The organism is Nocardia sp. NPDC058658, from assembly GCF_042716665.1.
Lineage (GTDB): Bacteria > Actinomycetota > Actinomycetes > Mycobacteriales > Mycobacteriaceae > Nocardia.
Genome location: NZ_JBHXRR010000001.1, coordinates 1,020,153 through 1,077,684, shown reverse-complemented (window position 1 = coordinate 1,077,684; position 57,532 = coordinate 1,020,153). Strand labels below are relative to the sequence as shown.

Below are 57,532 nucleotides of genomic sequence, written 5' to 3'. Positions count from 1 at the left end.
GGCACGGGTGTCGGCCCCGGCGAGGCGGTACCCGACCTGCTGCTCAACGAGTTCCACATGACCCACCTTGCTCGCGGCGACCAGGCGATCGCGATGGGCCCGGAGTTCGCGGACTACACCGGCGTCCGCGCGACCCGCCTGCCCACCGGCGGCCTGCTGCTGGTCGACCGCGTCCGCGACTTCGACGGTGCGCGCGGCACATTCGACTCCGCGTCCTACACCACCGAATACGACTCGCCCGCCGACTCCTGGTACTACGCCGACACGGCCAACGAGTCCATGCCGCATTTCGTCTACATGGAGACCTCGCTGCAGGCGGCGCTGCTCATGGGCTACTACGCCGGACCGACCCTCACCCAGCCCGGCACCACCCTGAGCCTGCGCAATCTCGGCGGCACAGCGACGGTGCTGCGCCAGGTGGACCTGCGCGACCGCACGATCGAACAGTCCTCCCGGATGCTGTCGACGACGATCCTGCCCGGATCCTCGCTGCAGACCTTCGATTACACCCTCCGCGTCGACGGCGAACCGTTCTACGCGGGCGAGACCATGTTCGGCTACTTCAGCGACGAGGCCCTCGCCAACCAGACCGGCCTCGACGCGGGTCGCCCCGCCCCGTCCTGGCTGGCAGAGAACCCGCGCGCACAGGTCAGGACGATCGACGTGGCCGCCCGGCGCGCCGACCCGAACGCGCCGCTGTGTTCGCGCGACACCCTGACCCTGATCGACCGGGTGGACGTGGTCGACGGCGGCGGGGAACACGGTGCGGGATACCTGCATTCGCTGCGCGCCATCGACCCCGACGACTGGTTCTTCACCCGGCACTTCCACCTCGACCCGGTGATCCCCGGCTCACTCGGCGTCGAATCGGTGATCCACGCCGTCCAGGAATGGCTCATCGATGCGGGCCACGCCACGGGCATGACCGACCCGGTATTCCGCATCCCGGCCGACATCCCGTTCAGCTGGCGCTACCGCGGTCAGTTCCTGCCCACCGACGGCACCGTCGAACTGGAGGCGCACATCAAGGCGCTGCACCGGGGTCCACACGGGGTGACCGCCGTGGTGGACGGCTCGCTGTGGAAGCCGGGCCTGCGGATCTACGAAGTGACCGATCTGGCCGTCGAACTCGTGGATCGGATGCCGTGATGACCATGCTGCGCACCGCGGCGGTGGCGACCACCGTCGAGGAGATCACCGCACTGCTGCTCGATCTGGACTCCCCGTGCTGGATCGTGCGGGCCGACGGTGTCGTCGGCGCCACCGCCGACGAGACGATCGCGGGCCGTGCCCAGGTGCTCGCGGCCGTCGGGCCGCTGCCACCACAACGCTTGGGCGACAGCGCCTTCCGTGCCGCACACGGTGTCCGGGCGGCCTATGCCGCCGGGGCGATGGCCAACGGTATCGCCTCGCCCGCACTGGTGAAAGCCATGGCGCACAACGGCTATCTGGCCGCGTACGGCGCCGCGGGTGTCGCGCCGGGCACCGTCGAGGCGGCACTGGCCGAGCTGGCCGGGGAACTGGGCACACAGCCGTTCGCGTGCAACCTCATCCACAGCCCCAGCGAGCCCGCGCTCGAACGCGCCATCATTGATGCCTGCCTGCGCCACGACGTGCGCTGCGTCGAAGCCTCGGCCTTCATGGACCTCACCGCCGAGGTGGTGCGCTACCGGGCCGCCGGGCTCGTGGCCGACCGGCACGGCGACATCGAACGACGGAACCGGGTGATCGCCAAGGTCTCTCGCGTCGAGGTGGCCGAGTTGTTCCTGCGCCCCGCGCCGATCCGGCTGCTGCGCGAACTCGTCGCGGCGGGCCGGATCACCGAGGAGCAGGCCCGGCTCGCCGAGCGGGTCCCGATGGCCGACGACATCACCGCCGAGGCGGACTCGGGCGGGCACACCGACCGCAGGCCGCTCACGGTCCTGCTGCCGGAACTGATCGCGGCCCGCGACCGCCTCGCCGCATCGATCCCCGGTGCGAGCCAGGTCCGGGTCGGCGCGGCGGGCGGTCTCGGTACCCCCGACGCGATCGCGGCGGCCTTCGGGCTCGGCGCGGCCTACGTGGTCACCGGCTCGGTGAACCAGGCGGCCATGGAGGCGGCGCAGTGCGCGGCGACCAAGACCCTGCTGGCCCGCGCCGAGTTCGCCGATTGCGCCATGTCGCCGTCGTCGGACATGTTCGAACTCGGTGTGCAGGTGCAGGTGCTGCGCCGGGGCACCATGTTCGCGGCTCGCGCCCAGCGGCTCTACGACACCTACCGCGCCTACGACGGACTCGACGCGCTGCCGGCGACACTGCGGGCCGAGCTCGAGTCCACGCTGTTCCGCAGGCCGCTCGACGAGGTGTGGGCCGAGTGCGTCCGGTACTTCACCGAACGCGATCCGGCTCAGCTCGTCGGCGCCGAACGGGACCCGAAAGCCAAGATGGCCTTGGTGTTTCGCTGGTACCTCGGGCTGTCCTCGGGGTGGAGCATCCGTGGCGAGGCCGATCGGGTCGCCGACTACCAGATCTGGTGCGGGCCCGCGATGGGCGCCTTCAACACCTGGACGGCGGGCACCTACCTGGCCGCACCCGACAACCGCGCCGTCGCCGACATCGCGGGGCAGCTGATGTTCGGCGCCGCCTACCTCACCCGCGTCGCCGGTCTGCGCGCCGCGGGCGTCCGGTTGCCCGCGGCCTGCGCCCGTTACGTCCCCCGTCCGCTGGAGGATCGATGACCGTCGACACCGCGACCGAGACCATCGGCACCGCATGGATACTGTGCCCGGCTTGTCGATCGATCATCTATCTGAAGCGCTACGAACGTGCGAACCGGGTCTGCCCGGAATGCGACGACCACGGCATGCTCACCGCCGACCAGCGCATCGATCAGCTCCTCGACGTGGATTCGGCGCAGCCGATCGCCGTCGCGGCGACGGTCACCGACCCGCTGGAATTCACCGATACCCGCGCCTACACCGAGCGGGCGGAGCAGGCGCGTAGGACAACCGGCATGTCCGAGGCGATCCGTTGCGTGCGCGGCACCGTCGATGCCACCCCGATCGTGTTGGCCGTCATGGACTTCCGCTTCCTCGGCGGCAGCCTCGGCAGCGCCGTCGGTGAAGCGGTCACCGCGGCCGCCGAGGCGGCGCTGGCCGACCACACGCCGCTGGTGCTCGTCACCGCGTCCGGTGGCGCGCGGATGCAGGAGGGCATCGTCGCGCTGATGCAGATGGCCAAGACCAGCCGCGCGCTGCGCAGGCTCGACGACGCGGGCGTATTGACCGTCTCGATCATCACCGACCCGACCTATGGCGGCGTGGCCGCCTCCTTCGCGACCTCCACCGATGTCATCGTCGCCGAACCCGGTGCGCGCCTCGGCTTCGCGGGTCCACGGGTGATCCAGCAGACCATCGGTCAGACCCTGCCCGACGGGTTCCAGACCGCCGAGTTCCTTCTGGAGCACGGCATCGTCGACATGATCTGCCACCGCGCCGCGCTGCGCACCCGGTTGTCGCGACTCGTGGCGATGACGGTCGGCCCGGTAGGCGGCTCGGCCCCCGATGACGCGGACGCGCTGATCACCGACCCGGCCGCGCTCACCATGGGCGAACCGTGGGACCGCGTGCGTGCCGCCCGCAAGCTCGGCAGGCCGACCACCCTGGACTATCTGGCCACCGCGTTCGACGAATTCGTCGAGTTGCACGGTGATCGGATGTCGGCGGACTGCCCGGCCTTGATCGCGGGCTTCGCCCGGCTCGACGGCCTGCCGGTCGTGGTGATCGGTACCCAGAAGGGCCGTACCGGACCCGAACTGACCGCACGCAACTACGGCATGCCGACCCCGGCGGGCTACCGCAAGGCCGTGCGCGTGCTGCGGCTGGCCGCCAAGCTCGGCAGGCCGGTGGTCGCGCTGGTCGACACCGCGGGTGCCTATCCCGGCGTCGAAGCCGAGGAACAGGGCCAGGCGGCCGCCATCGCCGAATCACTGAAACTGCTTGCCGGACTGCCTGTTCCGGTGGTCACCGTGATCACCGGTGAGGGCGGCAGCGGGGGAGCGCTCGCGCTGGCACTGGCCGACCGGGTGCTGGTGTGCGAGAACGCGGTCTACTCGGTGATCAGCCCGGAAGGATGCGCCGCGATCCTGTGGAAGGACCCGGCCGCCGCGCCGCGCGCCGCCGCCGCCCTGCGTGTCGACGCGGCCGCGCTGCTCGAACTCGGCATCGTCGACGGGGTCGTCCCCGAACCGGCAGGTGGTGCCGATCGCGACCCGGTCGCCGCGGCGGAGCTGCTGCGCCGCGCCGTCGGCCAGACCGTGCGCGAACTGCGCGCCTGGCCGGCCGCCGAGCTGATCGCCCACCGTCACAGTCGGTTTCGGGGGTACGGAACGGCCGGGCCGGAGAGCAGGACGAGCAGATGATCGAAGGAGAATCGATGACCGAGCCCGCGACCAACGAATCCGCCCAGCGCGCGGTGAGCGCCACCGACGCCGACCACAACCTCGCGGTGCTCACCCGCCACGCGATGTCGGTGCGTGCCACCGCGGCAGGCCCGACCTCGGTGACCGTCGCCAACGGCGCGGTGTCGCTGCGGATCACCTGGGACGGCCACCCCGTCTCGGCGCCCGCGGCCGGCCCCGACAGCGGGCGGGTCCCGCTCGTGACGGCGCCCGCCGAGCCGCCGCTCGGGCCGTCGGCGGCCGTCGGATCGTCCGCCGCGAACACCTTCACCCTGACCGCCGAGACCGTCGGTGTGTTCTATCGATCGCCCGAACCCGGTGCCGCGCCGTTCGTTTCGGTGGGCGACCCGGTCCGTGCGGGCAGGCAGGTCGGCATCATCGAGGCGATGAAACTGATGATCCCGGTCACCGCCGCCGAGGAAGGCGTTGTCGCCGAACTGCTCGTCGACGACGGTGCGGCCGTGGAGCACGGTCAGCCGCTGATCGTGTTCGAGGCGTTGCGGTGACCCGCCCGCTGCGCAAGGTGCTCATCGCCAACCGCGGCGAGATCGCGGTGCGCGTCATCCGTACCTGTCGCGAACTCGGCATCGCCACCGTGGCCGTGCATTCCGCGGTCGATCGCGACTCCGCGGCGGTGCGGCTGGCCGACCAGCACGTCCAGATCGGGCCCGCCGCGGCCAAGCGCAGCTACCTGTCTATCCCGGCCATCATCGAGGCCGCGCGCGCTACCGGGGCCGACGCGATCCACCCCGGCTACGGATTCCTCTCCGAGGACCCGGATTTCGCCGAGGTGTGCGAGGCGCAGGGTTTCGTCTTCGTCGGCGCGCCCGCCGCGGTGATGGCCCGGCTCGGCGACAAGTCGACCGCACGCGCGCTGATGGCCGATGCGGGCCTGCCGCTGCTGCCGGGCAGTCGCGACCCGATCGACGACGCCGACCGGGCGCGGGCGCTGGCCGAGGAGATCGGCTACCCGGTGATCATCAAGGCTGTCGCGGGCGGTGGCGGACGCGGGATGCGGGTCGTGCGCGACGGCGACGATTTCGATGCCGCCTGGCAACACACCAGAGCCTCGGCCGCCGCGGTGTTCGGCGACGGCAGGCTCTACCTCGAGCGTTACCTGGAATCGGCTCGGCACGTGGAGGTCCAGATCCTGGCCGACACCCACGGCACGGTCGCGCACCTCGGTCTGCGTGACTGCTCGCTGCAGCGCAGGCACCAGAAACTCGTCGAGGAATCGCCTGCCCCCGGGTTGTCCACCGAGCTGGCGCAACGGATAGGCGCGGCGGCCGTGCGCGGCTGCCGTGCCGCGGGTTACGTCGGTGCCGGCACCGTGGAGTTCCTGCTCGGACCCGACGGGCAGTTCTACTTCATGGAGGTCAACTGCCGTCTGCAGGTGGAGCACCCGGTCACCGAGATGGTCACCGGCGTCGACCTGGTCGCGCAACAGTTGCGCATCGCGGCGGGTGAACCGCTGGACGTGGGCGTCGATCAGCCGCCGCGTGGCGTCTCGATCGAATGCCGGATCAACGCCGAGGACCCCGAGCGTGAATTCGCCCCTGCTCCAGGCGCACTCACCGACTGCGTGCTCCCCGCGGGACCGTTCGTGCGCGTCGACACCCACATCGCCCCCGGTTACACCGTTGTGCCGCACTATGATTCGCTGCTCGCGAAGGTCGTCGTCTGGGCGCCCGACCGCCCGACCGCCATCGCCCGCATGCGCCGCGCGCTGGCCGAGACCACGATCGACGGCCCCGGCGTAGCGACCACCACCGATTTTCTCCACGACATCCTCGACCACCCGCGCTTCCGCGCCGCCACCCACGACACCGCCCTCATCGGAACCCTCACCACCGTGGCCGCCCGCTGAGAACCGCGCACAGCGAAGATCCCCTCCACCGGGCTCGGTGGAGGGGATCTTTCACTTGAGTCCCGAGCGGACGAACGCGTTGACGATGTGACGTTGGAGCACCAGATACAGCAGCAGAACCGGTAGGCAGGCCAGGCTGGCCAGCGCCATCATCGGCCCCCACTGATCGCCCTCGGTGCCCATGAAGCTGCGCAGGCCCAACTGCAGGACATCGTTGGACTGACGCAGCACCACCGCGGGCCAGAAGTATTCGTTCCAGGCGTTGATGAACAGCAGGATACCGAGTGCGGCCAGGGCGGGGCGCAGGTTCGGCACGACCACGGTCCACAGGATGGCCCACGAAGAACGGCCGTCCATCTTCGCGGCCGCGATCAGTTCCTTCGGGAAGGCGTTCATGTGCTGGCGCAACAGGAGCACGCCCAGTGCCGAGCACAGGGTCGGAACGACACAGCCGATGAGCGTGTTGATCAGGCCGAGCTCGTTGAGCAGGATGTAGTTGGGCAGCATGGTGACCTGGAACGGCACCAGCCAGACACCGACGAACGCCAGGTACATCAGCCGCTGTAGCGGGAAGGTGTACATCGCGAACGCGTACGAGGCCAGCAGCGCGATCAGCAGCTGACCGGCGGCCGACAGGATCGCCACGAAGAACGTGTTGGCGATCAGACCCGCGACGTCGACCTTGTGGGCCGCGTCGAGGTAGTTGTCGATCGACAGTGGCCACGGCAGCGGCGAGAGCGAGGTGACGTCGGCGGGCCTGCGCAGCGCCGTCGCGAACAGCCAGTAGATGGGGAACACGCACACCAGCGCCGTCCCGGCGAGCAGCAGGTGGCTGCCCGCCAGGCGGAGACGATCAATCATCATGAACGGCAACCTTTTCCGATATCCAGACCAGCGCCGCGGCCAACGCGCCGAAACCGACGAACAACAGCACACCCGCCGCCGCGCTCAGGCCTGCGTCGAAGCTGTGGAACGCGTAGTCCCAGAGCAGGTAGTAGATGTTGGTCGTTGACTGTGAGGGCCCGCCCTGGGTCATCGAGTCGATCAGCGGGAACGACAGGGTGGGACTGAGCAGGACGGTGGTGAGCACCAGGAACAGCAGCGTGGGCGAGAGCAGCGGCAGCGTGATCCAGCGCCGGATCTGACCGGGTGTCGCCCCGTCGACCGAGGCGGCCTCGCTGTAGTCGCCACTGATTCCCGCCAGGCCCGCCCACACCACCAGCACGGCGAAACCGAGCAGCTGCCAGCCGGTGATCACGATGATCACGGCCTGGGAGGTGGAGGTGTCGTAGACCCAGTTGTGGCCGGTGCCGAGCAACTGGTCGACGAATCCCGACCCCGGATGCAGCAGCCACCGCCACACCGCCGCCGCGGCGACGGGCGCGACGAGGAACGGCGCGAACACCAGCGCCTGATAGAAGGTGCGGGCCCGCCCGTGCACCCGCCTGCTCGCCAGCGCGATCAGCACCGGCAACAGCACCGTGAACGGCAGCAGGCCCAGGATCAGGGTGGCGGTGCGGCCCAGCGAACCCCAGAACGCCGGAAGATCCAGCAGCCGAGCGTAATTGGCGGTGCCGACCGGCTTCATCGGTGCGGTCGGCAGCAGATTCCACGAGTAGGTGGACAGCTGCACGGCCTGCACCAGCGGTTGATAGGTCCACACCACGAGTAGGAACAGGGCGGGCGCGAGATACAGGTAGGGCGCGAGGAGCCGGGCGGCCTTGCGGCGGGTGAACCGGCGCGGACCCGGCGCAGGGGCGATGATCGCCACCTGCGCCGGGTCCTGCCTGTCGTCGATGACGAACATGTCACCGCGTCCGTGCGGCGATCGCCGCGAGCTGCTCGAGCACCTCGGACTCGGGCCGATCGTAGATCGGCGTGGCCGGGGTGGCCTCGATCGCGGTGGCAAGCACGGTCTCGCCGACGAGATCGATGCGGCTGTACCCGAATCCGGTGTGCCCGCGGTGTCTGCCCGCAGGAGCCATCGGATCGAGCCGGTACGACAGCGCCGGACCGATCCACACCGGGATCCCCGCCACTGCCCCGGCACCGGTGAGGTGGTTGTGCCCGCACAGGATCATCCGGACATCGGTGCCGTCGAGCACCTGCGCCAACCGGTCGGCGTCCTCGAGTTTGAGGAGGTCGGCGGCGAGCACGGGTGAGGGCAGCGGCGGGTGGTGCAGTACGAGCACGGTGCCGCGCGGGGCGGGCGTGCGCAGTTGCTCGGTCAGCCAGGCCAGTTGATCGAGTTCGAGCCTGCCTTCGTGGCGCATCGGCGTCGTGCTGTCGAGCGCGATGATGCGCACGCCGGCGACCTCGCGCACCGAATCGTGCGGCAGCGCGGTGTCCACCGAGCCCGCGGGCAGGTCGAGCAATTCCTCGCCGAAGGCCGCGCGCTCGTCGTGATTACCCATGACATAGACGATCTCGGCACCGAGCTCGGCCGCGACCGGCTCGACGGCGGCACGCAGCCGCCGGTACGCCTCGGGTGACCCGTTGTCGGACAGGTCACCCGAGAGCACCAGGGCGTCGACCCGCTGCCCGGCTTCGCGCAGGTGGGTGAGCACCCGCGCGAGGTTCGCGTCGGTGTCGACGACACCGTGGACGAGCTCGCCGACCGGGCGCAGGTGGGTGTCGGTGAGCTGGACGATGGTGAGATCACTCATCATGCCGCCGGTACGAGCTTGGCGCCCTCGGCCTGCGCGGCAGACAGCGTGGACTGGGGATCCTTGCCCTGGAACACGACCGCCTCGACCGCGTCCATCATGCCGTCGCGCATCTGCAGGTAGCTGTTGCCGGGCATGGAGACCCACGGCTCCATGTTGCCCAGCTGGGCGACGTTCGGCTTCAGCAGCGGGTTCTTGTCGGCCCAGTTCTTCAGACCGTCGGGCTGTTCGAGCAGCCCGGTACGCAGCGGCAGGTAGCCGATGTTCTGCGAGATCTTGATGTAGGACTCCTCGCTGGTGAGGAACTTGATCAGCTCCCACGAGGCCCGCTGCTTGGCGGGATCGTTGGACAGAATGTGCAGGCCCGCACCGGAATTGGTCGGCACGGTCGGTTTGTCGCCGAACGAGGGCATCGGCGCCGAGCGCAGATCCCACTTGTCCTTGGCGCCCGCGACGAAGGTGCCCTGGATGGCGCTGGTCTCGAGGATCATGCCGACCTCGCCACGCCCGAACGCTTCGTACCCTTGCTTCTGGTTGAGCTTGGGCATGCTGCCGGTGTTCACCAGGTTCTGCGCCATCGTGACCACCTCGACGGCGGGGGCGTCGGCGTAGCTGAGGGTGCGGCGGTCCGCGGAGATGACCCGGCCACCGTTGGAACGCACCATCGACTGGAAGCACCAGTCCTTGGCGGTCTTGGTCAGGCAGTCGATGTACACCCCGCCCTTGCCGGTGCGGTCGGCGATCTGCTTCGACGCGGTCGCGACCTCTGCCCAGGTGGCGGGCGGGTCGGCCGGATCCAGACCGGCTTCGGTGAACAGCGACGCGTTCAGGTACAGCACCGGGGTGGAGAACACGAACGGCACGCCGTAGGTGTGGCCGTTCCAGTCGTCGAGGACGCGGGCGCGAGGGGCGTAGGCGTGGCGGCCGTCGAAGTTGCGGTCCACCTCCTGCTTGCCGACGAGGGTGTCGAGCGGCTTGGCCTGCAGCTGGTTCACGGTGAAGTCCAGGTCGCTGAAGCCGAGCTGGGCGACGTCGGGCGGGGTGCCCGCGACCATCTGGTTCTGGATGCTGGAGATGGTGTCGGTGGCCGGGTTCGGGCTGTTGCCCTGCGGCTTCTGCGCGGTGACCTTGATGTTGGGATGCTTCTTACCGAAGTCGGCGATCAACCCGTTGAACGTGTCGGTCCAGGCGCCGGCGATGCCGTAGTTGTAGGACTCGAAGGTGATCGAGACCTGCTGGTCGGGCGTCAGTTCGGGAATCTGCGCGGTGGAGGTGGTGTCCGAGGACACGGTGCCGCCCAGACCGCAGCCGCTCAACGCGACGGCGGTGGTGAACACCACGCCCAATACGGGCAGGGTGCGTTTCATGATGGTTCTCCTCATCGAGTGGTACTGCGGAAATCAGGGGACGGGCACTGCCGCCGCGTCCATGGCCTCAGTGGAATCCGGTTGCGGCGCCTGCCAGGTCAGCCGCAGGCCGGTATCGGGGTCGAAAAGATGGATGTCGGCGGGGTCGACGCGCAGGGCGATGTCCTCGCCGACACGAACCCCGGCGGGGCGCGCCACGCGCACACACAGACCGGTGCTACCCGCGTCGAGGTGCACCAGTTCCTCGCTGCCGAGGTTCTCGACCATGCGCACCGTGCCGCGAACGGCGGTGGCGGTCGGGTCGATGCGCAGGCGTTCGGGGCGGATGCCCGCGAGCACCGGGGTCGCGGTGTCGAGTTCGTCGGTGATCGCGAGCGCGGCCTCTACGCCGTCGGCGGTCACCCGCAGTGCGCCGTCACGGCTGGTGACGACCGCCGGGAACAGGTTCATCGGCGGTGCGCCGAGGAATCCGGCGACGAAGGCCGAGCGCGGCTGGTCGTAGAGCTCGGCGGGGGTGCCGCACTGTTCGACCCTGCCCTCGTTGAGCAGCGCGATGCGCGTGGCCATCGTCATCGCCTCGACCTGGTCGTGGGTGACGTAGAGGAAGGTCGCACCGAGTCGCTGGTGCAGCGAGATCAGTTCGGCGCGGGTCGCGCTGCGCAGTTTGGCGTCCAGATTCGACAGCGGCTCGTCCATCAGGAACGCGCCGGGATCGCGAACCATGGCACGCGCCAGCGCGACTCGCTGCCGCTGCCCACCCGAGAGCGCCACCGGTCGGCGCTCGAGCAGCGCCGACAGTTCCAGCGTGGCCGACACCTCGGCGACGCGCTGGTCGATCTCGGCGCGCGGCCGTCGCCGCGCCCGCAACGGGAATCCGATGTTCTTGGCCACCGACAGGTGTGGGTACAGCGCGTAGCTCTGGAACACCATCGCCAGGTCGCGGCGTTGCGGCGCCGCGTCGGTGACATCGTTGCCGCCCACCAGGATTCGGCCCTCGCTCGGCTCCTCCAGTCCGGCGATCATCCGCAGCAGGGTGGATTTGCCGCAGCCGCTGGGGCCGAGCAACACCATGAATTCGCCGTCGGCGATATCGAGGCTCACCTCGCGCACGGCGTAGTCGGTGTCGAACTTCTTCGATACCGCTTCGATCTGCAGTCGTGCCACGTCTCTCCTTCAGGCCGGTGTGGTGCCGGCGGTGATCCACTGCGTCACACCCGCCGCGATGGCGGGCGAGTCCTTCAACCAGGCGAAGTGGTCGCGATGGACCACTGCCGAGTTCTCGTCGATGTGCCACTGGTCGACCGGCGCCGACGGCATCCGCGAGACCAGGAAGTCGACATTGGATTTCGGGCCGAGCACGTCGTCGGCGAGTGAGATCGCCAGCACCGGAACGGTCATGTCCGCCAGCAGCGTGTTGTAGCGGCGGGTGGTGCCGCGCGGGCGGTAGTAGCTGGTGAGCGAGTGGATCGACCAGTCGACCATCACCCCGCCCGGCATCGGCGCCGGGATCAGCACGCCACCGGGCCACCGGCCCTTGATCCGCGAGACCAACCCGATCCACTGGATCTGGGTCAGCGCCTCGAACCAGCGGCGTGGGCCGAACGCCCACCAGAACACGGTGCCGGTGCCGATGACGGTGACACCGGCGACCCGGTCGGGTTCGGCGGCGGCGAACAGCAGCGCGAGCTGACCGCCGAGGCTGTGCCCGAACAGGTGTAGCGGCGCCTGCGGGAACCGGCCCTCGACCGCGGAAACGATGGCGGGCAGGTCGATTTCGAGCATCTCGCGGTAACCGAAGTCGGTGTGCTCGCCGAGGGCGGGCTCGGCCTCGCCGTGCGCGCGCAGATCGCACGTGGCCACCGACAGCCCGGTGGCGTGCAGCGCCTCGGCCAGTGATCGATAGTTGCGCGCCTTCATCGCCATGGCGGGCAGGATCAGCACCACCGGCGCGGTCGGGTCGTCGGCGGCCAGCCACCGCACGGTGAAGCGCACGCCATCGGTGGTTTCGACAGTGGTGGTCTCGGGCGTCGTCGCGGTCATCGGGCGTCCGTTCCGGCGATGCGGACATCGCACACGTAGTCGAAGGTGAATTCGGCGGTGAGTACGTCGTTGTCGTCGAGTAGTTCGGCGCGGCCTGCCAGCTCGAACCGGGTCGTCTCGGTGGCCGCCAGCACGGGGGCCAGTTGCGCGGCGTCGACGGTGGCGACCGCGCGGATGCGACCACGCGCGGGCTTGCGGTAGGCGGCGGTGCCGCCACGCAGGATCAGCCGGTCGATCGTGAAAAGGCGGTGCGCGGCGGCGCCGACGAACGCCGCGGCGCCGGCGATGTCGGCGGCGGTGAACAGCGCGCCCGCGTGGACGGTGCCCATGTGGTTGCACATCACCGGCTCGGCGGGGATCTCGACCACCGATCGAGCGGGCGAGATCTCGGTGATCACGGTGCCGACGTGCGCGCCGAACGGAACAAGGGCCTGCGAGGCGTCACGCAGGTAGTCGTAGTCGACGGCCTCGGGATCGAGTGCGGGGTAGGCGGCGCCGAAACCGGCGATGCGGTGGGTGGTCATGTCCGGGTCCTCTCAGCGCGGTCCACGCAGGACGCGCCGCGCGATCGACCCGCGCAGCACCTCCGAGGGACCCTCGTAGATGCGGAAAGCCCTGGCTTCCACCAGGAATCGGGCCACCAGGTGGTCCTCGCAGACTCCGAGCCCACCGTGCAGCTGTACCGCGCGGTCGAGCACCCGCCAGACCGCCTCGGAGACGAACGTTTTGGTGATCGAGGCCTCGTGGCGGGCCTGCGAGGAGGTCGCGCCGTGCTCGTCGATGGTGGCGGCGGTGGCCCGGATCAGGCTGCGCGAGGCGGCGATGTCGATCTCGTTGTCGGCGATCAGGCCCTGGGCGATCCCGTGTTCGGCGATCGGCACACCGAAGGAGTAGCGGCCGGTGATGTGTTCGGCGGTGAGCTGCTGGGCGCGCACGGCCAGGCCGAGCCAGTTCATGCAGAACACCAGGCGTGACGGCGCAAGTCGCACCTGCGCGAGCTCGAGGCCGCGGCCCACCGCGCCGAGGATCGCGGACTCGGGGACTTCGCAGTCGGTGAACTCGACCTCGCAGTGCCCACCGGGCGCGCTGGTGTGGTCGAGCGTGCGCATCCGGCGGCCCACCTGCAAACCGGGATTGTCCTGGTCGACGAGGAACATGGTCGGCCCGTCGGTGGTGGTGGCGACGCAGATGGTGAACGCCGCGCCCTGGGCCCCGGTGGTGAAGTGCTTGCGGCCGTTGATCACCCAGCCGGTGTCGGTCTCCTCGGCGACGGTGGCCAGCATCCGCGGATCCGAGCCCGCACCGGGAGCCGGTTCGGTCATGGCGATGGCCGAGCGAACCTCACCGGAGGCCAGCGGAGCCAGATACCGTTGCCGCTGTTCGGGATTCGCGACCGCGGCCAGCAGGTGGATGTTGCCGTCGTCGGGCGCCCAGGCGTTGACGGCCAACGGCCCGAGCAGGCTGGCGCCCGCCGCTTCGAGCACCTGTGCCTGGGCCCTGGTGTCGAGGCCGAGGCCGCCGTAGGCGGGATCGGACAGTGGTCCGAAGACACCGGCCTCCTTGGCCTTCTTCTGCAGGTCGAGGCGCAGGGCGTCGTCGGTGACCCGGCCACCGCCCACGACCTCGCGTTCGACCGGGATGACGTGGTCTGTTACGAACTGCCTGGTCTTGTCGACCAGTTCCGCCACTGGAGTCATGCCGCCAGTGTCGGGTCGGCAGTGGCCCGCTCGCCCGGACGATAGTGAATGTCGATCGGTCCAATCGACTCGGTGCCGGTGCGCTGCGCCACTGCCTCGGGTCGAGCACGGTGATCTGAAACGACTCCGCCGCGACACGGGTCGGCGCGCGGTGGTGGCCGGACTGCCGAGAGGACACACTGTGACCGAGTTGACCGTGCGGGTGATCGACCGAATCGACGAAGCCGACGCGGTGTTCTCGCTGGTGCTGGCGGCGGCCGACGGCGCGCCGTTGCCGGCGTGGACGCCGGGCTCCCACATCGATGTCGCGGTCGGTACCGCCGGGGTGCGTCAGTACTCGCTGTGCGGCGACCCCGCCGAACACGACCGGTGGCGGATCGCCGTCCTGCACGAGCCCGCGGGCCGCGGTGGGTCGGCGCAGCTGTACCGCACCGCGCTGCCGGGGACCACATTGTCAGTGTCTTTGCCGCGCAACAACTTCGAGCTCGAGGCTGCGTCGGCGTACACCTTCGTGGCGGGTGGGATCGGGATCACTCCGATCGTGGCGATGATCGCCGCGGCGGAGCAGGCAGGCGCGGACTGGACGCTGCACTACGGCGCGCGCACCAGGGCCCACATGGCCTTCGGTGACGCACTGTCGCGGCGATACCCGTCGGTGCGGCTGGTGCCGCAGGACGAGGCGGGACTGCTGCCGATCGCGCGGATCCTGGCCGCGCGGCCCGACGCCACCGTGTACTGCTGCGGGCCGGAGCCGCTGCTTTCCGCGGTCGAAGCCGAGGGCGCGCGTCAAGGAATCGCTGTGCGCACCGAACGTTTCGTGCCGCGCCCGGTGGACACTGCCGCCGACGCGGCGTTCGAGGTTCGCCTGGCACAGACCGGTACGACCCTGCGCGTCGCCGCCGACCGCTCCATCGTCGACGTTCTCGAATCCGCGGGCGTCTCGGTGATCACCTCGTGCCGCGAGGGCACCTGCGGCAGTTGCGAGACCCCGGTCCTCGACGGTGAGGTCGACCACCGCGATTCGCTGCTCACCGCCGAGGAACGCGAGAGCGGCAAGACAATGATGCTGTGTGTCTCGCGGGCCCGGTCGCAGGTGCTGGTGCTGGATCTGTGATCGAGCACCGACCGTCGGCAGGCGAGGCCGGCCGACGGTCGGTGGGGCTCACCGCAGGCGAACGGGGAGGCTGTCCAGACCCCGGATAAGAGTGCTCGTCTGCCAGCGCAGGTCCGCCTGGTCGGCATTCAGGTGCAGGTCGGGGAACCGGCGCAGCAGTGCGGTGAAGGCGATCTCGGCTTCCAGGCGCGCCAGCGGAGCGCCGACGCAGAAGTGGATGCCGTGGCCGAAGGCGAGATGGCCGGTGGGATGGCGGTCGGTGTCCATGGTGTCGGGATCGGCGAAGCGGGCGGGGTCGCGATCGGCGGCCGCGACGGAGACGTAGACCAGTTCGCCCGCGGGAATTTCGGTGCCGCCCAAGGTGATCGGTTCGGTCGTGTAACGCACGGTCGCCATGTCGACCGGTCCGTCGTACCGGAGGAACTCCTCGATCGCGGCGGGGACGCCCGCCGGGTCGGCGCACAGGCGCTGCCACTGTTCGCGGTCGCGCAGCAGCGCGTTGACCCCGTTGCCGATGAGGTTGACGGTGGTCTCGTGCCCGGCCACCAGCAGCAGGAACGCCATCGACACCAGTTCCCGGTCGGTGAGCCGATCGCCGTCGTCGTCGGCGAGGACCAGCTGGGAGAGCAGGTCGTCGGCGGGGTCGGCCTGCTTGGCCCGCACCAGGTCCGCCAGATAGCCGACCATCGCGGCCGAGGCGGCCGGGCGCTCGGTGTCCTCGCCCTCACCGACGACGGTGACCAACGCTCTGGTCCACGCCTGGAAATCGGCGCGATCGGCGTACGGCACGCCGAGCAGCTCGCAGATCACCGTCACCGGAAGGGGATTGGCGTAGGCCGCCATCAGATCCACCTCGTCGCTGTCGGTGATCGCGTCGAGCAAGGAGGCGGCGATCTGCTCGATCCGAGGCGCCAGCGTGGCGACCTGTTTGGCGGTGAACGCCTTGTTCACCAGTTTGCGCAGGCGGGTGTGCGCGGGCGGGTCGGTGCTGAGCATATGGCTGAGCAGGGTCAGCACGTTCGGGTCCGACGGGGTGGTGTCGCGCTTGCCGTGCAGGATCGCGTCGACTCGCACGACGTCCTTGGCCAGGCGCGGATCGGCAAGGGCCTGGCGGGCTTCGGCGTAGCCGACGACCACCCAGCGGATGACATCGTCGGGGAAACGGACCCGGCGCACCGGGCCCTCGGCACGCCAGCGCCGGAAGTGGGCGTGCGGATCGGCGAAGAAGTCGGCGTCGATGGACGCGACGGGGGCAGCGGTGATGTCGGCCATTCCGCGACGGTACCGACGTCGGGTGAACGACTCACCGAGCTCGGGTGATCTCGATCAGGCGATCGGAGGTCGGGATGGAATGGCTTGCGGCAAGACGGAATTCACCCCGCGCTGGTCGAATGACGCCAGGAATCGTCCGCAGGGAGGAAAACCATGACCAGTACCGATGTCGACCTCGACGCGACCGTGGACCGGCGCGTCGCCGAACTGACCGCGGTCTTCGAGCGCGGGCTACAGGAGAAACTGGGGGTCGGCGATTCGCTCGGCATCCGCCTGGAGCACGCGTCCAAGGGCCGCACCCGCTACTACCTCGACCCGAACCCGGCGACCATCAACGCCATGTTCACCGTGCACGGTGGCGTGCTGGCCACGCTGATGGACACCGCCATGGGCAGCGCGGTGTTCACCGAACTCGCCGACGGCATCGCCTACACCACCCTCGAACTGAAGGTGAACTTCATCCGCGCGGTGACCCTCGACGGCAGCAGACTCACCTGTGAGGCCACTGCCGTGCACGTGGGCAGGCGCACCGCGACGGCCGAGGGCCGCATCACCGACGCCGCGGGCAAGCTCATCGCCCACGGCACCACCACGATTCTCGTGCTGGCTCCCAGCAACTGACGAACGACGAGTCCGGCCCCACTCATCGGTGAGCGGGGCCGGACTCGTGTGCTCAGGCGATGGTGCGGCAGCTCGCGACGAACGCGATCAATTCGTCGACCGGTTCGGTGCGGGTGTCGACCGCCCGATCGATCACCTTCACCAGGTGTTCGTAGGCGGCGGTGTGGTCGTAGTCGGCGACCTCGGCGATTCGCAGCGCCCACCGCCAATAGCCGCGCAGCGTGTCCGACAGCGGCATCCGGAAATGGGCGATGACATCGCGGATCGGCGCCACCACCGCGTCGCCGTCGTGGCGCAGATAGCGCGTCACGACCTCGGCCATGAAACTGAAATGCCGTGCCTCGTCCCGCGACAGCCGGGTGAGCACCGCGGCGAGCACCGGATCGGCGACCACCTCGCGCAGCTGCTGGTAGTACATCTGCGTCGCCTTCTCCTGCACCAGCGCGTAGGCGAAGAACTGCACGGGGTGCTCGTAGGGCAGATCGAACGGCTTGTGGCCCTCGATCGCCAATTCCGAACGCAGCGTGGCGCGTTCGGCCATGCCCGCCGCCTCCTGGTAGCGGGTCAGCGCCCTGGCGTGGGTGTCCTCTTCCAGCGCCCACCGCACCGTGAAGTGGTAGAGCTCGCGATTGTGTTCGAAGGTCGGCAGGTCCACGCTGTCGTCGACGGGGAAGTGCCGGTGATAGACGTCGAAGTAGCCGGGCAGATGATCCTCGATGAGGGTGACGAACTGCACCGCGGAGCGCTGGCCCTCGGTGAGTCTGTTCGCGTCGGCGGCGGTCCAGTCGAACGCGGTCTCCACGTCCCAGGCGCGAGTCGCGGGGGAGGCGGCGAGGAAGCCGTCGACCGCGGCCGACAGTTCGGTGACGGGCAGCAGCCCTGCGGTGGTGATCATGGTGTCCTACCTGGCATTCCGGCAGACCAGCGCGTAATGCTTGGTGGTGTAACCCCAGCCCGCGTTGGCGATCTCGAGATAGTGGCGCAGCTGCCCCGCCAGCCCCGGCCGGTGCGCGTCGATGCGTGCCGTGGCGGCGTCGACGTTGTCGATCCAGTCCTCGATCGTGCGCCGGTAGTGCTCGGTCAGATCGTCGACCGAGATCACCGAGAAGCCGGCGTTCTCGGCGGCGGCGACCAGTTCCGAGAGCGGGCGCAGCTCACCGAAACCGAAGATGTCCTCGCGCACGAAACCGGTGCCGTCGCGATCGTCGAACGCGGTGCGGGTGGCGGCATTACGGAAGCAGCTCTCCGACACATACAGCGTGCCGTTGCGTCGCAGCACGGCCTTGGCGCGGCGGAACACCTCGTCGGGATCGGGCATGTGCACGATCGAACCGAGCAGCGTGACGGCGTCGACGCTGCGCGCGGGCAGGTCGAGCTGCTCGAAATGACCCACCCTGGTGCTGACCAGATCGGCCACACCACGGGCGGCGGCCTGCTCGGCGATGTAGTCGTGCTGGCGCGGCGCCGGGCTGACACCCAGCGTCCGGCAACCCAGTTCGCTCGCCATGTACAGGATCAGCGAACCCCAGCCGCAGCCGACATCGAGCAGTTGCTCACCGCCGCGAAGCCCGAGCCGGTCCGCGACGAACCGCAGCTTGTTGCGCTGCGCCAGTTCCAGTGTGTCGCTGTCGGATTCGTAGAGCGCGGAGCTGTACTTGCGCAGCGGATCCAGGAACTGACCGAAGATCTCGGGGTCGAGGTCGTAATGCTGATTGGTATCTGCGACGGCGGTCATGCGGCTTCCTCGCGCACCGCGCGCGCCACGACGGCGGTGACCTCGGTCAGCGTGGACATGCCGAAGACGTCCTCGTCGGCGAGTTCGATGTCGAAGGTGCGCTCGATGCGGGCGATCATCCGCAGCACGCGCACCGAGTCCACCCCTGCCATGGCGCGCAGGTCGGCGTCGGGGGTCAGGTCGGTGGCGGACAGGCCGGTCTCGGAGATGGCGATCTCGGTGACCGTGGCCAGGATGGTGTCGGCGGAAGTGGTGGTCATGGCCGGGCTCCGTTCGGAGAAGAGGTGTTCGGAGAAGAGGCGTTCGGGGAGAAGGTGTTCGCGGTGGAAAGGGCGTGGTCGAGCAGGGCGACTTCGTTGTCGTCGAGGGTCAGGTGGTCGCGGACCGCGTGCAGGTCGAACGGTTGATAGGTGGCCGAGGAGCTCGCGCACACCGCGTCGTCGGCGTCGAGGATCTCCGCGTGCGCCTGCATCGGGCCCGCACCGCGTTCGGGTGACAGCGTTGCCACACAGCGGTATTCGTGGTCGATCAGCAGTGGCGTCAGGAAGCGGGTGCGCTGGGTGACGGTGAAGGCCGCGACATTGCGGGCCAGCACGATCAGATTGCCCATCACCTCGTCGCATACGACCCCGATCAGACCGCCGTGCACCACACCGGGATAGGACTCGAACGCGCGCCCGAGCGCGAACACCGCCACCAGCGCGCCGTCGGCACGCGGGGTGAACCGCAGACCGAGCCCGGTCGGGTTGTGCGGGGAACAGCCGAAGCAGTGGTAGTCGGGGATCACCGACCACGGCACCTCGACCGCGCCCGGCCCTTCGGTGACGCTCATCAGTCGATGGCGTCGGCGAGCGCGCGGCGCACCTTCGCGTTGCTGGACAGGTCGAGCCCGGTGATCCCGGCGAAGGTGCGGCGCACCTTGTCGTGCAAAACCTCCAGCTCGCCCTCGGCGGCGACCTGCTCGAGGAACAGTTCGAACCCGGTGTCGATGGTCTCGTGGTCGCCGAGTTCGGCGATCCCCGCCTTGAAGGTGCTCACCGGGTGCTTGATCTTGGCTTCGGAGCTGTAGACGTAGAGCGTCTCCAGCACCGAGGGCAGTTCCTCGGGGCGCTGACGCAGCCGCTCGGTGGTGTAGTGGATGAACTCGCGCGCGTGCCCGGCCTCGTCGCGAGCGGCGTTGAGCAGCAACTGTTTCAGCACCGGTTCACCGACCCAGCTCGACACCGCCCGGTACACGTGGTTGACGGTGAGCTCGGAGATGATGTTGGTCGCCAGCGTCGCCGAGGGCGTGCTGCCGGGCGCGTACGGTTCGCGCATCGCGTCGACCGCGCGATCGGCCACGTCCTCGCCGATCGCGCCGAGCCACGAGCGGAAGGCGTAGTGGTGCTGCACTTCCTGGTAGCCCCACACCACCGCGAAGGTGGAGAAATCGTAGTCGTCGACGAACTCGTTGAGGAATCCGTGCACCGCCGCGATGACATTGGACTCGCCCATCGCCGCGCTCTTGGCGAGGGTGATGTACTCGGGGCGGACCAGCGTCGGGTCGACGGCGGTCAGGTCGAGGTCGCTCAGTTTCCAGTGCAGGCGTTCGTAGTGGCGGAAGACGTCGAAACTGTGCACGAGGCACTCCCATTCGATCGAAGCGGAGTCCGGCGCGGCGTCATCGCCGGCCGATCAGGTCGCGGGCGGCCAGCCGCTGGAGCTTGCCGCTGCTGGTGCGGGGGATGCTGCGCGGCGCGACCAGATGCACCCGCACCGCGGTGAGCCCGAGCTGGGCGGTGGCGGCGGCCCGGATGGCGTCGGCGAGGGCGTCGGCCTCGGTGCCGACGTGTTCGGTCTCGGCGATCAGGGCGATCACGTCGTCGTCGGCGGCAGCAGTGCAGCGGCCCTTGTGGATGCCGTCGAGGTCGCGCACGGCTGCCTCGACGTCCTGGGCGTAGTAGTTCACGCCGCGTACGGTGATCATGTCCTTGCAGCGGCCGGTGACGAACAGCTCGCCGTCGCGCTGGTAACCGAGATCGCCGGTGCGCAGCCAGCCGTCGACGAACCGGTCGTCGGCCGCGTCGCGGTCGCCGCCGAGATAGCCGTCGGTGACCGGGGCGCCCTGGATGAGGATCTCGCCGACACGGCCGTCGGGCAGATCGGCGCCGGTGGTGGTGTGCACGACCCTGATCGCGATGCCCTCGACCGCCGAGCCGACGGAGGCGACCGCCCGCGCGCCGTCGTCAGTACGCGAAACCTGGTGCGCCACTGCCGCATCCGACATCAGCGCGCGGTCGACCCAGTCGAAAACGGGCTCGCGCAGCAGCGGCGGGAAGGCGACGGCCAGGGTGGCCTCGGCCATGCCGTAGACGCCGAACATCGTCGAGGGCGCGAACCCGGCGGGCGCGAACCGCTCGCAGAAGGCGGTCACCACCGACTCCGCGATGGGCTCGGCGCCGTTGAACGCGATCCGCCAGTGGCTCAGGTCGTAGTCGGTGACCCGCTCGGGCGCGATCGCACCCAGCAGCGCCTCGTAACCGAAGTTCGGCATGGCGGTGATCGTCGTCGCGGTCGCGGCGAATTCGCTCAGCCAGCGCGCCGGGTCCTTCACGAACGCCAGCGGCGACCACACGTGGGCGGGGATGCCGCGCAGCACCGCCGACAGGGTGCCGAACAGGCCCATGTCGTGGAACAGCGGCAGCCAGAACCCGCCCTGGTCGTCGAGCCCGAGATCGATGCCGGTGCGGATGGCCGACAGTCCGCTCACCACATTGGCGTGGGTCAGGCGCACGCCCTTGGGCAGTGCGGTGCTGCCGGAGGTGAACTGCACGATCGCCAGATCGTCGGGACTGTGCGCGGGCAGGACTTCGGTATCGGCGATGATCCCGTCGACGAGTGCGGTGGTGTCGACGAATTCGACCCCGATATCGCCGATCAGCGGAATCATCGACGCGAACCGCGGTGACACCAGAATGGTGCGCATGTCCGCGGCCGCGGTGATCGCGGCGAGTTTGGCCGGAAAGGCCGCGCTCGCGGTGGCACCGGCGGGCAGCGGCAGGGGAGTGGCGGCGCCGCCCGCCGCGGCGATACCGAACAGGGCGACAAGGAATTCCGGCGCGTTCGGGCACAGCACCCCGACCGGCTCGCCGCGCCCGATACCCCGCCGGACCAGCGCGGTCGCCATCGTCTGCGCGCGCAGCAGCAATTCGGCGTACTCGACCCGCTCCGACACCGACCAGAACGTGGCCGACACTCGCGGATGCGCGGCGGCGACGCCGGCCAGCAGCGTGGTGAGCGTTTCGCTCGAACGCGAGGAATTCATGACCGAAACGACAACAGTGCCGTATGAAATCGCGTTGAACGAATAACAAAATACGCGCGCCGATAATTACCGTCGATCGACCAATTGCGCTGCCGAATAAAGATATTCGGCTATCGCCCGATCGGAGCAGACAATACTGCGCGAATTCGGGACCGTCCGGCGGCGACGATGAGCGGCGAAATCCTCGCACCGAAATCGCTCAGGAGCTGCCGGTGACTTCCGATCATGTCGCGGTCGACGACCCGACCCCGGTCCAGATCGCGGTGCTGGAAAGCGTCGCGCCACACTGCCGCCACGACCCGTACCCTGCTTACGAAACACTGCGCCACGCAGGACCTTTCGTGCCAGGACCCCGCGACACCCAGCTCGTGCCACGCTACGCCCAAGCACAGGCGATCCTGAGCGATCCGCGCTGGAGCCATGCCGAGGAACCCGAGTTGCTCCACGGCGACAGCGAGGTGGAGCTACCTGGTTCCTTCCTGTGGATGGAGCCGCCGGACCACACCCGATTGCGCGGCCTGGTCGGCAAGGCGTTCACCGCGCGCACGATCGCCGGGCTGCACGAGCGCGCCGACCGACTCGTCGACGAACTACTCACCGCGATGCTCGCCGACGGCGAGACCGATGTCCTCGAGTCGCTGGCCTACCCCGTGCCGCTGACCCTGATCTGCGAGCTGCTCGGCGTTCCCGCCGAAGCCCACGCGCATGTGCGCGAGATTTCCGCACACATCGCGCGCGGCCTCGACCCCGACACCCTGCTGAGCTCCGCCGAACTGTCCGCCCGTACCACCGCCGTGCACGCGTTCACCGACTTCTTCGGCGATCTGGTCGAGCAGCGCCGTCGCCATCCGCGCGAGGACCTGATCACCGCGCTGGTGCAGGCCGAGGAAGCGGGCGTGCGACTGACCCGCACCGAACTGATCGGCACCCTGCTGATTCTGGTGGTGGCAGGCCACGAGACCACCGTCAATCTCATCGGCAACGGGCTGCTCGCCCTGATCCGCCACCCTGACCAGTTCCAGCGCCTGCGCGCGGACCCGGAACTGTGCGGGCCGGCGGTCGACGAGGTGCTGCGCTACGACCCGCCCGTACATCTCACCACCCGCACGGCGCGCCACGAGATCGAGCTCGCCGGAAGGACTTTCGTCCCCGGCGACGCGGTGATCGTGCTGATCGGTTCGGCCGCTCGCGATCCCGAGGCCTTCCCCGCCGCCGACCGGTTCGACATCGGCCGCTATCGGCCGGGGCAGCGGCCCGAACGGCACCTGTCGTTCGGTCTGGGCCTGCACTACTGCCTCGGCGCGCCACTGGCCCGCCTGGAGATGGGGTCGGTGCTGCGCGCCCTCGCCACCCGTGTCGAGTCCATGCACCTGCTCGCCGAACCGCCGTACCGCCCGAATGTGGTCGTGCGCGGCATGTCCGAACTGCGAATCAGCCTGGAGGGCCGATGAGTACCGCTGTCCCCGCCGACCTCACCTTCGACGCCTTCGCGCAGGCCAACCGCGCCGACCCCTACCCCGCCTACCACCGCGTCCGCGAGGCGACGCCCCTGTTCCCGTACGCCCTCGGCGAGGTGCCGGTGACGCTGGTGACCCGGTACGAGGAATGCGCGGCCGTGCTCACCGGCACCGACTGGGGCCACGGCTATGCCGCGGGCATCAGCCCGTTCCGCGACACCACCGCCGCCATCCCCGGCTCGTTCGTCCGGATGGACCCGCCCGAGCACGGCCGCTATCGCAAGCTGGTGGCGAAGGCGTTCACGCCGAAGATGGTCGGTGAGATGGCCCCGGTGGCGGGGAAGGTCGTCGACGGGTTGGTCGAGGCGGCCCTCGAGCGCGGCGAACTCGACGTGCTGGAGGATCTGGCCGTGCCGCTGGCCGTCGCGATGGTGGCGGTGCGCCTGCTCGGTGCCGACGCGGCCGACGGAAACAGCTTCCGGGCTTGGCAATTGGCGATCGCGCGTGGCAGCGACCCCGACTCGCTGCTCGGCCCCGACGACATCAGCGCCCGCACCGACGCCGCGATCGCCTGCATGGGCCACTTCGCGCGGCTCATCGGCGAGAAGAAGCAGCACCCCGGCACCGACCTGCTCAGCGAACTGGTCGCGGCGAGCGTCGACGGTGACTTCCTCACCGAACCCGAGGTGATCGGGATGTCGCTGCTGCTGCTCGTCGCGGGCATGGAGACCTCGATCAACCTGATCGGCAACGGTCTGCTCGCCCTGCTGCGCCACCCCGACCAACTGGCGCTGCTGCGGGCGCACCCCGAGCTGATCGGGCCCGCGATCGACGAGATGCTGCGCTACGACGCGCCGACCCAGTTCACGATCCGCGTCGCGCTGGCCGACACCCAGGTGGGCGAGCACACGTTCCGTCGCGGTGACGGCGTCGTCGTGCTCACCGGATCGGCCAACCGCGACGGGCGCGTCTACCGCGACGCCGACACCTTCGACATCACCCGCTTCACCGGAAACCGGCCGCCGCGTAAGCATCTGGGCTTCAGCCTGGGCATCCACTACTGTGTCGGCGCGCCGCTGGCCAGGATCGAGGCCGAGGCGGCCATCCGCACCCTGCTCGACCGCGCGCCCGAGCTCGCCATGGCCGAGCAGCCGATCGAGTACCGCCCCAGCCTGATCCACCGCGGCATCCGGCATCTGCCGGTGACACTGTGACCCAGACGCGCGGGCACGCGATCGTCATCGGCGCCGGGGTCGCGGGTCTGCTCGCGGCGCGGGTGCTCACCGACACCTTCGACCGGGTCACCCTGGTGGAGCGCGACGATCTGAGCGCGAACGAGACCGCGCGCCGCGGCGTCGCGCAGGCCTGGCACCTGCACGGTCTGCTCGATCGCGGCCGCCGGATCATGGAGGAGCTGTATCCGGGCTTCACCGGCGAGGCGGTCGCGGACGGCGCGACCGTCACCGAGGTGCTGGTCGGCACCCGGTGGTACATCGGCGGTGCCAGGCTCGCGGCGGGCTCGACCGGCCTCACCTCGGTGATCGCGACACGGTCGCTGCTCGAGGCGGTATTGCGAAGGCGCACACTGGAACTGCGCGGGATCGAGGTGCTGACCCGCACCACCGTGCTGGGACTGGTCGGTGACGCGCAGCGTGTGCGGGCGGTGGCGGTGTCGGGACCCGCGGGCCCGCAGACCCTCGCCGCCGATCTCGTCGTCGACGCGAGCGGGCGCGGATCGCGAATCACGCAGTGGCTCACCGAGATCGGCGCCGAGGTGCCGGACGAGGTGCGCCTCGACGTCGACCTCGGCTACGCCTCGCGGTTCTTCCGGCATCGGCCGGGGCAACTGGGCGGGCAGGCGTCGGTGATCGTCTCGACCGGTGCGAACGGCCGTGGCGGCGGGGCGGTCCGGGTGGAGGGCGATCGCTGGCACGTCACCCTCGCCGGGATGCTCGGCGACCATCCGCCGACCGACGACGTCGGCCTTGCCGACTACGCCGCATCGCTGTCGGCCCCCGACATCCACACCATCGTCGTCGGTTCCGAACCGCTCGGCGAGGCGGTGCCCTACCGGTTCCGAACCGCGGTGCGCCGTCGCTTCGACCGCCAGTCTGCCCACCCGGCCGGGCTGGTGGTGCTCGGCGACGCGCAGTGCGCCTTCAACCCGCTCTACGCCCAGGGCATGACGGTCGCCGCGCTGCAGGCCGTGGCGCTGCGGGACTGCCTGGCGGCCACCGACACCGACCTGCCCGCCCGCTTCTACGCCGGCGCCGCCGACGCCGTCGCCCTCGCCTGGCAGCTCGCCGCCGGTTCGGACCTGCGCCATCGGGGTGTCGAGGGCAGGCGCACTCTGCGGACCCGGCTCACCAATGTCTTCGTCGGCCGGGTGCAGCGCGTCTCCCACCGCGATCCCCGGGTGGCAAGGGCCTTCCTGCGGGTCGCCCACCTGGTCGACCCGCCCGCCGCGCTCACCGCGCCGGGCACCCTGCGCCGCATCCTCCTTTCCTGACCACCCCACCGGAGAAACAGGAGACCCACCCATGACCTCCACGACTTCCCCGATCGACACCCAGGCAGTCCAGACCGCGCTGGTCCAGCTGTTCGGGCCCGACGGTCGCGCCGATCCGTACACCCCCGCCCGGATCCTGCGCGAAGCCGGACCGATCCATCAGACCCCGCTCGGCCACCACGTGCTGACCCGGTACGAGGACTGCGCCGCCGTGCTGTCCACCACCGCGTGGAGCCACGCCGAAGAGGCGGCGATGATGCATCCGACCGTCTCGCCCGAGAACGCCGCCGACGAACTGCCCACCTCGTTCCTGTGGATGGAGCCGCCGGACCACACCCGCCTGCGCAACCTCGTCACCAAGGGCTTCACCCCGCGCATGGTGACCCGGCTGCGCCCGCGGATCGAGCAGCTGTGCGAGCAGCTCGTCGACGACGCCTTGGCCGCGGGGGAATTCGACCTCGTCGAGTTGATCGCCTACCCGCTGCCGCTGATCATCGCCTGCGAGCTGATCGGTGTGCCCGAGCACGCCTACGACAAGGTCCATCAGTGGTCCCAAGACCTGGCCCGCGGCTTCGACCACGACTACACGCTGCCCGAGGAATGCCTGCGGGCGCGCAGCGCGGCCTCGCGCGGGTTCATGGACTACTTCCGCGAGCTGCTCGACGAACGACGGGTCACCCCGCGCGACGACCTGCTCAGTGTGCTGTCGCAGGTCGAGGACCGCGGCGATGTGCTCACCGAGCAGGAACTGCTCGCCACCTGCATCACCACCTTCGTCGCGGGCCACGAGACCACGGCCAACCTCATCGGCACCGGCATGCTGCGGCTGCTGCGCAATCCCGACCAGATCCAGCTGCTGCGCGATCGCCCCGAGTTGCTCGCGTACGCGCCCGACGAGCTGCTTCGCCTCGATCCGTCGGTGCAGATCACCACCCGCGCGGCCACCCGGCCGATCACCGTCGCCGGACACCGGTTCGAACAGGGTGACGGTGTTGTGGTGCTGATCAATTCGAGCAATCACGACCCGGCCGCCTTCCCCGACCCGGAGCGGGTCGACGTGACCCGCTACTCCGATCCGATGAACCCGGCCAAGAAGCACCTCGGCTTCAGCCTCGGCATCCACTACTGCCTCGGCGCGCCGCTGGCACTGCTGGAGATGGAGATCCTGCTCGAGGTGCTGTTGCGCAAGGTCGGCACGATGGAATTGCTGTCGGAGAACCCACCGTTCAAGCCGAACGTCGTCATCCGCGGTCTGGAATCGCTGAAGGTCGCCGTCACCCCGGCCTGAGCCCAGCGTTGTCGTGGTCCCGTCGGCCGACCCGGCGGGACCACGCCCGTCAGCGACGCCCGGTCGCAGTCACCACGGCCGCACCGACGAGGGTGATCGCGACGTCGGCCACCTCAGACGACTTCAGGTTTCACCAATCGCACATTGCGCATGGTGACCAGTGCTGTCGCGCACAGGGTTTCATCCGAGTCCGCCACCGAGAACACCTCGGCCGCGGCAATGGTGAGCAGGGCACCCGGCTTGATCACCCGGCCACGGGCGATCACCGTGGGACCTTTGGCGGGCGCGAGGATCTTCACCGTGTAGTCGATGGTCATGTTCACCCAACCGACCGGCAGCAGCGTGCCCGCGGCAGAACCCGCCGCGAAATCGGCCAGCGACCCGAGGACGCCCCCCTGGAAATAGCCGTCGTGCTGGGTGAGTTCGGTGCGGTACGGCTGCACGATCTCCACCGCGCCTGCCTCCACGCTGCCGAAGTGGAAGCCCAGGTGGGCGGCGGCGGGCATGGACAGCACCGCGGCGGGGACCACCACCGCGAAATCGGGGTTCGGTGCCTGTTGCGTCGTCATTCGATTCGGCTCCTGTGCTCGATACATCCGGCCACGGGTGCGGCCACGGCGCGAATCCTGCCCGCGCCGATCACCTCGCACACCGGGACCGTAGCAAAAGGCGAAGCCCACGGTTGTGAACGTCGATCGGTCGAAACGCCCCGGCACTACCTGGACGCGAACGTGCCTGATCTGGCCGAGGCAGCCGTAATTCCCTGGCTGTTCGTGGCTGCGGGCCATATGGTCGCGGCATGTGGTTGTTGTGTGACGGGGACTGAACCGGTGTGGGCGGAGCCCGACACGTTGCTCGGGTTGATGCAGCGGGGGCGTGGTCGGTGTCGTCAAGAGGCGTCGACGCAGCCCACGGTTGCCGGTGACCTGCTTGTCGATTGCATCGTGCGCGACCCTCGATGGGATCATCAGATAGAGGAACGGTCCTGGCTGTACGCGGGTCTGGCGGTCGATCTGGGGATCGACCTCGTTCGCTTGCGTGCGGCGTACGCCGGACCGCCTGACTCAACCGGTGACTCGGCGGCCTGGCTTGCCATCGGGGTGCTGGGTCGGCTCGCCCGGCGTGGCGACGAGGATGCCGTCCTCGAACTACGCCGGTACCTGCGCACCGGGCGTGACCTGGATCTGGCTCTCAGCGAGCTGATTCCGGTCGCCGACCACCCCGCGGCGCAAGGGTTGCTCGATGACGTTCTCGACGTCGCCGATGACGATCAGCTGCGGTGGTCGATCGGGATGGATCGGCACGGTCGGACATCGTTGCCGCAGTGGCGGGGCGCTGATCCGCGGATCGACCGGGCGTTCGCAGCGGGGGAGGCTGTTCGGGCGAGTTGGGCGCGGGAACCCGCAGAGCGGCAGGTTTCCGAGCGCGACCTGGTACTGCGCGCGGCTGCGGAGTCGAACCTCGCGGCACCGGCATCGGCGGCCGACCTGACCGAAGAGCAGTGGGAGGCAACGCTGTTGACCATTGTGACCGATGACCGCCGAAGCGTGGACCACTGCTGGGCTCCCCGTTCCCGACGTGCACTGCGTCACGCCATCGAGAAGTCGGGATCCCCTGCGGTGCTCGCATGGTCGAGGTCCATGTTCACGTCCAGGTCGAGATCGGACATCGACCAGGAGGGATATCTGGAGTGGCTGGCGTTTTCGATGTTCACCCGCGTCAGCGCGACAGCATCGGACGGTCCCCGGCTCAACGAGCTGCTCGTGGACGCCGCGGCACGGGAGCACGACGGCATCGGGGATCAATATGAGCTGGTCGACGCGCTCGCCCGGCTGGATCACGTCGCCGCGACCACGACGATCGAAAACCTCTACGACACCACCGTCTACGCCTGGCTGCGGCGGCGATGTGCGGCGGCACTGAGTCGGCTGTCCCCGGATTTCGCCGACGAGCGAGCCGTCGAATGCCTCGACGACTGCGAATCCGAGACCCGCGCGATCGCTATCGCCAGTGTGGATCCGCTGGTAGACGACGTTCGTGCGCGGTTGCTCCGGATTGCCGACGACCCGACCGAGGAAGACGACAATCGCCGGGCCGCGGCGGCGCGAGTTCTGCCATAGCGCCCGGCCGGGCACTCAGCGGGTTCCCGCGTGCAGGACCACTTTGCCGTTGCGCCCAGGAGTTTCCGACAGCACCGCGGCCTCGGCGGCCTGATCCAGCGGCAGGTCGGCCTGCACGTCGAGGCGCAGGGTGCCGTTGGCGGCGAGGGTGACCAGCTCGGTGATCAACCGGAGGTAATCGGCGCGGTCGATCTCGGAACTGCGTTGCTGACCCCAGAACCCTTTCACCACAGCCTGTTTGAAGATCACCGCTCCGGTGTCGATGATCAGCGGTTTGCCCGACAGCGCCCCGAAGGAGATCAGTTCACCGCGCGGGGCGAGCAACGCCATCAGATCGCCCGCGGCGGGCCCGCTGACCTGGTCGACGGCGCGCACGATCGGTTCGCCGCCGGTGATGTCGGCGCCGGCCGCGAGCCAACCCACCGATTCGGTGTCGAGCACGGGACCGTAACCGAGCTTCTCCAGCGCCAGCACCGAATCGGGGCCGCGAACCAGGCTTAACACCCGCACGCCGCGTTCCTTCGCGAACAGGTTGAGCAGGCGACCGACCGCGCCGTTGGCGGCGTTCACCACGATCCACTGCCCGGATTCCACGTGCAGATCGTCGAGCAGCATGAGCGCGCTCAGCGGCATGGCGAGCAGCTGGCAGGCGGTTTCGTCGGGCACGGAATCCGGCATCGGCACGGCCTGATCGGCGCGGGCGACGAAGAAATCCGCCCAGGCGCCACGCAGACCTGCCATCGCGACCCGCTGCCCGACCTCGAGCTTGTCGACACCGGCGCCGACCGCGTCGACGACGCCGACAGCCTCGGTGCCGGGGATGGCGGGCAGCGGCGGCCGGTAGCCGTAGACACCGCGGATGATCGCGAGATCGTGGTTGTGGATCGGCGAGAGCGACATCGCGACCCGTATTTCGCCCGGTCCCGGCTCCGGCGCGGGCACCGTCTGAGCGGTGAGCACGTCCTTCGGTTCGCCGAACTCGTCGATGACAACTGCCTGCATGTCCGCCTCCGTGCTGGTTGCGAGTGACTTGCCGAGCATGATCGCGTTCCATTGTGTCACCGCGGGGCTCCCGGGCTGATCACCGAGGCCGCGCCCTGTCAATCCGTCGCAAGGGTGATTGCGTATGGCACGCAACCACTCGCACGGCGGATGTATGCGACCGGCGGCCTGCGTACGGTCGGTTCATGGCTGAATCGCTCGGAACCGGCTCGCCCGCAGCGCAATCCGGGCGGATCGGCGAGGTTGACATCCTGCGCGGGTTCGCCCTGTTCGGGATTCTGATCACCAATGTGATCGTGGCGACCTCCCTGTGGTCGGTGATCGGCACCCGCGAGGTCCCGGTGTTGCGCTTCGACGGCACCGTCGACCTGGTGGTTCGCGCCACGGTCGACGCGCTGTTCACCGGACGCTTCTACCTGCTGTTCGCGTTCCTGTTCGGGTACTCGTTCACCTTGCAGATCGCGGCGGCGCAGCGGGCCGGGGTGTCGCCCACGCGTCGACTGCTGCGACGCTGTGCCGCGCTGATGGCGATCGGGCTCGTGCACGTCTACCTGCTCTGGATCGGCGACATCCTCACCCTCTACGCGTTCCTGTGCCTGATCCTCATCACCCTGCGCAAACTGCGGCCGCGAACCGCGGTGATCACCGCGATCGTGCTGTACACGATCTGGTCGGCGTGGAGTTTCCTGCCGGGCTACAACGGGGTCCTCGTCTTCGGGGAGTTCATCGACCTGCCCGCCCTGTCTGCCGACTACACCGGCAGCTTCGCGTCGACCTTCGCCGCCCAGACCGCCCTCGCGCCGGTCTTCCTCCTGCTGATCTGGTTCGCCCAGGGCGTCCCGAGCCTGGCCATGTTCCTGATCGGTATGGCAGCGGGCAAGCACAACCTGTTCGCCGACCCGGAACTACTGCGCCGCTGGTCATCTCGTGCGCTGGTGCTCGGCTTCGGCCTCGGCCTGCCGATCTCGGCGATGACCTTCGCCGAGTCGATGAAGTGGTGGCATCCGCCCTCGCTCGTCCACGGCCTGCAAATGCTGGTGAACCCGGCCATGACCTTCGCCTACGTCGCCGCGGTCCTGCTCGCAGCACAATCCGCACGCCTGGGCCGGGCCACCGCCCTGCTCGCCCCCGCGGGCCGCATGGCCGCCACCAACTACATCGGGCAATCCGTTGTCATGATGCTCGTCTACACCGGCTACGGCCTCGGCCTGGCCGACGACCTCCCACCCCTGGCCGTGATCGCCATCGCGCTGCTCACCTTCGCCGCCCAACTCGCCTTCAGTGCCTGGTGGTTGCGCCGCCACCGCTACGGCCCCGTGGAGTGGGTGCTCCGCGCGGCGACCTATCTGACGATCCCAGCATGGCGGCGTTCTTCCGAAAATCATCCGCCGCTGCTCACCTGAGGCGCCGATGCGGGAAATCCTGCGAAAAACCTCTACCGTCTACCAATGCTTGACGACCGGGTACTGGATCCGCCCGTAACGAAAACAGGGCACCGGATACCCGAGGTCGACATCGTGCGTGGGTTCGCGCTGTTCGGAATTCTGATCTGCAATGCGGTCGCCGCCGTCACACAGTGGTCGCCGGACCGTGCGGGTTCGAGCGGCGATCGCCTGGTGCTCGCCACCGTGGACGCGCTGTTCTCCGCTCGGTTCTATCCTGTGTTCGCGTTCCTGTTCGGCTATGCGTTCACCCTGCAGGTGACCGCCGCGGTCCGTGTCGGCGCCTCCCCGGCTGCCCGGTTACTGCGGCGCTGCGCTGTGCTGATGGTTGTCGGCCTCCTGCACCTCTTCCTCCTGTGGGACGGAGACATCCTCACGCTGTATGCCGCGCTCGGCGTGATCCTGGTCGCGGTTCGCGCGCTGGGGCCGCGGTCCGCTGCGCTTGCGGGCGCGACGCTGTCGATCACCTGGGCGATGGGAACCTTCCTGCCGGGCCGACTGCCCGGTGACGGACTTCGGATGCCGGAGGTGGCCTACACCGGTACCGCCGCCGAAACGTTCGCCGCCCAGCTCACGGTCGCACCCACCGCGCTGTTGCTGGTCTGGGCCGCGGGGGCGGTGCCGAGCCTGGCCATGTTCCTGTTCGGTCTGGCCGCGGGCAAGCGCAACCTTCTCGCGCAGCCGAACACGGGGCGCACCCGGGTTGTCCTCGGGGCGGGACTGTGTGCGGGACTGCCCCTTTCAGCGCTCACTTTCGCCGCCACGATGCAATGGTGGACACCACCGCCACTCCTACCCGGACTTCAGGCGCTGGTGAATCCGCTGATGAGCTTCGCCTATATCGCCGCTGTGGTGCTCGCGGCGCGATCTCCGTGGGCGCGGCGCTACTGCGCTGTGCTCGCGCCCGCGGGCAGGATGGCGGCCTCGAATTACATCGGGCAATCGATCGTGCTGATGGTCGTCTACACCGGCTACGGTTTCGCCCTCGCCGACGATGCGTCGCTGGGAACGGTCGTCGCCATCGGCGTGCTCACCTTCGCCGCCCAACTCGGGCTCAGCCACTGGTGGCTGCGGCGACACCCGTATGGGCCGGTGGAGTGGGTGTTGCGTGCGGGGACCTATCTGACCGTGCCGACCTGGCACCTGCGGTCAGTGGATCAATCCGCTGGTGGACGGTGGAATTCGGCTCGCCAGCGGCTGCGGCCCGAGGTGTCGGGGCGGGGGACGGTTTCCACGCGGATCAGGGTGAGATCGGGGATGGCGAAGGAGTCGATGTCGGTTCGGGTGAGGGGCCAGGGTGGGCCGGTGGTGTCGGCGGGGCGGTGGATGTCGGCGATCACCAGCAGGGTTGCGTTGGGGGCCAGCAGGTTTCGGATGTTGGTGATGGCGGTGGTGCGGACGTCCGGGGGTAGGGATTGAACGGTGATCGACTCGATGACCAGATCGAAGGCCTGGAACCAGGTAGACGGTGGGTCGAGGAGATCGGCGACCTTGTAGGTGACCGGGGAATGCGGGAAGCGGGTTCGGGCGCCCCGGATGGCGGTAGGGGAGACATCGAACGCGGTGGTTCGAATACCTTGGGCAGCAACGAATTCGGCGTCGGTACCGTAACCGCACCCGATCACCAGGCCGCGCGCCCCCTGTGGCAGGGATGCGGTGCGGAACCAGTCGACCAGTAGGGGATTGGGAACGTCTCGATCCCAGGGAACCACGGAGGTCCCCGCGGCGGCCTCAGCGTAGAGCGGTTCGAACCACCCGGTCGGATCGTTCGCAGCCAGCGCCTGAGCAGCAAGGCGGCGATCAGCGGGCGGCGGAGCGTCGGTCATACCCCCAGTCTTCCCCACCAACGCCCCCCGTGTCGCGACACGCCGAGCTGGTCGCGTGATCACCATGCACTGATGCAGGAAAATCCGGCCGGATCACGACATCAGGGCATGGTGATCTTGAAAGACCGTTAGGTGTGGCGGGCGGCGCGGGCGGCGAAGCCGTCGCAGAGGGCTTCGAGGCCTAGGAAGAGGAGGTCCTCGGAGGTGAGGTTGCTTACTCCGGCGCCTTCGAGGTCGGCCAGGGCCGGGGGCACGGGATGGGACGGGGTGCCTTCGAGGAGGTCGCGTAGGCCGTTGGTGTCGTCGGTGGCGGTGCGTTTCTCGGCGAGAAGCGCGCCGCCGACCACGGGCAGGCTGGCACCGGAGATGTAGTTCCAGATGGAGAATCCCATGGTGGTGGCCTCGCGGGCGGTCACATCGAGTTCGCGCAGGCCCTCGACCAGCCAGGCCAGGCTCGCCAGACCCTGCGGGCCGAAGCTGTAGCGGGGGACCGCGAAGGTCAGCAGCACCCAGGGGTGCTGCTGGTAGAGCTGCCAGTCGATCTCCGCGGCGATGCGGACCCGATCGCGCCAGGTCCAGCCCTTGCCGGTGGGATCGGGGTAGGGGTGGCGAGCGGCGATCTCGTCGGTCATGTCCGCGATGAGCTCGTCCTTGTTCGCCACGTGCCGATACAGCGACATGGTGCCGACGCCGAGGCGATCGGCGATGCGCCGCATCGACACCGCGTCGAGTCCGTCGGCGTCGGCGAGGGTGATCGCGGCGTCGACGATCGCGGTCCGGGTGAGCTTCGCCTCGGTCATCCCATGACTCGCTTTCTTAATACGACCTTCATGCGTACACTGTACCCATTCCCCGCGTACGGCGTACGCAAACCCTGAAAGGACGTCGGAATGACGAAGCTGGAACCGGCGGTGCCCACCGCAGTCGCCGGTGGACGCCGCGCATGGCTCGGACTGGGCGTGCTGCTGCTGCCGGTGCTGCTGGTGTCGATGGACATCTCGGTGCTCTTCCTGGCCATGCCGACGCTCACGGCCGACCTGGATCCCACTGCCTCCCAACAACTCTGGATCCTCGACATCTACGGGTTCCTGCTGGCGGGTCTGCTCATCACCATGGGTAACCTCGGCGACCGGGTCGGACGGCGCAACATCCTCCTGGCAGGCGCCGCCATCTTCGGCATCGCGTCGGTGCTGGCCGCGTTCGCGCCCACCGCGCCGATCCTCATCGCGGCCCGCGTTCTGATGGGCATCGGCGGTGCCACGCTGCTGCCGTCGAGCCTGTCGCTGATCTCCACCCTGTTCCCCGATGCCCGCGAACGGGCCACCGCGATCGGCGTATGGACCGCGTTCTTCGCAGGCGGCTCGGCCGTCGGGCCGATCATCGGCGGGGTCCTGCTGCACCACTTCTGGTGGGGCTCGGTGTTTCTCATCAATATCCCGGTGCTGGCGATTCTGCTGATCTTCGGGCCGATCCTGTTGCCCGAGCACCGTTCCGTCGCGCTCGGTCCGATCGACCTGCCCAGCGTCGCGCTGTCGATGGGCGGCATCCTGCCGTTGATCTACGGGATCAAACACATCGCCGCCGAGGGCGTGGACGCGGTATCGGTGGTGATCGCGATGATCGGTGTGGGGCTGCTGGTGTTGTTCGTGCGCAGGCAACGCCATCTCGCGGAACCGCTGCTGGACCTGTCGCTGTTCGCCCGGCCGCTGTTCCGGGTGGCGATCGGGGCCAGCATGGCCGGCATGATGTCGCTGGCGGCGATGAGCTACTTGACCAGCATCTATCTGCAGTCGGTGACCGGCCGTGATCCACTGGCCGCCGCGCTGCTCGGTATCCCGATGGCGATCGCGGTGTTCGTCTGCTCGATGAGCGGCGCGCGACTCGGGCTGCGGCTCGGGGTGCGGGCCACGTTCACCCTGGCGCTGCTGCTGTCGGCGATCGGCAACCTGATGCTGCTCGGTGTGGGTGTCGACGGTGGTCTCGGCTGGTACATCGCCGGCTCGGTGATCGCCGGTGTCGGCTACGGCTTCTCGTTCACCCTGGTCTCGGATGTCGCGGTGTCGGCGGTGCCCGCCGAGCGGGCCGGTTCAGCGGTCGGGATCTCCGAAACCAGTTTCGAACTCGGCAACGCCCTCGGCCTCGCCCTGCTCGGCTCGGTGGCCGCGCTGGTGTTCCGTTCCGGCGGCGACTTCGGCGAAACCCTGGGCGACACCCTCCACCAATCCGCAGGCAACGACGGCCTGATCCATGCGGCCCGCGAATCCTTCGTCAGCGGAATGCATCTCGCGACCACCTGCGGTGCGCTGCTGCTGATCGCGATGGCAGTGGCGGCCTGGCGCTCGGCCCGCTCGCCCGAGCCGGGCCACAGCGGGGTCGGCCACTAGGTCAAAGTCTGTACTCGCTCGAACAGGCCGACGATCTTGTCGAGGGTGCTCAGGTCGGTCAGTGCAGGCGGGATGCGGCGGTACAGCCTGGCCCAGCGGTTCGCGGCTCGCGGGAAGTCGGTGTCGAGGTCGTCGAGAACATCGTCGACGTCACCGGGTTCTGCGGCACCGTCGGATGGCATGGGTAGCTGCGCGCGCAGGGCGGACAATTCGCCGCGCAGCTGCTCCAGCAGCACGGCAATCTGGTCTCGGTCTCCGTCGGCATTGATTGTCACGCCGCCGTGGACGGCTCCGGAATTACCGGAGCCGCCGATGACTCCCGCGACGATATTGCCGCTGAGGTGGGTACCGGGGGTGGGGGAGTTCTCGGTCATGTCGATTCCTTGATCGGCTGTGCGGCGGGAATTCGGATATTGTCGGCATTGATGCTGCCCTGGTTGGCGGAGCCGCCGATATTTCCGGCGACAACCGTGCAGCCCTCCATTACGGTCGAGTTGTTGATCTGTGTCACCATCGCGTTGAACAACTCGGTGGAAATTCCGCGCGATGCGAGGAAGCGATGCATCGCGTCGAGTACGCGGCGCTCGAGTATTTTCAGGTATTGGTCGGAATCGGATGCCTGAAAGAAGGTGGGAAGTCGTCTACCTGCTCCTATCTCACGCACAGTGGACAGTGCGCCGAGGGCGTTGGCGGCTTGGGCGGGAGTAGTAGTGCGACCACGGCCGATGCCGTACGAGGCACGCACCCATCGCGCGACCTCGCCGACTCTCGCGGGAACCGATGTCGGCAACACGGCGAGGTCGCAGACAGCTTGCCACCCGGCGTGGAGATAGGGCCATCGCGGCGGAGTGTCGACCGTTCGGTACTCGGGCGCGACCGGCGGAAGCACGAAACCGCTCCACTCCACGTACAGTGTCCGACGCTCGTAGCCGATGTGTAGATAGCCTGCGACGGCCACCTGCTTCTCCCACGCGTCGAGACGGAAGCAACGATAGTGGCGGAGCCATTCGGGAGATCGGTTCAGCAGCTCGTCCCAGTAGGTATCACCGATAACAGGATTGCGGCCGTTGACGAGTTCGTTGACGAAGAACGACGCTTCGGGATAGTGCAGAAGTTGTCCCGCTGCGAGGAACGCGGCGTCGGAGATCTCCAATCCCGCGAATCGCTGACCGGGCGTGATATCTGGTGACTTCCTGATCCCGTCCACGTCATCGGCGATAAAATGTTGGAGGTCGGCAGCTGTGAATTCGGGAATGGGAACGGCGGGATCCACCGAATGCAGGTCGATTGCCTGGGACCAGGTGCGTACCCGTGCACCGGCCCCGACGAACGGACTCGCACCGCGATAGACGATCACATTGCGAGGTGTGGCGTGCTGGCGCAGGTGATCCTCGGCGGCGATCCGATGCAATCGGGCGGCGAACGGTCTGCAAGCCCGCGTGACGAATTCACGCGGCGGAGTGTTCGGGTGGAAATGTCCGAACTGGAAAAATCTGGTGACGATGTGCCACGGGAGATAACGCTGGATGAAAAGGGTTCCGACCAGTGCGATTCCGGCGATCGCGACCGCGGCGAGGCCGACAACGGCGAACAGTCCGGTGAACAGCCCCGAGACGTCGTCGGAGGATGAGCTGCCGTACGAGTCCGACGCGGGCTCGCTCATCGTCGAAGCGAAGAGCAGCAGCGCGACTGGGAAGCCGAGCATGAGGTTGAACAACCACATCAGTGGTAGCCAGGCCAACGCTGTAACGGCCCAGGACGGCCGGGTCGACCGGCGCGTCAGTAGGCGGGTCGACACTCGCCAGGCGAGCGCGGAGGACAGCCAGATAACGAGCAATATGCTGCCGAACATCGCCAGTACCGCGAGCAGTATCAGCAGCGCGACGTTGCTGATACTGCGCGCCTCCTGCGCGGCGACTGCCTCGCGCAGCACAATGTGGGCGCGCACACCTGGTGCCGGTGGGACCACGCGATGCGGTTCGGCCAGACACTCTTCGATGACGGCGTCGGCCAGTCGGGAATCCAGGTGTACCGCCGCGGCGAGGTAGCGGGTCGCCTCGTCATCGGGGTTGAAGCCGACGTTCGGCGGAGCGGCGTCGGATTTGGGAAGACTTGTGCCCGTGTTCACACTGGTGCCCCCTCGGCAGTGAATTGTCTTGCTGCCCAGAAGATACCAACGATGCGTGTGCTGCTGCCGGGTTCTCGTTCGGTGGCTCGGGCTGTAGGACATTGTGGCGCTCGCCTAGGATTGCCGGGTGCGAAACGGCGAAAATGCGGGACTGGCGATACTGCTCGCCTTGGCCGATTCGCGCCTGCCCATCGGTGGGCACGTGCATTCGGGCGGTGTCGAGGAAGCGGTGTCGTCAGGTTTGTTGCGCGACAACGCGAGTGTGGAGCTGTATCTGCGGCGCCGCGTCGCGACCTCGGGACTGGTGGCGGCTTCGCTGGCGGCCGCGGTCTGCGGCGGATCGCTCACACCCGAACGCGCGGAACTCGAAGCCGACGCCCGCACGCCGTCCCCAGCGGCCCGAGCGGCATCGCGCGCACAGGGCCGCGGACTGTTGCGTCTGGCGAAACAGCTGTGGCCGCACCATGATTGGGCCTCGGCGGGGCTGCGACCGCATCTGTCGACGGTGTTCGGCATGGTCGGTGCCGCCAGTGGGGTGAGCGCCGAACAGTTGGCCGGTGTTGTCGTCTACACGACGCTGACCGGCGCCGCGACCGCCGCGCAACGGCTGCTCGCCCTCGATCCCGCCGCCATCGCCGCGAGCACCATGCGCCTGGCACCCCTGTGCGACCGGATCGCCGCCGAGGCCGCCACCGGTCTCGCCGCGCTGTCCGATCCGCTGCAGGACGCCCTCGCCGAACGACACCTGGACCGCGACATGCCGCTGTTCGCATCCTGACCCCGAATATCCCGAGACGAATGGAGCCCCCATGCCTCCCCATCTGATCGATGGCGAACCGCACGATCACAGCCACGACCGGCCCAAGCGCGCTCGCGTCGCCGGTGAGGCGCTGCGCATCGGCATCGGCGGCCCGGTCGGCTCCGGCAAGACCGCGCTGGTCGCCGCACTGTGCAGGCAACTGCGCGACGAACTGTCCCTGGCGGTGCTGACCAACGACATCTACACCACCGAGGACGCCGACTTCCTGCGCCGCCACGCCGTGCTGCCCGACGAGCGCATCACCGCCGTGCAGACCGGTGGCTGCCCGCACACCGCCATCCGCGACGACATCACCGCCAACCTCGACGCCATCGACGACCTCGTCGCGGCCAACCCGCCGCTGGACCTCATCCTGGTCGAGTCGGGCGGCGACAACCTCACTGCCACCTTCTCCTCCGGCCTGATCGACGTGCAGATCTTCGTCGTCGACGTGGCCGGCGGCGACAAGGTGCCGCGCAAGGGCGGGCCCGGCGTCACCTTCTCCGACCTGCTCGTGGTGAACAAGACCGACCTCGCCCCGCTGGTCGGCGCCGACCTGAGCGTGATGGCCGGCGATGCCGCCAAGGTCCGCGAGGGCCGTCCCACCGCGCTGGTCTCGCTGACCGACGACCCGGCCGCCACCCCGGTCCTGGCCTGGGTGCGCGAACAACTGCGGATCGCCGCCGAACAGGACGCGGCCACCGGCGTTGCGCACTGAACTGAGCATCGTCGCCGCACCGGGCCGACTGCCCCGCATCGACGCGGTCGGCGGCCTGGCCGGGCGGCACACCGGCATCGACACCGTGCACCTGATCGGCACCGCGGCCACCCCGCTCGGCGGGGACGAACTCGACATCACCATCCTCGTGCGCCCCGGCGCGCGGCTGGTGGTGCGGTCGGTGGCGGCCACGATCGCGCTGCCCGGCGGGGCCACCCTGTTGTCGAATGCGCACTGGCACTTCGAAGTCGGGGAAGGTGGCGAACTGGATTTCGATCCGGAACCCACGATCGTGGCCGGTGGCGCACACCATCATGTGGTGACCACGGTGCAGGTGGCGCCCGATGCGCGGCTGCGGTTGCGTGAACGGGTGCAACTGGGCCGCAGCGGCGAAGACGGCGGCGGGTGGCGCGGTGATCTGCTCGCCGACCTCGGCGAGGTGCCGTTGCTGCGGCATCGGCTGGAACTCGGGGCGGGTTCGTCGACCGATGATCGGCTCACGGCGCCGCGGTCGCTCGACAGCGAACTGGTCTACCCCGACGATCGTCCGGCCTGGTCGGCCAGTGTCGACGAGGTTCGGTTGCCGCTGGCCGCCGGCGGCTCGCTGTCCACCCGTACGAGCACTCGACTCCACGCGATAGCCCAGGGATAGCTGAGAAAATACCGGTGGGAGCCGGGCGCGAGGCCCGACTCCCACCGCTGGGAAATCGATCAAGCGTTGACGAGCTCGGCCACCGGCTCGGCGGCCTCGGGAACCATCCCGCGAGGCGGCGCGAGGAACGCATCCGCCGCGCCCACCGCCGCACCGATACCGGCGCCCGCGATGGTGATCGGAATCGACACGGCCATGTACGCGGCCATGCCACCCAGGATCGGGCCGGCGACCAAGCCGATCGGCAGCAGCGGAATACCGGCGACGAGCCCGGCCAGCGCACCACCGGTGCTGGCCATCATCGCGAACGGCATCGCCACGGTGGAACCGACCGCCGCGCCCCTGGCAGCCGAACCGATGGTCTCGGAGGCGATCCGGTCCGAGCGGCTGCGCTCGAGCCCGACCGAGTCGAGGAACGTCGCCAGATTGGCCTCGGTATTGGCCGCAGCGTCGTTGATATGGATCGAGGTGTCCACCGGCACGAAATCCGGCACCGGAACCAGCTGGTCACCGAAGCGGAACTGCCCCGGCGGCGGCAGGATCGGCGGCACCGGCGCGACCGCGGTCGGTGCGTGCAGCGGACCCACCGGGGACAGGTAGTCCGTTTCCGGACCCGTCCGCGACCAGGCCAGCGAGCTGCGGGTGTTCGCGGGCATCGGCTGGCCCACGTACGGGGTGGCGTTGGGCGCCACCGCGTCGAACTCCGGTCCGGCCTGATTCTCGGGCTGGGTCACCGCCGCCTGCGCGGGATCGGCATTCGCGGTGCCCGTGCCGATCAGGGCCATGACCAGGGGTACCGCTCCGGCAGCGACGACCGAACCCACCTTCTGTCGCTGCAAGTTCGGCGCCCTGTGTTTCCCCGTCGCCATAGATCACCTTTCATCCTGGGGATTGGTCACACATATGACCTCCGACATTCGCCACCGGGCTCGACTCGGATGGGTCCGAAACGTCGGTAACCCGCAATATCGGTCTGCGGAAAGGTAACCGGCACGAGAAAGGCCGGGCGGTTCGACGGAACCACCCGGCCTTCGACAGAGCTGTGTCAGCCGATCTTGCGCTGTTCGGCGGTGAGCGGTTCGGCCGAGGCAGGCGGTGCGCCGACATCGGCCGCGAGTTCCTTGGCCTCCGCCTGATCGGCGTTGACCTCCTCGATCGCCAACCGCGCGAAGATCCACTGTTCGGTCGCCGCCATCTGACCGCGGTTGCGGCCGAGGAACGACACGAACCAGCCGATCACGGTCACGATGCGGCTGCGGTAACCGACCAGGTAGTACAGGTGCAGGGCCAGCCAGGCGAGCCAGGCGAGGAAACCGCTGAACTCGAGCTTGCCGATCTGGCAGACCGCGTCGAAGCGCGAGATCGTGGCCATCGAGCCCTTGTTGAAGTACTTGAACGGCTTGCGTTCGGTGGGGGTCTGGCCGTGCAGCCCGGCCTTGATCGCCTTGGCCGCGTAGGTCGAACCCTGGATGGCGCCCTGGGCCTGACCGGGCACGCCGGGCACCGACATCAGATCGCCCACCACGAACACGTTCGGATGACCCTTGACGGTGAGGTCGGGCTCCACGATGACGCGACCGGCCCGGTCCACCTCGGTGCCGTCGGACCGCTCGGCGATCATCTTGCCCAGCGGGCTGGCCTGCACGCCCGCCGACCACACCTTGCAGGTGGCCTCGATGCGGCGGGTGGTGCCGTCGGCGTCCTTGACGACGACGCCGTTGGCGTCGACATCGGTCACCATGGCGTTGAGCTGGATCTCCACGCCCATCTTCTCGAGCCGCTTGGCGGCCTTGGCGCCCAGCTTCGGGCCCATCGGGCCGAGCACCGCGCCCGCGCCCTCCAGGAGGATGACGCGTGCGTCACGGGGGTCGATGGTGCGGAAGGTGCCGTCGAGGGTGCGGTCGGCGAGTTCGGCGATCTGCCCGGCCAATTCGACGCCGGTCGGGCCGGCGCCGACGACGATGAACGTCATCAGCCGGTCGCGCTCTTCCTGGGTGGTGGCGAGTTCGGCCTGCTCGAAGGAGCCGAGGATGCGCGCGCGCAGTTCCAGGGCGTCGTCGATGGTCTTCATGCCGGGCGCGTAGGTGGCGAAGTGGTCGTTGCCGAAGTACGACTGCTGGGCGCCGGTGGCGACGATCAGGCTGTCGAAGCCGGTGACAGTGTCGCGGTTGAGCAGGCGCGAGGTGACCTTTTTGTTCGCCAGGTCCACGTCGACCACATCGCCGAGCAGCACCTGCGCGTTCTTCTGCTTGCGCAGGACAAGGCGTGTGGCCGGGGCGATTTCGCCGGTCGAGAGGATGCCGGTGGCCACCTGGTAGAGCAGCGGCTGGAACAGGTGGGTCGACGTCTTGGAGATGAGCGTGACGTCGACATCGGCTCTGCGCAGATGCCGGGTACCGAACAAACCGCCGAACCCGGAACCGATCACCACTACGTGGTGCCGCTTCCCGACAGACTCAGTGCTCATCGTCGCGCTCCTCGACAGACTGGGGCGGACCCCGCGGTGGTGGTGTTGGACAAGATCGACAATACGCCCAGAGCGGGGTTCAGCGACCCGCGAGAAGGAGTTCGGCCACGCGTGTGTCGGTCTCGGCGCCCTCGGTGTAACCGCCCGCCGCGCCGAGCGCGTTCATGATCGACAGCGTGTACCGCTCGCCGTCGCCCGCGACACCGACCGAGTTGACCACCCAGCCGTCGGCCTCGGCCGACCAGCCGTTCTTCAGGCCGGGACGCATCTTCGAACCCGCGCCCCACACACCCCAGTGCTGGTTGGAGTCGACCGAGCGCATCCTTTCGAGCAGGTAGGCGAGATCGTCGGGGTGCATGGTGTCGAGGATGGTGTTCATCAGCCGGTCCAGATCAGCGGCGGTGCACTTCTGGAACGACCAGTCCGGGAACAGCGCGGTCGTGGTGGGCTGCGGGATCAGGCTGACCATGCCGTAGGCGCGGAAGGCGTTGTTGTAGGCCATCCGGTCGAAGCCGATGTACTTGTTCCACAGCACGTCGGTGGCGTGGTCGTTGGAGGTGGCCAGCATCGCTTCGATATTGAAGCGGTCGTCGGGCGAGAGGCCGATGGCGCCGACGCGGGCCCGGTTGAGCAGGTCGGCGGCGATGGCCAGCTTGATCGTGGAGGCGGTCCAGACCTGGTTCTCGGCGTGTTCGTTGGCATAGACGCCGCCGGTCAAGCGGTCGCGCACCACATAGCCGACGACGCCGGGGCGACCGGCGAGATAGGCGTCGGCCCTCGCGATCCGGGCGCTCATATCGGCGTCGAAGCCGGGCACCGAGACCTGGGTCAACGCAGGGGGCGCGGCAAGGGCAGGGGCGACGAGAACGGGGACGCCCGGAGTGAGGGCGGCCGCGGCGGCGAGCAGGCAGGCAGTCGCTGCGACTCGGGAAACGACACGGGTGGAAGGAGAACGGTCACGCACGATGGACCACACTCGCACACCGAACGCCGCAATGCACAAATTCGCCGCAAATCCGGCACCCGCCACGACGACGCACGCGCACGCTCGCTCAGCGTTGTTGCGGCGCAGCGCAATTACCCTCAGTGATGCGCGGCGTGCGGGGTGGCGATGGCGCAGCCGTTGAGCCGATGGCAGTGCTCGAACGCCTCCCCGTGCCGGTCCAGCGGCCACGAATGCAGCACCTGATCAGGCCCGTAGCGCCGGGAGTTGATCAACTCCCAGCGCGCGCCTGCTCGGCGGACGATGAAACCGCCACCGGGAACCAGGGGAAACACCTGCGCGATCATGAAACGAAACCAGCCTTTCGCCCGCGGCCGTACTGTCCCACCCGAACCGCAACGATCCCACGGCGTCGATCGTGGGTGCCGCAGGCGTGGCCGGGACGCTGTGCGGTGTGGCGTATTTCACTGACCCGGTTCAGTGGTGGTCGCGGGGCCGCGCGATTGCGGGTCGGTCGCTGGGCGTATAAACAACGGATGCCGTTGCACCTCCATCGCGCCGAACGCGCCGACGCGCTGGCCGACGGATTGGGGCGTTTGCTGGGGGATGTTCCCGCCGATCCATTCGTCGCCGAAGTGGTGGCGGTGCCGGCCAAAGGGGTGGAGCGGTGGTTGGCGCAGCGGCTGTCGGGTGTGCTGGGGGTTGGTGCGCGGGGCGACGGGATCGCCGCGAATATCGCGTTTCCGTCCCCGGCCGCGCTCGTTGCCGAGGTGCTGGCCGGAGCGAGTGGTGTGGCGCCCGCCGACGATCCGTGGGCCGGTCAGCGCGTGGTGTGGACCCTGTTGCGGGTGATCGACGAGGTCGCCGACGAATCGTGGGCGGCGGTGCTGGCGCGTCACCTCGGCCTCCCACGAACGGACCACCGCCTTGGCAGGCGCTACTCCACCGCCGCGCACCTCGCCGCGCTCTTCGACTCCTACGCCGCGCAACGCCCGCAGGTGCTCCTGGACTGGGCCGCAGGCGCGGACACCGACGGCGCGGGTGGGCCGGTCCCCGACGATCTCGCCTGGCAGCCGCGGTTGTGGCGAGCGTTGCGCGCCGCGGTGGACGCGCCGAGCCCCGCCGAACGACTCGCCGACGCCTGCGCCCACCTGCGCGCCGATCCCGGTTCGATCGACCTGCCCGACCGTCTGTCGGTGTTCGGCCTCACCCGCCTGCCTGCCGACCAACTGGCCGTCCTCACCGCCCTGGCCGCCCACCGCGCCGTGCACCTCTGGTTGGCACACCCGAGCCCGGCCATGTGGACCGCGCTCAGCGATGCTCGGGCGGTCGCTGATGGTGCGACCGTTCGTCTCCGCGCGGACGACCACACTGCGGATCTGGTTTCGCACCCGTTGCTTGCTGGGCTGGCCCGGGATGTGCGGGAGCTGGAGCTGTGTCTGAATCCGGTGCTGGACAGCGACATTCACCTCGCCGGGGAAACCGGCGCGGACACCCTGCTCGGTGCAGTGCAGGCCGCCGTCCGTGCGGATCGTGTCCCCGAGATGGGCGCGACGCCGGACGGCAGTGTCGAGGTCCACGCGTGCCACGGCCCGGCACGGCAGGTGGAGGTGTTGCGGGATCTGCTGCTCACCACCTTCGCGGCGGACCCGACCCTGGAACCGCGTGACGTGCTGATCATGTGCCCGGATGTCGAGGCGTTCGCGCCGCTGGTGCGGGCGGCGTTCGGGCAGCGCGGGTCAGGGGTGGACCTGCCGACCGAGGGCGAACATCCCGCGCATCAGTTGCGGGTGCGGCTCGCCGATCGCGGGCGCGCGGTGACCAACCCGATGCTGGCGGTGGTGATCGAGCTACTGGAACTGGCCGACGGTCGCGTCACGGTGACGCAGGCGCTCGAACTGGCAGCGAGCGAAACTGTGCGCCGCCGTTGTGGTTTCGACGACGATGACATCGAACGGTTGCGCGAGTGGGCGGCCGAATCGGGTGCGCGGTGGGGGATCGGGCAGCGTCAGCGCGAGGCGTTCGGTCTCGCCGACTTCGCCCAGAACACCCTCAACGCCGCGGTCGACCGCATTCTGCTCGGTGTCACGGCCGACGAATCCGGCGACGACTGGCTCGATCTGGCGCTGCCCCTCGACGATGTCGACTCCAACGACGTCGATCTCGCGGGCCGCTTCGCCGAGTTCATCGACCGGCTCGCGGTCTGCCTGCGCGACCTGCGCGGCCCGCGACCCGCCGCCGACTGGACCACCGTGCTGCTGCGGGCTGTCGAACTGCTCACCGATGTGCCCGACGCGCACTCGTGGATCCGCACCGAAGCGCGCCGCGAGATCGTCGCCGCCACCGAACACGCGGGCGACACCCCGCTGCGTCTGGCCGACGTGTCGGTCCTGTTGACCAGTCGCCTGGCGGGCGGTCCCGGCCGTGCCAATTTCCGCACCGGCGAACTCACCGTGTGCACCCTGGTGCCGATGCGGTCGGTGCCGCACCGCGTGGTGGTGCTGCTCGGCCTCGACGACGATGTCTTCCCCCGACCGGGCAGTATCGATGGCGACGATCTGCTGGCCCGCGACCCCCTCCTGGGCGAGCGTGACGCGCGCAGCGAAGACCGTCAGCTCCTCCTGGACGCCATCATGGCGGCCGGTGACAGGCTGCTCGTTCTGCACACGGGCGCGGACCCGGTCACCGGCGCGGTCCGCCCGCCCGCCGTGCCGGTCGCCGAACTCCTCGACGTGCTCACCACCCACGTGGGTCCGGCGGCGATGGACGACGTCCACATCCGGCACCCGCTACAGGCCTTCGACCGCCGCAACTTCGCCCCCGCGAATCCGCGAAGTTTCGACACCGTCGCCCTGGCCGGCGCACGCGCCGCCGCTCGTCCGTCGAAGCCGCGCCCGCCACTGCTTGCCGCGCCGTTGCCGCCCGGTCCCGTCACCGATGTCGCACTGGCGGAACTGATCTCGTTCGCCGAGCACCCGGTGCGCGCGTTCCTGTGGCAGCGACTCGGTCTTCGGGTGCCCGAGGAATCCGAGGACATCGCCGATCAGCTCCCGATCGAACTCGACGGGTTGGCGAAGTGGGATCTGGGCGAACGGATGCTGACCGCCCGGCTCACCGGCGCCGACCCGGCCGGTCTGCGAGCGGCCGAGTGGCGTCGAGGTACGTTGCCGCCCTTCGGTTTCGGCGCCAAGGTGCTCGACGAGGTGGAAGGCACCGTCGACACTCTCGTCCGCACCGCGCAAGCCGACTACGAGGCGCCGCCGCGTGCCGTCGACATCGCCATCGACCTGGGTAACGGCCGCACCCTCGCGGGTACCGTCCCCGAGGTCCGCGGCGAAACGCTGGTGCGCACCACCTACTCCCGGCTCGCACCGAAACACCGTCTCGCGTCCTGGGTTTCGCTGCTCGCGCTCGCCGCCACCGAAGACCGATCGTGGCAGGCGATCAGCACCGGGCGCGGGCAATTTCGCAGCCGTCCGGTGGCCAGGTCGGTGATCACGGCACCGGAAGCGCCTGCCGCACTGGAGATCCTGCGCGACCTCGTCCGGTTGCGCGATGAGGGACTGTGCGAACCACTGCCCTGCGCGCCCACCGCCACTGCCGCCTATGCCGAGCGCCGCTTCCGCGGTGACAGCGTCGCCGACGCCCTGCTCGCCGCCGAACACGCCTTCGACGGCGGCCAGAACGGACCGGACAAGTTCGGCGACCACACCGACCGCTACCTGCGTTATGTCTGGGGTCGCGCACCCCGATTCGACTGTCTCGCTGCCGAATCCAACCGACCTGGCGAACCGGAGAGCAACCGGTTCGGTGCCCTCGCACGCCGCTGGTGGGCGCCGCTGCTCGCCGCCGAAAGTCAGGGGCAGCCGTGACCGGGACCGTCTCGGCGCCGACCGCGTTCGACGCGACCGGTCCGCTGCCTCAGGGCACCACCGTGCTCGAGGCCAGCGCGGGCACCGGTAAAACCCATGCCATCGTCGGGCTCGCGGTCCGGTACGTTGCCGAGGCAGGCATCGGAATCACCGAATTGCTGCTCGTCACGTTCAGCCGGGCCGCCACCCAGGAACTGCGTGAACGCACCAGGGACCGGTTCGTCACGGTGGCGACCGCGCTCGCCGAGCCCGACACCGCGCGCCACCACCAGGACGAACTCGTCCGTGCGATGGCCGATACCGACCCCGCGACCGTGCGGCTGCGCAGACACCGATTGCTCACCGCCCTTGCCGATTTCGACGCCGGGACCATCGCCACCACGCACTCGTTCTGTCAGCGGATGCTCGACGAACTCGGCCTGGCCGGTGAACACGATCCTGGCGCCCGGCTGGTGGAATCGGTGGACGACCTCGTCGCCACCGTCGCCGACGACCTGTACCTGGCCCGCTACGCCCGCGACGGCGCCCCGTTCACGCTGCGCGACGCCCACACCCTCGCGCTGGCGGCGGTCCACGACCGGCACGCCGACCTGGCGCCGCGCACCGACGGTGCGGCAGGCGAGCGAGTCGCCTTCGCCACCGCCGTGCGCGTGGAAACCGAACGCCGCAAACGCCGGGCGGGACTGCGCGATTTCGACGATCTGCTCGTCCTGCTGCACGACGTGCTGGCCGACCCCGACCATGGGCCACGCGCCTGCGCCCGGATCCGGCAGCGGTACCGGGTCGCGCTGGTCGACGAGTTCCAGGACACAGATCCCCTGCAGTGGGACATCCTGCGCCTGGCATTCCACCAGCACGCCACCCTCGTGCTGGTCGGCGACCCGAAGCAGGCCATCTACGCCTTCCGCGGCGCCGAAGTGCTCAGCTACCTCGACGCCGTGGCACTGGCGGATCGACGCAGCGAACTCACCCGCAATTGGCGCAGCGACGCCGGACTGTTGCGCGCCATCGACCACCTGTGCGGCGGCGCCGAACTGGGCCACCCCGAGATCAGCGTGTACCCGGTGACGCCGACACGGCCTGCGACACGCTTGCACGGCGACCCGGACGTGGTCACTCCGCTGCGCCTGCGGGTATTGCCGCGGACCGGGGCAGGCCCGCGCAATCGGTCGGGGTTCCCGTCGGTGGGCAGGCAGCGGGCCAAGGTCGCCGACGACCTGGCCGCCGATATCGTCACCCTGCTCGAGTCCGGCACCACGATCGACGCCAAACCTGTTCGTGGGGGTGATCATTCGCTCAGCGAGGTCGGCGACGGCCGGGTGCGCAGGCCGATCGGGCCCGGCGATATCGCGGTGCTGGTGCGAACCCGCTCTCAAATCGACGTGGTGCGAACGGCTTTGGACCGGGTCGGGGTCGCCTCCGTGCTGGCCGGTGGAACCAGCGTGTTCGCGACCGTCGCCGCCACCGACTGGCTGTGGGTGTTGCGGGCACTGGAACAACCGCATCGTGGTGACCGGGTGCGCCTGGCCGCGTGTACCCCGATCCTCGGGGTGAGCGCCGCCGAAATCGACTCCGGCGGTGCGGATCTCGTCGGCCGGGTCTCCACCCAGCTGCGCGAGGCAGCCCGCCTGTTCGCGCGTGCCGGTTTCGCCGCCGTGTTCGACAAACTCGCCACCGAAACCGATCTCGCGCCGCGCCTGCTCGCGGTGGACAACGGCGAACGCGAACTCACCGACCTGCGCCACATCGCCCAGCTGCTCGACGAGGTCGCCCTGGCCGAGGGGCTGGGTCTGACCGCGCTCACCCGCTGGCTCGCCGACCGGGTGCGCGAGCCGGAGGCGGGCAGCGTCAGCGGTCGAAGCCGCAGGCTCGATCGCGACGCCGCGGCGGTGCAGATCGCCACCGTGCACGCCAGCAAGGGCCTCGAATTCCCGATCGTCTACCTGCCTTTCACCTGGGACAGCGCCAAGAATCCGTATCCGGCGACACTGCTGTTCCACGACGACAACGGCACCAGGGTCCTCGATATCGGCGGTAAGGAGGCGCCCGGCTACAGCGAGCGCCAATTGCGGTGCGAGGCAGAGGAATCGGGGGAGGAGCTGCGGCTTCTCTACGTGGCACTCACCCGGGCGATGTGCCAGGCGGTCGTCTGGTGGGCGCCCGCGGTGACCACCGGCGCCGCGCCGCTGCACCGCATGATGCTGGGGCGGCGTCCGGATTCGGCGCAGGTACCACGTCGGGCGGAGATTCCCGCCGACACCGCTGCGGCGCAACGTATTTCCGAGTGGGCGTCCGCCGCTTCGGAGGTGATCTCGGTGACCATGGTCGATCGTCCCGACGATGTGGCGCCCCGGCGGGTGCGCACCGAACTGCCGACCGGTGAACTGGCGGCGGCGGGGTTCAATCGCGCGCTCGACCAGCAGTGGCGGCGTACGTCGTATTCGGCGCTCACCGCTGGAGCGCACGAGGCGCCGGGCGTCAGCGACTCCGAACCCGAGGACGGACCCGGCCCCGACGACGAGCCGACGCAGGCGCCGATCGATGCCGTCACCGACAGCACGGCCGCGCCGTCGTTGATGAACGACCTGCCCTACGGTGCCGAGTTCGGCACGCTGGTTCACAGCGTTCTCGAAACGGTCGACACCTCGGTGCCCGACCTCGCCGCCGAGGTCCACCAGCGGTGTGTGGCAGCGGTCGAGCACACGATGGCCGAACTCGATATCGACGTGCTCTCGACCGCGCTGCTCGAAGTACTGCGCACCCCAGCCGATTTCGGCTCCCTCGCGGCGATCGCGACCCGGGACCGGCTCAACGAACTCGAATTCGAACTGCCGCTCGGTGGTGGTGACACGCCCGGCCCGCACTCGGCCGGAATGCACGCCATCGCGACCCTACTGCGCACCCACCTGCCCGTCGACGACGATCTCGCCGGCTACGCCGATCATATTGCGGCACTGCCCGATACGGTGCTGCGCGGGTTTCTCACCGGCAGCATCGACGCCGTGCTGCGCGTGCCCGACGGAACAGGCGAGCTCCGGTATCTCATCGTCGACTACAAGACCAACCGCCTCGGCACCGGCGACCTCACCGTCGAGCACTACCGCCGCGACCACATGGTCGCGGAGATGATCCGCTCGCACTATCCGCTGCAGGCGCTGCTGTATGCCGTGGCGCTGCACCGGTATCTGCGCTGGCGGTTGCCGGGATACGACCCCGCTCGCCATCTGGGTGGTGCCAGGTACCTGTTCGTGCGAGGAATGATCGGTGCGGCGACGCCGCCGGGGCACGGTGTCTTCGATTGGTACCCGTCCGCGGAACTCGTTGTCGCGCTGTCGGATCTGCTCGCGGGGGAGCTATGAGGGCCGCTCCGAGCCGAATTCGCCACAGTGTCGTTCGCGATTGTCGGTCGGCTGGTGGCCGGTATGCGGCGCGACGGCGACCGGTGCTGACGACGGAGAGGCACCGACCATGACGTCTATTCAGGTGGCGCAGCGGGGGACCGGGCTGCTGCGGGTGTTCAACGAAGCCGGTGTGTTGTCCGCGGCGGATGTGCATGTCGCGGTGCGGTTGGGTCGGATGGGTCGCGAGGACAGCGAGGACGTGCTGTTCGCCGCGGCCCTGGCGGTGCGTGCGGTGCGGTCGGGCTCGGTGTGTCTCGAGCTGGCGCGGATGCGGGAGATCGGCATCGACGCCGACGAAACCCGGGACAACGCAACGGGAATCGACCCGGCGACGCTTCCGTGGCCGGACACCGATCGGGTGCTGTCCGCCCTGCGCCGGAGTCCGCTGATCTGCGGTGGGCAGTCCGGTCCGCTGCGCCCGCTGCGTATCGTCGAAGCCGATGCCGAGGGTGGCGCGCTGCTGTACCTCGACCGGTACTACCAGCAGGAACAGACCCTGCGGCGCGTGCTCACCGAACGCAGCGCCGACCACCCCGTGATCGACACCGAACTCGTTCGCGCACAACTGGATCGGCTCTTCGCCGACCCGCTCGGCGACGGACCCGATCGGCAACGCCTGGCCGCCGCCCTCGCCGCGACCCACTGGACCACCGTCGTCGCCGGCGGCCCCGGCACCGGCAAAACCCACACCATCGCCCGCATCCTGGCCCTGCTCACCGCCCACCGCAGCGCATCACCCAAGTTGCCCGCGCTGCGCATCGCCCTCGCCGCCCCCACCGGCAAAGCGGCGGCGCGCCTGCAGGAAGCGGTGCGCGAACAGGCCGCCGAGCTGGGCCTGCCCGAACTCACCGCCTCGACCCTGCACCGCCTCCTTGGCTGGCAACGTGGCCGCACCACCCGCTTCCGCCACCACGAACACAACCGCCTGCCCTACGACGTCGTCGTGGTCGACGAGACCTCGATGGTGTCGCTCACGATGATGAGCCACCTCTTCTCGGCGCTGCGCCCCGACACCCGCCTGATCCTCGTCGGCGACCCCGACCAGCTCGCCTCGGTCGACGCGGGCGCGGTGCTGGCCGACCTCGTCGCAGGCCCGGTGAGCGGCGCAACCGATCCCGCGCTCGGCGAGGTGCTCGATGTCGAGGGATCGTCGGTGGATCCCGCAGCGGCGCAGGCGCTGACGGCTCTCGAGCAGCGGCGGTTGCAGGGCGGGATCGTGCGTTTGACCCGGGGAAGGCGATTCGGCGGGCGCATCGCCGACCTGGCGGTGGCCGTTCGCGCGGGCGATGCCGATGCGGCGCTGGCGATTCTGCGGGCGGGCGGCGACGATGTGTCGCTGTGCGGGCCCGATGACATCCGTGCTGTGCGGGCGGACGTGACCACCGCTGCCCTCGCCGTCACGGCGGCCGCGGAAGCAGGCGACGCGATCGGCGCGCTGACCGCGCTCGAATCCCACCGACTGCTCTGCGCGCACCGCCAAGGCCCGTTCGGTGTCGAACGCTGGGATCGGATGGCGGCCGAATGGGCTGCCGCCGGTGGCGCGGGACCCGAAGGGCCGCAATCGGTCTGGTACCCCGGCCAGCCCCTGCTGGTCACCGCCAACGACCACGAGGCCCGGATCTACAACGGGGACACCGGCGTCATCATCCGCCGCCCCGACGGTTCCCTGCGCGCCGCACTGCAGCGCGGTAGCGAGCCCTACCTCGTCCATCCCACCCAATTCCCCGCCGTGGTCACGGTTTTCGCCATGACCATCCACCGCAGCCAGGGCAGCCAGTACGACACGGTCTCGGTCGTCCTGCCCGAACCCGAATCCACCCTGCTCACCAGGGAACTCCTCTACACGGCCATCACCCGAGCGCGCTCGCACGTCCGCATCATCGGCACCGAGGAGTCCATCCGCGCCGCGATCGGCCGCCGCGTCCTGCGAGCCAGCGGGCTGTCGAGAACTGTTGCGCCGCAGGGGTAGTGAAGTTCGGGCGACGACAGCCGCCGTCAGCAGGGTTCGCGGTCCCGAGATGCCAGGCACTCGAATGGCGGGAACAGGGGAACTTGCAACCCCCGCCTCCACCTCGTTCGGCCCAGCGATGGAGCCCTCCGCGGTCGCCGTGGTGGACGAACGCGGAGGGCGACCGTCAGCGAGCTGAGCTGCGGGACCAGTTCCACGACCACCAGTGGTCGTCGTCCAGGTCGCGCAGGACGGCGTCCTTGATCTGCATGCGCAGGAACGGGTCCTGCAGGCCGTCGAGGGCGGGCAGGATGTCGGGGGAGAGGGTGCCCAGGTAGTCCGCGTCCAGGCGCTTGCTGGTGGACCAGCGGTCGATATTGCGTTCGGCGACAAGGTGTTCGGGGTTGATCGCGGCGAGAGCGATCAGGGTCGCCAGGGCCGTCCCGATCGCGGCACGCGGCACCCAGGTCCACCGCAGTCGCGCTACGGCGGCCAGCACGAGAATGTAGACGAGGCCGACCCAGAGTTCGCACATGGTCACCAGCAGCCGGAGCACGGTGAACCCGTAGGCCTGCTGGTAGGTCCACATCCGGCCCAGCGCCGAACCGACGATGACCAGCGCCAGCACACTCACCGCGCTCAGCAGCACCCGCAACGACAGGCGATCGGCGGCGGTTTCCTGCTTCGACCAGTGCAGGACCGCGACGATCACGGCCAGCGTCAGAATGCTCACCGCCGACAGCTGCCAGAACCCGCTGCGCGCGTACTCGGCGTAGGTCAGACCCGCCGTGCGCTGCACGTAATCGTCGCCACCGAACAGGGCAACGAACTGGGCGCCGACGAACACCGCGAACAACACGGTCAACGCGCCCACCGGCAGCATCCACTCACTACGCGACCAAAGGCGCACCGGCCGAACCGAATCCGCTGCTCGTGCCGGCGGACCCGCGAGCAGATACAGCGCGCCGAGCACACCCACCGTGACGACCACGAACAGGAAGATCCACTGCCATGCCGCCGGCCCGTCCACCTTCGGCACGAGCCCGTTCAACATCTTCGCGAACGTGGCGTCCGCCCCGCCGAGCAGCGGCACGAACACCACCAGCAACGCCGCCGTCGCAGCGATGGAAACCCCGTACCGCCGCACAGTGGAGCTCCCCACCGACCGCGACTCCCGCAGCCCCGAAAACGCCCACGGCACCGCCCCGAACGAGGCCAACGGCACCGCGAACATGTCGTGCGCGATCCCCCGCACACTCCGCCGCCCCAACACCGCCAGCGACCCGGCCACACACGCCGCGATCACACACAACACGAACAGCCACCCGGCGGCCCGCACGGTCCCCACCCCGAGCAACACCAGCGCCGCCGCGGCCCACCAGACCCGATCACCGATCGAAACAGAGTGGGGGACAGACTCATTCGGCGCCACGGTCTTGTTCGCCGACATGGCCTCGTCCGTCGACACGGCCTTGTTCGCGGACACAGCGCTGTTCGGCGCAGGTGCCGTCGCCGAACCTGTCTCGGCGGAGTCGGTCTGCGAGAGTGTCGCCGCTCCGGCAGGTTCACCTTCGGCAGGCGCCTTCACCGCGCCGATGTCGCCCGCCGACGAATCAGGAGTATTCGCAACACTTCTCACGGACTCGGCACCGTTGTCGGTCGGGTCGTCGTGAACCGCCGCCCGCTCACTCTCGGTATCGGCTGATCGCGACATGACCGTTTCGCTCGTGGGCGCGGCATTGTCGCCCGGAACGGGGTCCGCCGTACGGCGCGAATCGGAGTCTTCCGTGGCAGCCGCGACCTCGTCCGCTTCGGACCCACCGCGATACCGGGCTCGGTAGTCGACCGCGACGAGCGCGCCGGTGATGGCAGTACCCGCGATGAGCCAGCCGATACCGGGACGGTCCACCGGAATGACCGTGGCACCGACGATGCCGGCCAGCGCCGCGGCGGGCAGGACACCGGGTGGGCGCGCGACGCACTGCCATCGTTTCGGGACCGGCGGTAGCGGAGGCGGCATCGACGGTAGCGGCGTCGACCGCACGGACGATCCGGACTTGGCCACCGCCGCCGCGTTCGGCCATGCCGCGGCCGTCCACCCCGGCGTGCCCGGCTGGACGGCACCGCTCGTGCGCCGCTCGGCGAGCAATGTCGTGACCGGCACCGTGCCGTCGGTGGCCGGCGCGACGGGAGTTGTCGTGTCAGGTGCCGGGGTGAGTACCGCGGTCGCCTGAGTGCCGGAACTCGTCTCACCGCCGCCCGTCTGCGAGGTTTCGGCTGCGGGTTTCGGCGTCTCGGTAGCACTCGGCGCAGGCTTGGGTGCCTCGGGTATCGGCTTGTCGGACATGGTGTTTCCCCTCCTGGAGGTGTGCGGATATGCCCCGGGACCGAAGTGCCGGGAGAGTGCGTGTGGATGTGGAGGTCAGCCCGTGGGCAGGACGACGCGGATGCGGGAGCCGGGGTCGGCGACGGCGATGGTGCCGCCGTGCAGGTCGATGACCCAGCGGGCGATGGCGAGGCCGAGGCCGGTGCCGCCGCCCTCGGTGCGACCACCCCGGGTGAAACGGTCGAAGACGGTGGCGCGCTCGGCTTCCGGGATGCCCGGGCCGTCGTCCTGGATTTCCAGGACCGTGCCGTCGGGTCCCGTCGAGGCCGAGACCCGCACCTCGCCGCCGGACGGGCCGTGCCGTGCGGCGTTGTCGAGCAGGTTGAACAGCACCTGATGCAGTCGGGCACGGTCGGCGAACACGCATCCGTCGGTCGGCGCAACGGCCGTCGTGAACCGAACACCACGTCCGAGCGCGGCGGTCATCACCTCGGCTTCGGCGATCACCTCCGCCAACAGTGGTGCCAGCGGCAGGGTTTCACGATCCAGGGTGAACGCGCCCGCTTCGATGCTGGACAGGTCGAGAAGTTCGGAGACGAGCAGGCCGAGCCGCTCGGTCTGTGCGAGAGCGGTCCGCAGCGTCGCCGGATCGGGCTCGCTCACCCCGTCGACCAGATTCTCGAGCACGGCGTGCAGCGCGGTCACCGGCGTGCGCAGCTCATGGGACACATTGGCGATGAGGTCGCGACGTTGCCGGTCGGCGGCGGCCAGGTCGGCGGCCATCTGGTTGAACGCGGTCGCGAGCTGCCCCACTTCGTCGCGTGAGGAGGCGCGCACCCGAAAGCTGTAGTCGCCGTGGGCCATCTGCCGCGCGGCCGCCGTCATCTGCCGCAGCGGACGGGTGATCCCGTGCGCGAGGAACTGGGAGGTGATCAAGGCGATCCCGAACGCGGTCGCCGTGGTCAGCGGCGGCAACCAGCCGATCTGCCACCGGAAATACCCGAACGCGACACCACCCGAGCACAACATCAACACGGCCAGTTTGAGCTTGATCGACCGCAGCCGGTCCAGCGGACGCGGCAGCACATCGGCGATGCGATCCATCAACGTCACCGTGCGATCGGTCATCGCGCGTCCAATGCGTACCCGACACCGTGCACGGTACGGATGAGATCGGCACCGAGCTTGCGCCGCAACGCTTTCACGTGCGAATCCACCGCCCGCGTCCCCGCCGCATCGGACCAGTCCCAGATGTCCTCCAGCAGTCGCTCTCTCGCGAGCACCGCCCGCGGACGTTGCGCGAGCCGCGTCAGCAGGTCGAATTCCAGTGGGGTGAGCCGTGCTTCGGTATCACCGCGCCACACCCGCCGCTCCGCGAGATCGATCCGCAGATCACCGACGACGATGCTGTGGTCACCGCGCTCGGCAGCCCGGTCCACCCGCCGCAACAGCGCGTGCACGCGGGCGGCGAGCACCCGCATCGAGAACGGCTTGGTGAGATAGTCGTCGGCGCCGACCCCGAGCCCGATGAGCTGATCGGTCTCGTCGGTGCGCGCGGTGAGCATGAGTACAGGCACGGGCCGCTCGGCTTGAATCCGGCGGCACACCTCCAGCCCGTCGAACCCCGGCAACATGACGTCGAGGACCACCAGATCGGGTTCGCCCGCCAGCGCCGCCGCCACCGCGGCCGGACCGTCGTGTGCCAGGTCGACGGTGAACCCCTCGGCCCGCAACCTCGCGGCCACCGACTCCGCGATCGTCACCTCGTCGTCGACCACCAGGATCCGGCGTGCCGCCTGTCCTGTCCCGCCCCCACTGATTTCCATGGTGCGACCCTAGCGAGCCCGTGTGGAGGGTTATGTCGCCAAATGTGGAGATTGTGTGTGGAGTACAGTGGCGGCGTGCACAACTGCTTCCGTTCCACCCCGCCGCCCGCCTCCTGAGCGAGGTGCCCCGCGGCGCGTGATCAACGCGCCGGTGGTTTCGGTATGTAGTCGTGCACCTCGCTTCTCGCGACCCCTTCACCTTCTGTCGCAGGAGCACACCCATGTCTGTTTCGCTGTCCGCCCGCGTCGGCACAGCTGATCTCGTCATCGCCGGAATTCTCTGGGGGACCGGCGGCCTACTCG

49 protein-coding genes and 1 pseudogene (2 of these 50 only partly in view) are annotated in these 57,532 nt (G+C 69.2%); 22 read left to right on the top strand and 28 right to left on the bottom strand.

The genetic code is table 11. The features are described 5' to 3' along the window. The 5 genes in view from ACFWUP_RS04945 to ACFWUP_RS04925 are tightly spaced (at most 14 nt apart) and all read left to right on the top strand, a layout consistent with a single transcriptional unit that may run on beyond the window. A protein-coding gene (locus tag ACFWUP_RS04945; protein WP_379230801.1) for a beta-ketoacyl synthase crosses the window boundary here: on the top strand, positions 1-1,149 show its 3' portion. The gene continues 900 nt to the left of window position 1, outside the view; the window shows 1,149 of its 2,049 coding nt (coding positions 901-2,049); its start codon lies off the left edge, out of view; the stop codon is at positions 1,147-1,149. Next, complete coding sequence (locus ACFWUP_RS04940; RefSeq protein ID WP_379230799.1) at positions 1,149-2,717, top strand: PfaD family polyunsaturated fatty acid/polyketide biosynthesis protein; 1,569 nt, start codon at positions 1,149-1,151, stop codon at positions 2,715-2,717. The genes ACFWUP_RS04945 and ACFWUP_RS04940 overlap by 1 nt, the downstream gene beginning before the upstream one ends. Further along, positions 2,714-4,399, top strand: a complete 1,686-nt coding sequence (gene accD, locus ACFWUP_RS04935) for an acetyl-CoA carboxylase, carboxyltransferase subunit beta (protein ID WP_379230797.1) — start codon at positions 2,714-2,716, stop codon at positions 4,397-4,399. The genes ACFWUP_RS04940 and accD overlap by 4 nt, the downstream gene beginning before the upstream one ends. A gap of 14 nt (positions 4,400-4,413) precedes the next feature. After that, positions 4,414-4,944 (top strand): acetyl-CoA carboxylase biotin carboxyl carrier protein, encoded by a 531-nt coding sequence (locus ACFWUP_RS04930; RefSeq protein ID WP_379230796.1) that lies wholly within the window; start codon positions 4,414-4,416, stop codon positions 4,942-4,944. Then, on the top strand, positions 4,941-6,305 hold the full coding sequence (locus ACFWUP_RS04925) for an acetyl/propionyl/methylcrotonyl-CoA carboxylase subunit alpha (RefSeq protein WP_379230794.1): 1,365 nt from the start codon (positions 4,941-4,943) through the stop codon (positions 6,303-6,305). The genes ACFWUP_RS04930 and ACFWUP_RS04925 overlap by 4 nt, the downstream gene beginning before the upstream one ends. A gap of 51 nt (positions 6,306-6,356) precedes the next feature. Here ACFWUP_RS04925 and ACFWUP_RS04920 read toward each other — a convergent pair whose 3' ends face one another. From ACFWUP_RS04920 to ACFWUP_RS04885, 8 genes are read right to left on the bottom strand one after another with little or no spacing between them, the layout of a single operon-like run. Next, positions 6,357-7,169 (bottom strand): carbohydrate ABC transporter permease, encoded by an 813-nt coding sequence (locus ACFWUP_RS04920; RefSeq protein WP_379230792.1) that lies wholly within the window; start codon positions 7,167-7,169, stop codon positions 6,357-6,359. Further along, positions 7,159-8,112: a carbohydrate ABC transporter permease gene (locus ACFWUP_RS04915; RefSeq protein ID WP_379230790.1), complete on the bottom strand. Its 954-nt coding sequence runs from the start codon at positions 8,110-8,112 to the stop codon at positions 7,159-7,161. Before ACFWUP_RS04915 ends, ACFWUP_RS04920 begins: the two co-directional genes overlap by 11 nt. A gap of 1 nt (position 8,113) precedes the next feature. After that, positions 8,114-8,971: a metallophosphoesterase gene (locus ACFWUP_RS04910; protein ID WP_379230788.1), complete on the bottom strand. Its 858-nt coding sequence runs from the start codon at positions 8,969-8,971 to the stop codon at positions 8,114-8,116. Next, positions 8,971-10,338, bottom strand: coding sequence for an ABC transporter substrate-binding protein (locus ACFWUP_RS04905; RefSeq protein WP_379230786.1), 1,368 nt, complete (start codon positions 10,336-10,338; stop codon positions 8,971-8,973). Before ACFWUP_RS04905 ends, ACFWUP_RS04910 begins: the two co-directional genes overlap by 1 nt. A gap of 33 nt (positions 10,339-10,371) precedes the next feature. Beyond that, entirely contained in the window at positions 10,372-11,502 is a 1,131-nt protein-coding gene (locus ACFWUP_RS04900; RefSeq protein WP_379230784.1) for an ABC transporter ATP-binding protein, read from the bottom strand. A 9-nt stretch (positions 11,503-11,511) separates the two neighbouring features. After that, positions 11,512-12,378 carry an alpha/beta fold hydrolase gene (locus tag ACFWUP_RS04895; protein WP_379230782.1) on the bottom strand — a complete coding sequence of 289 codons (867 nt, stop codon included), beginning with the start codon at positions 12,376-12,378 and terminating at the stop codon, positions 11,512-11,514. After that, positions 12,375-12,902 carry a YiiD C-terminal domain-containing protein gene (locus ACFWUP_RS04890; protein WP_379230781.1) on the bottom strand — a complete coding sequence of 176 codons (528 nt, stop codon included), beginning with the start codon at positions 12,900-12,902 and terminating at the stop codon, positions 12,375-12,377. The genes ACFWUP_RS04895 and ACFWUP_RS04890 overlap by 4 nt, the downstream gene beginning before the upstream one ends. Positions 12,903-12,914: 12 nt before the next feature. Next, positions 12,915-14,075: an acyl-CoA dehydrogenase family protein gene (locus ACFWUP_RS04885; RefSeq protein WP_379230779.1), complete on the bottom strand. Its 1,161-nt coding sequence runs from the start codon at positions 14,073-14,075 to the stop codon at positions 12,915-12,917. Between the two features lie 181 nt (positions 14,076-14,256). Between ACFWUP_RS04885 and ACFWUP_RS04880 the strand changes: the two genes are divergently transcribed. After that, a complete protein-coding gene (locus tag ACFWUP_RS04880; protein WP_379230777.1) occupies positions 14,257-15,189 on the top strand; it encodes a PDR/VanB family oxidoreductase in 933 nt (310 codons plus the stop codon). Between the two features lie 48 nt (positions 15,190-15,237). On the opposite strand, the gene ACFWUP_RS04875 is transcribed toward ACFWUP_RS04880, so the two are convergent. Further along, a complete protein-coding gene (locus ACFWUP_RS04875; RefSeq protein WP_379230775.1) occupies positions 15,238-16,461 on the bottom strand; it encodes a cytochrome P450 in 1,224 nt (407 codons plus the stop codon). A 153-nt stretch (positions 16,462-16,614) separates the two neighbouring features. On the opposite strand from ACFWUP_RS04875, the gene ACFWUP_RS04870 reads away from it, so the two are divergent. Beyond that, complete coding sequence (locus ACFWUP_RS04870) at positions 16,615-17,082, top strand: PaaI family thioesterase (protein WP_379230773.1); 468 nt, start codon at positions 16,615-16,617, stop codon at positions 17,080-17,082. 52 nt (positions 17,083-17,134) lie between these two features. Here the strand turns inward: ACFWUP_RS04870 and ACFWUP_RS04865 are convergent, their stop codons facing one another. The 6 genes from ACFWUP_RS04865 to ACFWUP_RS04840 are packed head-to-tail and all read right to left on the bottom strand — an operon-like array spanning position 17,135 to position 22,121. Beyond that, positions 17,135-17,977: an acyl-ACP desaturase gene (locus tag ACFWUP_RS04865; protein WP_379230771.1), complete on the bottom strand. Its 843-nt coding sequence runs from the start codon at positions 17,975-17,977 to the stop codon at positions 17,135-17,137. A 6-nt stretch (positions 17,978-17,983) separates the two neighbouring features. Then, positions 17,984-18,817, bottom strand: coding sequence for an SAM-dependent methyltransferase (locus tag ACFWUP_RS04860; RefSeq protein ID WP_379230769.1), 834 nt, complete (start codon positions 18,815-18,817; stop codon positions 17,984-17,986). Further along, positions 18,814-19,077 carry an acyl carrier protein gene (locus tag ACFWUP_RS04855; RefSeq protein ID WP_379230767.1) on the bottom strand — a complete coding sequence of 88 codons (264 nt, stop codon included), beginning with the start codon at positions 19,075-19,077 and terminating at the stop codon, positions 18,814-18,816. The genes ACFWUP_RS04860 and ACFWUP_RS04855 overlap by 4 nt, the downstream gene beginning before the upstream one ends. Then, a complete protein-coding gene (locus ACFWUP_RS04850) occupies positions 19,074-19,649 on the bottom strand; it encodes a PaaI family thioesterase (protein ID WP_379230765.1) in 576 nt (191 codons plus the stop codon). The genes ACFWUP_RS04855 and ACFWUP_RS04850 overlap by 4 nt, the downstream gene beginning before the upstream one ends. Continuing rightward, entirely contained in the window at positions 19,649-20,437 is a 789-nt protein-coding gene (locus ACFWUP_RS04845) for a ferritin-like domain-containing protein (protein ID WP_379230763.1), read from the bottom strand. Before ACFWUP_RS04845 ends, ACFWUP_RS04850 begins: the two co-directional genes overlap by 1 nt. A 40-nt stretch (positions 20,438-20,477) precedes the next feature. Beyond that, positions 20,478-22,121, bottom strand: coding sequence for an AMP-binding protein (locus ACFWUP_RS04840; protein ID WP_379230762.1), 1,644 nt, complete (start codon positions 22,119-22,121; stop codon positions 20,478-20,480). 212 nt (positions 22,122-22,333) lie between these two features. Here ACFWUP_RS04840 and ACFWUP_RS04835 point away from each other — a divergent pair, with 212 nt between their 5' ends. The 4 genes from ACFWUP_RS04835 to ACFWUP_RS04820 are packed head-to-tail and all read left to right on the top strand — an operon-like array spanning position 22,334 to position 27,375. Then, complete coding sequence (locus ACFWUP_RS04835; RefSeq protein WP_379230760.1) at positions 22,334-23,572, top strand: cytochrome P450; 1,239 nt, start codon at positions 22,334-22,336, stop codon at positions 23,570-23,572. Then, positions 23,569-24,792 carry a cytochrome P450 gene (locus tag ACFWUP_RS04830; RefSeq protein ID WP_379230758.1) on the top strand — a complete coding sequence of 408 codons (1,224 nt, stop codon included), beginning with the start codon at positions 23,569-23,571 and terminating at the stop codon, positions 24,790-24,792. The genes ACFWUP_RS04835 and ACFWUP_RS04830 overlap by 4 nt, the downstream gene beginning before the upstream one ends. Next, complete coding sequence (locus ACFWUP_RS04825) at positions 24,789-26,087, top strand: FAD-dependent oxidoreductase (protein ID WP_379230756.1); 1,299 nt, start codon at positions 24,789-24,791, stop codon at positions 26,085-26,087. Before ACFWUP_RS04830 ends, ACFWUP_RS04825 begins: the two co-directional genes overlap by 4 nt. Before the next feature lie 31 nt (positions 26,088-26,118). Next, entirely contained in the window at positions 26,119-27,375 is a 1,257-nt protein-coding gene (locus tag ACFWUP_RS04820; RefSeq protein ID WP_379230754.1) for a cytochrome P450, read from the top strand. 113 nt (positions 27,376-27,488) lie between these two features. Here the strand turns inward: ACFWUP_RS04820 and ACFWUP_RS04815 are convergent, their stop codons facing one another. Continuing rightward, entirely contained in the window at positions 27,489-27,944 is a 456-nt protein-coding gene (locus ACFWUP_RS04815) for a PaaI family thioesterase (protein WP_379230752.1), read from the bottom strand. Between the two features lie 375 nt (positions 27,945-28,319). Here ACFWUP_RS04815 and ACFWUP_RS04810 point away from each other — a divergent pair, with 375 nt between their 5' ends. Further along, positions 28,320-29,495 (top strand): hypothetical protein, encoded by a 1,176-nt coding sequence (locus ACFWUP_RS04810; RefSeq protein ID WP_379230750.1) that lies wholly within the window; start codon positions 28,320-28,322, stop codon positions 29,493-29,495. A 15-nt stretch (positions 29,496-29,510) separates the two neighbouring features. Here the strand turns inward: ACFWUP_RS04810 and ACFWUP_RS04805 are convergent, their stop codons facing one another. Further along, positions 29,511-30,557: a zinc-binding dehydrogenase gene (locus ACFWUP_RS04805; protein ID WP_379230749.1), complete on the bottom strand. Its 1,047-nt coding sequence runs from the start codon at positions 30,555-30,557 to the stop codon at positions 29,511-29,513. A gap of 125 nt (positions 30,558-30,682) precedes the next feature. On the opposite strand from ACFWUP_RS04805, the gene ACFWUP_RS04800 reads away from it, so the two are divergent. Together ACFWUP_RS04800 and ACFWUP_RS04795 are read left to right on the top strand one after the other, a co-directional pair. Beyond that, complete coding sequence (locus ACFWUP_RS04800) at positions 30,683-31,900, top strand: DUF418 domain-containing protein (protein WP_379230747.1); 1,218 nt, start codon at positions 30,683-30,685, stop codon at positions 31,898-31,900. 45 nt (positions 31,901-31,945) lie between these two features. Next, positions 31,946-33,358 carry a DUF418 domain-containing protein gene (locus ACFWUP_RS04795; RefSeq protein WP_379230745.1) on the top strand — a complete coding sequence of 471 codons (1,413 nt, stop codon included), beginning with the start codon at positions 31,946-31,948 and terminating at the stop codon, positions 33,356-33,358. On the opposite strand, the pseudogene ACFWUP_RS04790 reads toward ACFWUP_RS04795, so the two are convergent. Together ACFWUP_RS04790 and ACFWUP_RS04785 are read right to left on the bottom strand one after the other, a co-directional pair. Then, a pseudogene (locus tag ACFWUP_RS04790) lies at positions 33,259-33,765 on the bottom strand (class I SAM-dependent methyltransferase); the annotation flags it as partial. The gene ACFWUP_RS04795 and the pseudogene ACFWUP_RS04790 overlap by 100 nt on opposite strands. A gap of 128 nt (positions 33,766-33,893) precedes the next feature. Continuing rightward, positions 33,894-34,565, bottom strand: coding sequence for a TetR/AcrR family transcriptional regulator (locus ACFWUP_RS04785; protein ID WP_379230743.1), 672 nt, complete (start codon positions 34,563-34,565; stop codon positions 33,894-33,896). A gap of 90 nt (positions 34,566-34,655) precedes the next feature. On the opposite strand from ACFWUP_RS04785, the gene ACFWUP_RS04780 reads away from it, so the two are divergent. After that, a complete protein-coding gene (locus tag ACFWUP_RS04780; protein ID WP_379230741.1) occupies positions 34,656-36,149 on the top strand; it encodes an MFS transporter in 1,494 nt (497 codons plus the stop codon). On the opposite strand, the gene ACFWUP_RS04775 is transcribed toward ACFWUP_RS04780, so the two are convergent. Together ACFWUP_RS04775 and ACFWUP_RS04770 are read right to left on the bottom strand one after the other, a co-directional pair. Beyond that, entirely contained in the window at positions 36,146-36,523 is a 378-nt protein-coding gene (locus ACFWUP_RS04775) for a hypothetical protein (RefSeq protein ID WP_379230739.1), read from the bottom strand. The genes ACFWUP_RS04780 and ACFWUP_RS04775 overlap by 4 nt on opposite strands. Then, entirely contained in the window at positions 36,520-38,277 is a 1,758-nt protein-coding gene (locus tag ACFWUP_RS04770) for a hypothetical protein (RefSeq protein ID WP_379230738.1), read from the bottom strand. Before ACFWUP_RS04770 ends, ACFWUP_RS04775 begins: the two co-directional genes overlap by 4 nt. A 127-nt stretch (positions 38,278-38,404) precedes the next feature. On the opposite strand from ACFWUP_RS04770, the gene ACFWUP_RS04765 reads away from it, so the two are divergent. From ACFWUP_RS04765 to ACFWUP_RS04755, 3 genes are read left to right on the top strand one after another with little or no spacing between them, the layout of a single operon-like run. Continuing rightward, the gene (locus ACFWUP_RS04765; protein WP_379230736.1) at positions 38,405-39,055 is read left to right on the top strand and encodes an urease accessory protein UreF; all 651 of its coding nucleotides are present in this window, start codon (positions 38,405-38,407) and stop codon (positions 39,053-39,055) included. A 31-nt stretch (positions 39,056-39,086) separates the two neighbouring features. Then, complete coding sequence (gene ureG, locus ACFWUP_RS04760) at positions 39,087-39,794, top strand: urease accessory protein UreG (RefSeq protein WP_379230734.1); 708 nt, start codon at positions 39,087-39,089, stop codon at positions 39,792-39,794. Beyond that, positions 39,784-40,446, top strand: coding sequence for an urease accessory protein UreD (locus ACFWUP_RS04755; RefSeq protein WP_379230732.1), 663 nt, complete (start codon positions 39,784-39,786; stop codon positions 40,444-40,446). The genes ureG and ACFWUP_RS04755 overlap by 11 nt, the downstream gene beginning before the upstream one ends. A 59-nt stretch (positions 40,447-40,505) precedes the next feature. Here ACFWUP_RS04755 and ACFWUP_RS04750 read toward each other — a convergent pair whose 3' ends face one another. From ACFWUP_RS04750 to ACFWUP_RS04735, 4 genes are all read right to left on the bottom strand, one after another. After that, positions 40,506-41,285 carry a hypothetical protein gene (locus tag ACFWUP_RS04750; protein ID WP_379230730.1) on the bottom strand — a complete coding sequence of 260 codons (780 nt, stop codon included), beginning with the start codon at positions 41,283-41,285 and terminating at the stop codon, positions 40,506-40,508. A 206-nt stretch (positions 41,286-41,491) separates the two neighbouring features. Further along, a complete protein-coding gene (locus ACFWUP_RS04745) occupies positions 41,492-42,913 on the bottom strand; it encodes an NAD(P)/FAD-dependent oxidoreductase (RefSeq protein ID WP_379230728.1) in 1,422 nt (473 codons plus the stop codon). Positions 42,914-42,992: 79 nt separating this feature from the next. After that, on the bottom strand, positions 42,993-43,877 hold the full coding sequence (locus ACFWUP_RS04740; protein WP_379230726.1) for a tat pathway signal sequence: 885 nt from the start codon (positions 43,875-43,877) through the stop codon (positions 42,993-42,995). A gap of 119 nt (positions 43,878-43,996) precedes the next feature. Continuing rightward, positions 43,997-44,203 carry a hypothetical protein gene (locus tag ACFWUP_RS04735; RefSeq protein WP_379230724.1) on the bottom strand — a complete coding sequence of 69 codons (207 nt, stop codon included), beginning with the start codon at positions 44,201-44,203 and terminating at the stop codon, positions 43,997-43,999. A 189-nt stretch (positions 44,204-44,392) separates the two neighbouring features. On the opposite strand from ACFWUP_RS04735, the gene recC reads away from it, so the two are divergent. From recC to recD, 3 genes are all read left to right on the top strand, one after another. Continuing rightward, positions 44,393-47,728: an exodeoxyribonuclease V subunit gamma gene (recC, locus tag ACFWUP_RS04730; RefSeq protein WP_379230722.1), complete on the top strand. Its 3,336-nt coding sequence runs from the start codon at positions 44,393-44,395 to the stop codon at positions 47,726-47,728. Next, positions 47,725-51,087, top strand: coding sequence for a UvrD-helicase domain-containing protein (locus ACFWUP_RS04725; RefSeq protein WP_379230720.1), 3,363 nt, complete (start codon positions 47,725-47,727; stop codon positions 51,085-51,087). The genes recC and ACFWUP_RS04725 overlap by 4 nt, the downstream gene beginning before the upstream one ends. A gap of 109 nt (positions 51,088-51,196) precedes the next feature. Beyond that, a complete protein-coding gene (gene recD / locus ACFWUP_RS04720) occupies positions 51,197-53,098 on the top strand; it encodes an exodeoxyribonuclease V subunit alpha (RefSeq protein ID WP_379230718.1) in 1,902 nt (633 codons plus the stop codon). Between the two features lie 166 nt (positions 53,099-53,264). On the opposite strand, the gene ACFWUP_RS04715 is transcribed toward recD, so the two are convergent. The 3 genes from ACFWUP_RS04715 to ACFWUP_RS04705 form a co-directional block, all read right to left on the bottom strand. Continuing rightward, on the bottom strand, positions 53,265-55,424 hold the full coding sequence (locus ACFWUP_RS04715; RefSeq protein WP_379230716.1) for a DUF4153 domain-containing protein: 2,160 nt from the start codon (positions 55,422-55,424) through the stop codon (positions 53,265-53,267). A 75-nt stretch (positions 55,425-55,499) separates the two neighbouring features. After that, a complete protein-coding gene (locus ACFWUP_RS04710) occupies positions 55,500-56,531 on the bottom strand; it encodes an ATP-binding protein (RefSeq protein ID WP_379230714.1) in 1,032 nt (343 codons plus the stop codon). Continuing rightward, on the bottom strand, positions 56,528-57,229 hold the full coding sequence (locus tag ACFWUP_RS04705) for a response regulator (RefSeq protein WP_379230713.1): 702 nt from the start codon (positions 57,227-57,229) through the stop codon (positions 56,528-56,530). Before ACFWUP_RS04705 ends, ACFWUP_RS04710 begins: the two co-directional genes overlap by 4 nt. Positions 57,230-57,450: 221 nt before the next feature. Here ACFWUP_RS04705 and ACFWUP_RS04700 point away from each other — a divergent pair, with 221 nt between their 5' ends. Beyond that, positions 57,451-57,532: the 5' end (the start) of a DMT family transporter gene (locus ACFWUP_RS04700; RefSeq protein ID WP_379230711.1), read on the top strand. It continues 827 nt past the right edge of the window; only the first 82 of its 909 coding nucleotides appear in the window; its start codon is at positions 57,451-57,453; its stop codon lies beyond the right edge, outside the window.

What these genes read in the sequence shown, in the direction of transcription:
- ACFWUP_RS04940 (WP_379230799.1), top strand. Translation starts at nt 1,149, where the DNA reads ATGACCATGCTGCGCACCGCGGCGGTGGCGACCACCGTCGAGGAGATC.
- accD (WP_379230797.1), top strand. Translation starts at nt 2,714, where the DNA reads ATGACCGTCGACACCGCGACCGAGACCATCGGCACCGCATGGATACTG.
- ACFWUP_RS04930 (WP_379230796.1), top strand. Translation starts at nt 4,414, where the DNA reads ATGACCGAGCCCGCGACCAACGAATCCGCCCAGCGCGCGGTGAGCGCC.
- ACFWUP_RS04920 (WP_379230792.1), bottom strand. Translation starts at nt 7,169, where the DNA reads ATGATGATTGATCGTCTCCGCCTGGCGGGCAGCCACCTGCTGCTCGCC.
- ACFWUP_RS04915 (WP_379230790.1), bottom strand. Translation starts at nt 8,112, where the DNA reads ATGTTCGTCATCGACGACAGGCAGGACCCGGCGCAGGTGGCGATCATC.
- ACFWUP_RS04910 (WP_379230788.1), bottom strand. Translation starts at nt 8,971, where the DNA reads ATGAGTGATCTCACCATCGTCCAGCTCACCGACACCCACCTGCGCCCG.
- ACFWUP_RS04905 (WP_379230786.1), bottom strand. Translation starts at nt 10,338, where the DNA reads ATGAAACGCACCCTGCCCGTATTGGGCGTGGTGTTCACCACCGCCGTC.
- ACFWUP_RS04895 (WP_379230782.1), bottom strand. Translation starts at nt 12,378, where the DNA reads ATGACCGCGACGACGCCCGAGACCACCACTGTCGAAACCACCGATGGC.
- ACFWUP_RS04890 (WP_379230781.1), bottom strand. Translation starts at nt 12,902, where the DNA reads ATGACCACCCACCGCATCGCCGGTTTCGGCGCCGCCTACCCCGCACTC.
- ACFWUP_RS04885 (WP_379230779.1), bottom strand. Translation starts at nt 14,075, where the DNA reads ATGACTCCAGTGGCGGAACTGGTCGACAAGACCAGGCAGTTCGTAACA.
- ACFWUP_RS04875 (WP_379230775.1), bottom strand. Translation starts at nt 16,461, where the DNA reads ATGGCCGACATCACCGCTGCCCCCGTCGCGTCCATCGACGCCGACTTC.
- ACFWUP_RS04870 (WP_379230773.1), top strand. Translation starts at nt 16,615, where the DNA reads ATGACCAGTACCGATGTCGACCTCGACGCGACCGTGGACCGGCGCGTC.
- ACFWUP_RS04865 (WP_379230771.1), bottom strand. Translation starts at nt 17,977, where the DNA reads ATGATCACCACCGCAGGGCTGCTGCCCGTCACCGAACTGTCGGCCGCG.
- ACFWUP_RS04860 (WP_379230769.1), bottom strand. Translation starts at nt 18,817, where the DNA reads ATGACCGCCGTCGCAGATACCAATCAGCATTACGACCTCGACCCCGAG.
- ACFWUP_RS04855 (WP_379230767.1), bottom strand. Translation starts at nt 19,077, where the DNA reads ATGACCACCACTTCCGCCGACACCATCCTGGCCACGGTCACCGAGATC.
- ACFWUP_RS04850 (WP_379230765.1), bottom strand. Translation starts at nt 19,649, where the DNA reads ATGAGCGTCACCGAAGGGCCGGGCGCGGTCGAGGTGCCGTGGTCGGTG.
- ACFWUP_RS04840 (WP_379230762.1), bottom strand. Translation starts at nt 22,121, where the DNA reads ATGAATTCCTCGCGTTCGAGCGAAACGCTCACCACGCTGCTGGCCGGC.
- ACFWUP_RS04830 (WP_379230758.1), top strand. Translation starts at nt 23,569, where the DNA reads ATGAGTACCGCTGTCCCCGCCGACCTCACCTTCGACGCCTTCGCGCAG.
- ACFWUP_RS04820 (WP_379230754.1), top strand. Translation starts at nt 26,119, where the DNA reads ATGACCTCCACGACTTCCCCGATCGACACCCAGGCAGTCCAGACCGCG.
- ACFWUP_RS04815 (WP_379230752.1), bottom strand. Translation starts at nt 27,944, where the DNA reads ATGACGACGCAACAGGCACCGAACCCCGATTTCGCGGTGGTGGTCCCC.
- ACFWUP_RS04800 (WP_379230747.1), top strand. Translation starts at nt 30,683, where the DNA reads ATGGCTGAATCGCTCGGAACCGGCTCGCCCGCAGCGCAATCCGGGCGG.
- ACFWUP_RS04795 (WP_379230745.1), top strand. Translation starts at nt 31,946, where the DNA reads ATGCTTGACGACCGGGTACTGGATCCGCCCGTAACGAAAACAGGGCAC.
- ACFWUP_RS04785 (WP_379230743.1), bottom strand. Translation starts at nt 34,565, where the DNA reads ATGACCGAGGCGAAGCTCACCCGGACCGCGATCGTCGACGCCGCGATC.
- ACFWUP_RS04780 (WP_379230741.1), top strand. Translation starts at nt 34,656, where the DNA reads ATGACGAAGCTGGAACCGGCGGTGCCCACCGCAGTCGCCGGTGGACGC.
- ACFWUP_RS04775 (WP_379230739.1), bottom strand. Translation starts at nt 36,523, where the DNA reads ATGACCGAGAACTCCCCCACCCCCGGTACCCACCTCAGCGGCAATATC.
- ureG (WP_379230734.1), top strand. Translation starts at nt 39,087, where the DNA reads ATGCCTCCCCATCTGATCGATGGCGAACCGCACGATCACAGCCACGAC.
- ACFWUP_RS04745 (WP_379230728.1), bottom strand. Translation starts at nt 42,913, where the DNA reads ATGAGCACTGAGTCTGTCGGGAAGCGGCACCACGTAGTGGTGATCGGT.
- ACFWUP_RS04735 (WP_379230724.1), bottom strand. Translation starts at nt 44,203, where the DNA reads ATGATCGCGCAGGTGTTTCCCCTGGTTCCCGGTGGCGGTTTCATCGTC.
- recC (WP_379230722.1), top strand. Translation starts at nt 44,393, where the DNA reads ATGCCGTTGCACCTCCATCGCGCCGAACGCGCCGACGCGCTGGCCGAC.
- recD (WP_379230718.1), top strand. Translation starts at nt 51,197, where the DNA reads ATGACGTCTATTCAGGTGGCGCAGCGGGGGACCGGGCTGCTGCGGGTG.
- ACFWUP_RS04715 (WP_379230716.1), bottom strand. Translation starts at nt 55,424, where the DNA reads ATGTCCGACAAGCCGATACCCGAGGCACCCAAGCCTGCGCCGAGTGCT.
- ACFWUP_RS04710 (WP_379230714.1), bottom strand. Translation starts at nt 56,531, where the DNA reads ATGACCGATCGCACGGTGACGTTGATGGATCGCATCGCCGATGTGCTG.
- ACFWUP_RS04705 (WP_379230713.1), bottom strand. Translation starts at nt 57,229, where the DNA reads ATGGAAATCAGTGGGGGCGGGACAGGACAGGCGGCACGCCGGATCCTG.